The sequence below is a fragment of the Enterococcus eurekensis genome (assembly GCF_042654605.1).
Taxonomy (GTDB): Bacteria; Bacillota; Bacilli; order Lactobacillales; family Enterococcaceae; genus Enterococcus_I; species Enterococcus_I eurekensis.
In genome coordinates this window covers 1-57,671 of sequence record NZ_JBHSGT010000063.1, presented here as the reverse complement: position 1 = coordinate 57,671, position 57,671 = coordinate 1, and the positions used below count along the sequence as shown (strand labels likewise).

At 36.5% G+C, this 57,671-nt stretch carries 58 protein-coding genes (1 of these 58 running past the window's edge); 45 read left to right on the top strand and 13 right to left on the bottom strand.

Annotated elements, in window-relative coordinates:
- From ACFO3L_RS10535 to ACFO3L_RS10485, 11 genes are all read left to right on the top strand, one after another.
- Positions 1-1,066, top strand: partial view of a metallophosphoesterase family protein gene (locus ACFO3L_RS10535; RefSeq protein WP_379967165.1) — the 3' portion only. 149 nt of this gene lie to the left of the window's left edge; the window shows 1,066 of its 1,215 coding nt (coding positions 150-1,215); its start codon lies beyond the left edge, outside the window; the stop codon is at positions 1,064-1,066.
- Complete coding sequence (locus tag ACFO3L_RS10530) at positions 1,041-3,698, top strand: ATP-binding protein (RefSeq protein WP_379967162.1); 2,658 nt, start codon at positions 1,041-1,043, stop codon at positions 3,696-3,698. Before ACFO3L_RS10535 ends, ACFO3L_RS10530 begins: the two co-directional genes overlap by 26 nt.
- A 39-nt stretch (positions 3,699-3,737) precedes the next feature.
- Positions 3,738-4,682: a 3'-5' exoribonuclease YhaM family protein gene (locus tag ACFO3L_RS10525; protein ID WP_379967159.1), complete on the top strand. Its 945-nt coding sequence runs from the start codon at positions 3,738-3,740 to the stop codon at positions 4,680-4,682.
- Positions 4,683-5,466: 784 nt separating this feature from the next.
- Positions 5,467-6,246, top strand: coding sequence for a DeoR/GlpR family DNA-binding transcription regulator (locus ACFO3L_RS10520; protein WP_379967156.1), 780 nt, complete (start codon positions 5,467-5,469; stop codon positions 6,244-6,246).
- A gap of 14 nt (positions 6,247-6,260) precedes the next feature.
- Complete coding sequence (gene lacA, locus ACFO3L_RS10515) at positions 6,261-6,689, top strand: galactose-6-phosphate isomerase subunit LacA (protein ID WP_379967153.1); 429 nt, start codon at positions 6,261-6,263, stop codon at positions 6,687-6,689.
- A 23-nt stretch (positions 6,690-6,712) separates the two neighbouring features.
- On the top strand, positions 6,713-7,228 hold the full coding sequence (lacB, locus tag ACFO3L_RS10510; protein ID WP_379967150.1) for a galactose-6-phosphate isomerase subunit LacB: 516 nt from the start codon (positions 6,713-6,715) through the stop codon (positions 7,226-7,228).
- A 28-nt stretch (positions 7,229-7,256) separates the two neighbouring features.
- A complete protein-coding gene (gene lacD, locus ACFO3L_RS10505) occupies positions 7,257-8,234 on the top strand; it encodes a tagatose-bisphosphate aldolase (protein WP_379967147.1) in 978 nt (325 codons plus the stop codon).
- A 36-nt stretch (positions 8,235-8,270) separates the two neighbouring features.
- On the top strand, positions 8,271-9,104 hold the full coding sequence (locus tag ACFO3L_RS10500; protein ID WP_379967144.1) for a PRD domain-containing protein: 834 nt from the start codon (positions 8,271-8,273) through the stop codon (positions 9,102-9,104).
- A gap of 16 nt (positions 9,105-9,120) precedes the next feature.
- Positions 9,121-10,521, top strand: coding sequence for a 6-phospho-beta-galactosidase (gene lacG / locus ACFO3L_RS10495; RefSeq protein ID WP_379967141.1), 1,401 nt, complete (start codon positions 9,121-9,123; stop codon positions 10,519-10,521).
- A gap of 33 nt (positions 10,522-10,554) precedes the next feature.
- On the top strand, positions 10,555-10,875 hold the full coding sequence (locus ACFO3L_RS10490; RefSeq protein WP_379967138.1) for a PTS lactose/cellobiose transporter subunit IIA: 321 nt from the start codon (positions 10,555-10,557) through the stop codon (positions 10,873-10,875).
- A gap of 17 nt (positions 10,876-10,892) precedes the next feature.
- Entirely contained in the window at positions 10,893-12,551 is a 1,659-nt protein-coding gene (locus tag ACFO3L_RS10485; RefSeq protein ID WP_379967135.1) for a PTS lactose transporter subunit IIBC, read from the top strand.
- Between the two features lie 226 nt (positions 12,552-12,777).
- Here ACFO3L_RS10485 and ACFO3L_RS10480 read toward each other — a convergent pair whose 3' ends face one another.
- The 3 genes from ACFO3L_RS10480 to ACFO3L_RS10470 form a co-directional block, all read right to left on the bottom strand.
- Complete coding sequence (locus ACFO3L_RS10480) at positions 12,778-13,776, bottom strand: peptidylprolyl isomerase (RefSeq protein ID WP_379967132.1); 999 nt, start codon at positions 13,774-13,776, stop codon at positions 12,778-12,780.
- Positions 13,777-13,897: 121 nt separating this feature from the next.
- Positions 13,898-14,251, bottom strand: a complete 354-nt coding sequence (locus tag ACFO3L_RS10475) for a YtxH domain-containing protein (protein WP_379967129.1) — start codon at positions 14,249-14,251, stop codon at positions 13,898-13,900.
- The gene (locus tag ACFO3L_RS10470; protein ID WP_379967126.1) at positions 14,252-14,677 is read right to left on the bottom strand and encodes an HIT family protein; all 426 of its coding nucleotides are present in this window, start codon (positions 14,675-14,677) and stop codon (positions 14,252-14,254) included.
- Positions 14,678-14,844: 167 nt separating this feature from the next.
- Here ACFO3L_RS10470 and ACFO3L_RS10465 point away from each other — a divergent pair, with 167 nt between their 5' ends.
- The 3 genes from ACFO3L_RS10465 (at position 14,845) to manA (ending at position 18,008) form a co-directional block, all read left to right on the top strand.
- Positions 14,845-15,651 (top strand): CppA N-terminal domain-containing protein, encoded by an 807-nt coding sequence (locus tag ACFO3L_RS10465; protein WP_379967123.1) that lies wholly within the window; start codon positions 14,845-14,847, stop codon positions 15,649-15,651.
- A 367-nt stretch (positions 15,652-16,018) separates the two neighbouring features.
- Positions 16,019-17,020, top strand: coding sequence for a serine hydrolase domain-containing protein (locus ACFO3L_RS10460; protein WP_379967120.1), 1,002 nt, complete (start codon positions 16,019-16,021; stop codon positions 17,018-17,020).
- 37 nt (positions 17,021-17,057) lie between these two features.
- A complete protein-coding gene (manA, locus tag ACFO3L_RS10455; protein ID WP_379967117.1) occupies positions 17,058-18,008 on the top strand; it encodes a mannose-6-phosphate isomerase, class I in 951 nt (316 codons plus the stop codon).
- Between the two features lie 485 nt (positions 18,009-18,493).
- Here manA and ACFO3L_RS10450 read toward each other — a convergent pair whose 3' ends face one another.
- The gene (locus ACFO3L_RS10450; protein WP_379967114.1) at positions 18,494-19,513 is read right to left on the bottom strand and encodes a LacI family DNA-binding transcriptional regulator; all 1,020 of its coding nucleotides are present in this window, start codon (positions 19,511-19,513) and stop codon (positions 18,494-18,496) included.
- 111 nt (positions 19,514-19,624) lie between these two features.
- Entirely contained in the window at positions 19,625-21,889 is a 2,265-nt protein-coding gene (locus ACFO3L_RS10445) for a glycoside hydrolase family 65 protein (RefSeq protein WP_379967111.1), read from the bottom strand.
- Positions 21,890-22,046: 157 nt separating this feature from the next.
- On the opposite strand from ACFO3L_RS10445, the gene ACFO3L_RS10440 reads away from it, so the two are divergent.
- Genes ACFO3L_RS10440 through ACFO3L_RS10430 form a run of 3 tightly spaced genes read left to right on the top strand, consistent with a single transcriptional unit; the run spans position 22,047 to position 24,124 of the window.
- A complete protein-coding gene (locus ACFO3L_RS10440) occupies positions 22,047-22,892 on the top strand; it encodes a fructosamine kinase family protein (protein ID WP_379967108.1) in 846 nt (281 codons plus the stop codon).
- Positions 22,893-22,925: 33 nt separating this feature from the next.
- Complete coding sequence (locus ACFO3L_RS10435; protein WP_379967105.1) at positions 22,926-23,756, top strand: endonuclease/exonuclease/phosphatase family protein; 831 nt, start codon at positions 22,926-22,928, stop codon at positions 23,754-23,756.
- A gap of 38 nt (positions 23,757-23,794) precedes the next feature.
- The gene (locus ACFO3L_RS10430) at positions 23,795-24,124 is read left to right on the top strand and encodes a DUF3221 domain-containing protein (RefSeq protein ID WP_379967102.1); all 330 of its coding nucleotides are present in this window, start codon (positions 23,795-23,797) and stop codon (positions 24,122-24,124) included.
- A gap of 445 nt (positions 24,125-24,569) precedes the next feature.
- Here ACFO3L_RS10430 and ACFO3L_RS10425 read toward each other — a convergent pair whose 3' ends face one another.
- The 3 genes from ACFO3L_RS10425 to ACFO3L_RS10415 form a co-directional block, all read right to left on the bottom strand.
- Entirely contained in the window at positions 24,570-25,232 is a 663-nt protein-coding gene (locus ACFO3L_RS10425) for a type 1 glutamine amidotransferase (protein ID WP_379967099.1), read from the bottom strand.
- Position 25,233: 1 nt separating this feature from the next.
- The gene (locus tag ACFO3L_RS10420; RefSeq protein ID WP_379967096.1) at positions 25,234-26,577 is read right to left on the bottom strand and encodes a MurT ligase domain-containing protein; all 1,344 of its coding nucleotides are present in this window, start codon (positions 26,575-26,577) and stop codon (positions 25,234-25,236) included.
- A 152-nt stretch (positions 26,578-26,729) separates the two neighbouring features.
- Positions 26,730-28,139: a TrkH family potassium uptake protein gene (locus tag ACFO3L_RS10415; RefSeq protein ID WP_379967093.1), complete on the bottom strand. Its 1,410-nt coding sequence runs from the start codon at positions 28,137-28,139 to the stop codon at positions 26,730-26,732.
- 177 nt (positions 28,140-28,316) lie between these two features.
- On the opposite strand from ACFO3L_RS10415, the gene lepB reads away from it, so the two are divergent.
- The 10 genes from lepB to glyA all read left to right on the top strand — a co-directional run bounded on the left by lepB (position 28,317) and on the right by glyA (position 35,977).
- Entirely contained in the window at positions 28,317-28,889 is a 573-nt protein-coding gene (gene lepB, locus ACFO3L_RS10410; RefSeq protein WP_379967090.1) for a signal peptidase I, read from the top strand.
- Positions 28,890-28,932: 43 nt separating this feature from the next.
- Positions 28,933-29,319: an OsmC family protein gene (locus ACFO3L_RS10405; protein WP_379967087.1), complete on the top strand. Its 387-nt coding sequence runs from the start codon at positions 28,933-28,935 to the stop codon at positions 29,317-29,319.
- A 13-nt stretch (positions 29,320-29,332) separates the two neighbouring features.
- A complete protein-coding gene (locus tag ACFO3L_RS10400; RefSeq protein ID WP_379967084.1) occupies positions 29,333-29,899 on the top strand; it encodes a GNAT family N-acetyltransferase in 567 nt (188 codons plus the stop codon).
- A gap of 144 nt (positions 29,900-30,043) precedes the next feature.
- Positions 30,044-30,514 carry a DUF2975 domain-containing protein gene (locus ACFO3L_RS10395; protein WP_379967081.1) on the top strand — a complete coding sequence of 157 codons (471 nt, stop codon included), beginning with the start codon at positions 30,044-30,046 and terminating at the stop codon, positions 30,512-30,514.
- Between the two features lie 11 nt (positions 30,515-30,525).
- Positions 30,526-30,741, top strand: a complete 216-nt coding sequence (locus ACFO3L_RS10390; protein ID WP_379967078.1) for a helix-turn-helix domain-containing protein — start codon at positions 30,526-30,528, stop codon at positions 30,739-30,741.
- Positions 30,742-30,857: 116 nt separating this feature from the next.
- Positions 30,858-31,436: a thymidine kinase gene (locus tag ACFO3L_RS10385; RefSeq protein ID WP_379967075.1), complete on the top strand. Its 579-nt coding sequence runs from the start codon at positions 30,858-30,860 to the stop codon at positions 31,434-31,436.
- A 17-nt stretch (positions 31,437-31,453) separates the two neighbouring features.
- Positions 31,454-32,527, top strand: coding sequence for a peptide chain release factor 1 (prfA, locus tag ACFO3L_RS10380; protein ID WP_379967072.1), 1,074 nt, complete (start codon positions 31,454-31,456; stop codon positions 32,525-32,527).
- Positions 32,520-33,350 carry a peptide chain release factor N(5)-glutamine methyltransferase gene (gene prmC, locus ACFO3L_RS10375; protein ID WP_379967069.1) on the top strand — a complete coding sequence of 277 codons (831 nt, stop codon included), beginning with the start codon at positions 32,520-32,522 and terminating at the stop codon, positions 33,348-33,350. The genes prfA and prmC overlap by 8 nt, the downstream gene beginning before the upstream one ends.
- A 204-nt stretch (positions 33,351-33,554) precedes the next feature.
- Entirely contained in the window at positions 33,555-34,574 is a 1,020-nt protein-coding gene (locus ACFO3L_RS10370; protein WP_379967066.1) for an L-threonylcarbamoyladenylate synthase, read from the top strand.
- 161 nt (positions 34,575-34,735) lie between these two features.
- Positions 34,736-35,977, top strand: coding sequence for a serine hydroxymethyltransferase (gene glyA / locus ACFO3L_RS10365; RefSeq protein WP_379967063.1), 1,242 nt, complete (start codon positions 34,736-34,738; stop codon positions 35,975-35,977).
- Positions 35,978-36,082: 105 nt separating this feature from the next.
- Here the strand turns inward: glyA and ACFO3L_RS10360 are convergent, their stop codons facing one another.
- Both ACFO3L_RS10360 and ACFO3L_RS10355 read right to left on the bottom strand, forming a co-directional pair.
- Positions 36,083-37,066: an ABC transporter substrate-binding protein gene (locus tag ACFO3L_RS10360; protein ID WP_379967060.1), complete on the bottom strand. Its 984-nt coding sequence runs from the start codon at positions 37,064-37,066 to the stop codon at positions 36,083-36,085.
- Positions 37,067-37,069: 3 nt separating this feature from the next.
- Positions 37,070-37,813: a polysaccharide deacetylase family protein gene (locus ACFO3L_RS10355; protein WP_379967057.1), complete on the bottom strand. Its 744-nt coding sequence runs from the start codon at positions 37,811-37,813 to the stop codon at positions 37,070-37,072.
- A gap of 79 nt (positions 37,814-37,892) precedes the next feature.
- Here ACFO3L_RS10355 and ACFO3L_RS10350 point away from each other — a divergent pair, with 79 nt between their 5' ends.
- From ACFO3L_RS10350 to upp, 3 genes are all read left to right on the top strand, one after another.
- Complete coding sequence (locus tag ACFO3L_RS10350) at positions 37,893-38,606, top strand: ABC transporter ATP-binding protein (RefSeq protein ID WP_379967054.1); 714 nt, start codon at positions 37,893-37,895, stop codon at positions 38,604-38,606.
- A complete protein-coding gene (locus ACFO3L_RS10345) occupies positions 38,603-39,337 on the top strand; it encodes an ABC transporter permease (protein ID WP_379967051.1) in 735 nt (244 codons plus the stop codon). The genes ACFO3L_RS10350 and ACFO3L_RS10345 overlap by 4 nt, the downstream gene beginning before the upstream one ends.
- 115 nt (positions 39,338-39,452) lie before the next feature.
- On the top strand, positions 39,453-40,082 hold the full coding sequence (gene upp, locus ACFO3L_RS10340; protein ID WP_379967048.1) for a uracil phosphoribosyltransferase: 630 nt from the start codon (positions 39,453-39,455) through the stop codon (positions 40,080-40,082).
- Positions 40,083-40,154: 72 nt separating this feature from the next.
- On the opposite strand, the gene ACFO3L_RS10335 is transcribed toward upp, so the two are convergent.
- Complete coding sequence (locus ACFO3L_RS10335; protein WP_379967045.1) at positions 40,155-40,394, bottom strand: hypothetical protein; 240 nt, start codon at positions 40,392-40,394, stop codon at positions 40,155-40,157.
- 243 nt (positions 40,395-40,637) lie between these two features.
- Between ACFO3L_RS10335 and ACFO3L_RS10330 the strand changes: the two genes are divergently transcribed.
- From ACFO3L_RS10330 to ACFO3L_RS10320, 3 genes are read left to right on the top strand one after another with little or no spacing between them, the layout of a single operon-like run.
- Entirely contained in the window at positions 40,638-41,819 is a 1,182-nt protein-coding gene (locus tag ACFO3L_RS10330) for an FtsW/RodA/SpoVE family cell cycle protein (RefSeq protein WP_379967042.1), read from the top strand.
- Positions 41,816-42,169 (top strand): arsenate reductase family protein, encoded by a 354-nt coding sequence (locus tag ACFO3L_RS10325; protein WP_379967039.1) that lies wholly within the window; start codon positions 41,816-41,818, stop codon positions 42,167-42,169. The genes ACFO3L_RS10330 and ACFO3L_RS10325 overlap by 4 nt, the downstream gene beginning before the upstream one ends.
- 2 nt (positions 42,170-42,171) lie before the next feature.
- Positions 42,172-42,510: a glycine cleavage system H family protein gene (locus tag ACFO3L_RS10320; RefSeq protein WP_379967036.1), complete on the top strand. Its 339-nt coding sequence runs from the start codon at positions 42,172-42,174 to the stop codon at positions 42,508-42,510.
- A gap of 95 nt (positions 42,511-42,605) precedes the next feature.
- Here ACFO3L_RS10320 and ACFO3L_RS10315 read toward each other — a convergent pair whose 3' ends face one another.
- A complete protein-coding gene (locus ACFO3L_RS10315; RefSeq protein ID WP_379967033.1) occupies positions 42,606-43,199 on the bottom strand; it encodes a 50S ribosomal protein L25/general stress protein Ctc in 594 nt (197 codons plus the stop codon).
- A gap of 348 nt (positions 43,200-43,547) precedes the next feature.
- On the opposite strand from ACFO3L_RS10315, the gene ACFO3L_RS10310 reads away from it, so the two are divergent.
- The 5 genes from ACFO3L_RS10310 (at position 43,548) to ACFO3L_RS10290 (ending at position 47,397) form a co-directional block, all read left to right on the top strand.
- Positions 43,548-44,267 (top strand): pseudouridine synthase, encoded by a 720-nt coding sequence (locus ACFO3L_RS10310; RefSeq protein ID WP_379967030.1) that lies wholly within the window; start codon positions 43,548-43,550, stop codon positions 44,265-44,267.
- A gap of 25 nt (positions 44,268-44,292) precedes the next feature.
- Positions 44,293-44,976, top strand: coding sequence for a YjjG family noncanonical pyrimidine nucleotidase (locus ACFO3L_RS10305; RefSeq protein ID WP_379967027.1), 684 nt, complete (start codon positions 44,293-44,295; stop codon positions 44,974-44,976).
- An 85-nt stretch (positions 44,977-45,061) separates the two neighbouring features.
- A complete protein-coding gene (udk, locus tag ACFO3L_RS10300) occupies positions 45,062-45,694 on the top strand; it encodes a uridine kinase (protein WP_379967024.1) in 633 nt (210 codons plus the stop codon).
- 291 nt (positions 45,695-45,985) lie between these two features.
- The gene (locus ACFO3L_RS10295) at positions 45,986-46,492 is read left to right on the top strand and encodes an RNA polymerase sigma factor (RefSeq protein WP_379967021.1); all 507 of its coding nucleotides are present in this window, start codon (positions 45,986-45,988) and stop codon (positions 46,490-46,492) included.
- A 2-nt stretch (positions 46,493-46,494) separates the two neighbouring features.
- Entirely contained in the window at positions 46,495-47,397 is a 903-nt protein-coding gene (locus tag ACFO3L_RS10290) for a hypothetical protein (RefSeq protein WP_379967018.1), read from the top strand.
- Between the two features lie 217 nt (positions 47,398-47,614).
- Here ACFO3L_RS10290 and ACFO3L_RS10285 read toward each other — a convergent pair whose 3' ends face one another.
- Entirely contained in the window at positions 47,615-48,895 is a 1,281-nt protein-coding gene (locus ACFO3L_RS10285) for an MFS transporter (protein ID WP_379967015.1), read from the bottom strand.
- Between the two features lie 179 nt (positions 48,896-49,074).
- Between ACFO3L_RS10285 and ACFO3L_RS10280 the strand changes: the two genes are divergently transcribed.
- The 7 genes from ACFO3L_RS10280 (at position 49,075) to mutL (ending at position 57,213) form a co-directional block, all read left to right on the top strand.
- On the top strand, positions 49,075-50,028 hold the full coding sequence (locus tag ACFO3L_RS10280) for a Gfo/Idh/MocA family protein (RefSeq protein WP_379967012.1): 954 nt from the start codon (positions 49,075-49,077) through the stop codon (positions 50,026-50,028).
- 108 nt (positions 50,029-50,136) lie between these two features.
- Positions 50,137-50,913: an HAD family hydrolase gene (locus tag ACFO3L_RS10275; RefSeq protein ID WP_379967009.1), complete on the top strand. Its 777-nt coding sequence runs from the start codon at positions 50,137-50,139 to the stop codon at positions 50,911-50,913.
- A gap of 24 nt (positions 50,914-50,937) precedes the next feature.
- Positions 50,938-51,360 (top strand): methylglyoxal synthase, encoded by a 423-nt coding sequence (gene mgsA, locus ACFO3L_RS10270; protein WP_379967006.1) that lies wholly within the window; start codon positions 50,938-50,940, stop codon positions 51,358-51,360.
- A 156-nt stretch (positions 51,361-51,516) separates the two neighbouring features.
- Positions 51,517-52,314, top strand: coding sequence for a TIGR00282 family metallophosphoesterase (locus tag ACFO3L_RS10265; RefSeq protein WP_379967003.1), 798 nt, complete (start codon positions 51,517-51,519; stop codon positions 52,312-52,314).
- A 12-nt stretch (positions 52,315-52,326) separates the two neighbouring features.
- A complete protein-coding gene (locus tag ACFO3L_RS10260) occupies positions 52,327-52,713 on the top strand; it encodes a YlbF family regulator (protein ID WP_379967000.1) in 387 nt (128 codons plus the stop codon).
- On the top strand, positions 52,697-55,243 hold the full coding sequence (gene mutS / locus ACFO3L_RS10255) for a DNA mismatch repair protein MutS (protein WP_379966997.1): 2,547 nt from the start codon (positions 52,697-52,699) through the stop codon (positions 55,241-55,243). The genes ACFO3L_RS10260 and mutS overlap by 17 nt, the downstream gene beginning before the upstream one ends.
- A 14-nt stretch (positions 55,244-55,257) precedes the next feature.
- Complete coding sequence (mutL, locus tag ACFO3L_RS10250) at positions 55,258-57,213, top strand: DNA mismatch repair endonuclease MutL (RefSeq protein WP_379966994.1); 1,956 nt, start codon at positions 55,258-55,260, stop codon at positions 57,211-57,213.
- Positions 57,214-57,671: the final 458 nt, after the last annotated feature.

Genomic DNA, 57,671 nt, shown 5'->3' with positions numbered 1-57,671 from the left:
TTTTGTTTTGCTGGCGGGTGATACGTTTCATCAAAATCGTCCGAGTTTAAAAACACAGCATCATTTTTTTACCCAAATGCGACGGTTAGAAGTGGCAGGTGTGCCTGTTTATTTGAGTTTTGGAAATCATGATTTTTATGATGAAGCACGTTATTGGTTTGAATTTCCTGAAAACGTCCATTTGTTTAAGGAAGAGATCGTGACGACGTTTGTAGATACGAATCGTTCGAATGAATCCTATGCGATTAGTAGTTTTAGTTATCAACAAAGATGGCTGGAGAAGTCTAAAGTAGCAGAGTTTCCAACGAATCAAGCGAAGTATCACATTGGCATGTATCACGGAGAAATTGGGAGTGAACGTTATGCGCCCTTTACGATTCAAGAGATGAAACAAAAAGGCTATGATTATTGGGCGTTAGGTCATATTCATGTACCGACTGTTTTGGCAACAAAACCGCCAATTATTTATCCGGGAACACCCCAAGGTCATACACGTAAAGAGCAAGAGACGCCGGGTGTTTTACTCGTTACATTAGGAGAAGGCCCTGCTAAATGGGAAGCCCGCTCAGTCCAAGAAATTGTTTGGGAAGATTTGCAGTGTTCGATGGCAGGTGTAAAAAACCAACGGACGGCTTTAGCTAAAATTTTGGAACTTTTTACCGAATCAGAAAATAAATTACTGAAAATAATTTTGACGGATACAGAAGGTCTGCCTCAAAACTGGCTGAGTACGAAAGAAAAAAGTGAATTACTTGCGTATCTAGCTCATGAATTGGCACAACGAAACTTTGAGCAGCGGATTTATCAATTAGAAGAAATCGGGCAATCGTTCGATGAAAAAATTGAATTGCAAGCGAGCGCGGCATTACGCGAGCAATTATTTCAGCCGTATGAAGAAAGCAGTGTTTTTCAAAAAGAAATTGAAGAATTACTCCAACACACGATTGCAAGTAAGGTCATGTCGATTGAAGACTTGCAAGAAGAAGTATTAGCGGCAAGTAAAAAAGAATTAATGGAAGAATATTATTGGAGAGCAGAAAATGAAAATTATTCGCGCGGAGATTAGTGGATTTGGTCATTTTCGTCAAAAAACATTTGATTTTTCGCAAGGAAATCAATTATTTTTTGGAGAAAATGAAGCTGGAAAATCAACGTTGTATCATTTTATTCAAACGATGCTCTTTGGTTTTTCAACTAAAAGCAAAAAGAAACGAGATTATACCCCAACTGATGGGGCAGCATTTGGCGGTAAACTGTGGATTGCGATTGAAGGATATGAGGAGATTCGGATTGAGCGGTTTCGTTCCATTCAACGCGGAAAAGCGACCATTTATGTCGGTGATCAAGAAGGCGATGAAGTTTGGCTACAAAAACTATTAGCACCACTCACCTTAGAAACCTTTCAAGAGGTTTTTACCTTCCAACAAGAGCAACTGACAGAAGTCGATCGTTTACAAGAAAAGGAACTGCATGACGCACTGATTTCACTGGGAATTAGCGGCAGCGTGCAAGTGATGAACCAAATTCAATATTACGAACGAAAAATGCAAGAGCTCTACACACCGAGAGCACAAAAATTGCCTTTAAATAAGAAACTGAATCAATGGCAAAAGTTAAAAGAGAATATTCAACAAAAAGAACAACAAGAAGAACAAGTTCAACGTGGGTATCAACAAATTGCTCGCTATCAAATACAAGAAACGCAAAATCATGAACAACATGGGATTTTGCAAAAAAGGCGCCAACTGATTGAACAACAACAATTAAATTGGCCATTGTATGAAGAATGGCAACAATTAACGTTGATGGAAGAACCACAAACCTCTGTTGAAAATAAACAAGAATTACAAACTTTTTACCAAGAATATCAAAATGTAAATGATGCTATTCAGAAAAAAGAAAATGAACTCAATCAATTAGAAAGTGACCAAGGTTCGGATCGTTATTTCTTTTATTTAGACCAAGAGCCTACAGTTCAGCAAATTCTACGTGAAAAAATCACGATGATTCGGCAATTTGATGCCTATCAACGCAAGGTTTCCGAGTTTAATGGCCATCAAGAAGCCCAACGCCGAATTCAACAAAAACGCGGATGGGGCACCGAAGCACCGCAATTAAGTGATCCTAAGATTCCTTTAGCGATTGAAACGTTACAAGCACATCAAGAGGAGCAAGCCAATGCCGTTTTGCGTGAAACGTGGTTAAATGAGCAGTATGAGCAATTATTACAAGAAATTAATGAGATGGAAAAGAAGCAACCGAATCTATTCTTAAACTTTAAGAAGAAACAGCAACTGAGCTATGTCTTATTTTTATTGAGTCTAATCGCAGGTTTAGTTGGTTTCTTATTATCAGGCTTTTTACAATGGGGATTATTAGCGATAGCCGTAGTCTTACTGGTTATCGGTGGTTGTTTCCAATTCCAGCAATTAAAAAATCGTCAAAATTTACCGTTATGGCAAGAAAAGATGCTGAAAAAAGAACAGTTACGTTTGGAACTTGAGCAACAGCAAACAGCGATTGCTGACCGTAACCAAACAATTTCAAGAGAAATGCAGCAGCTACAATCAGGTTTCGGCAACGAAACGGATACGAGTAAATGGCTGAAAATGGTCGAAGAATACGATCAAGAAGTCGAAGATTATCAATACTTACTTGAAACTTTGGGTGCTTTAGAACCAAAATTACGCCAGTTAAAGGAACAAATTCGTCTTTTTGAAACACAGTTTGCCATCTTTGAAGAATGGCTTCCACTACAAGGAAAAAACTTAAATGATAAATTAGAAATTTTAGAAACGTTCCATTTAAAAATGCAAGAAGTTAAAATGAAACGCATGCAACAACCAAGCACCCTTTTAGCCCAACAATTAAGTCAGTTGAAAAAACAGCGTGAAGCGTTGTTTGAACAATACAAGCATTTACTCTGGGAGTTTGGCCTAACTCATCCAAATGAGATTCCTTTATGGAATAAACAGTGGGAAGAAAAAGCTCGTGCACAGGCGCGAAAAGCGGAATTAGCGCAATTATTAACACCGCTATTTCCTGAAAAAACAACGAAAGATGCTTTAGTTAAGCAACTAGCAGAAGTCACTCAAGCACAAAAGGCTTTGCAACAAGATTTTCAAATGGATTTAGAAGAACGGAAACGTCTAGAAGTCCAAATTGAACAGTTGCAAAAAGATGGTACGCTGGATCAATTGTATCAAGAAGAAACCCAATTGCGTGCGGAAATCGAAGAGTCGATGATTGAGTGGAGTAAGAATCGTTTACTCGGTCAATTTTTAACGGATTTAGCGACCGAGTTATCCGAGCAGCAATTGCCACAACTCTTACAACAAGCGTCGCATTATTTTGCCATTTTAACGAAACAACGTTATGAACAAGTCGTTTTAGAAAACGGGGCATTGTTTGTTGTGAGTGAAGGGCAGATGCAATCGATTTATCAACTATCAACGGGGACGAAAGATCAATTAATAATGGGGATTCGTTTTGCGTACTTAAATTTACAGCGACATCATATTTTATCGCCGGTTATTATCGATGATGGGTGGCTACACTATGATACTACTCGCAAAGAGCAACTTGCCCAGTTATTAGCCGAATTTGGCAAAGATTATCAAATCATTTGTTTGTCTTCTGACCAAGAAATGGTAAGCTATTATCAAGACTTCAACCAAGAAGTAAAAATGCTAACATAAAGGATGTGAAGCACGTTTTTGTTTAACAAGAACGTTATTATGAAAAAATTACGGGAATTAGTCGTTGATGAAGAATTTAAAATGTATACCTTGATTAAGAGTGCCGATATCCGAATGGCTAAAAATGGTAAAACCTTTATTGCGTTTACTTTTCAAGATACGTCAGGAACGATTGATGGTAAATTTTGGGACGCTTCTGCAGAAGAAGTCGAACGCTTTACCGCAGGGCGTGTCGTCGCGTTATCAGGAAAAAGGGAAGTGTATCAAGGTAATCCGCAAGTTAAAATTACCCAATTACGTTTAGCTAAACCAGAAGAACCATCCGATCCAACGCTATATATGGAACGTGCACCATTAAAAAAAGAAGAGATGGAAACAGAAATCAATCAAACCCTTTTTGAAATTACCAATCCTCACTGGAATCGCATTGTGCGCTTTTTATTGACGAAATATCAAAAAGAATTCTTTGATTATCCTGCAGCAAAACGCAATCACCATGCCTATGCGAGTGGTTTAGCCTACCATACAACAAGTATGTTACGTCTTGGTAAATCGATTGTTAAAGAATATCCAGAGCTAAATGCGGCGTTACTGTATACGGGTATTATTTTGCACGATTTAGGGAAAGTAATTGAACTAAGCGGTGCGATGTCAACAGAGTACACTTTAGCTGGCAATCTAGTTGGACATTTAGTCTTAGTTGATGAGGAAATTACAAAAGCGTGTCTGGCTCTAAAAATTGACGATCAAAATGAAGATGTGATTGTTTTACGCCACATGGTGTTAGCACACCATGGCTTACTCGAATACGGTTCGCCAGTTCGTCCGCGTATTATGGAAGCAGAAATCTTACATCAAATTGATAATTTGGATGCGTCAATGCAAATGCTATTAACATCGATTCGTCAAACCGAACCTGGAGAATATACCGATCGCATTTTTGGCATGGACAATCGAAGTTTTTATGTACCGAAGGATATTTAAATACAGGATGTTATTATTTTCTATGACTTTGAAGAATGAGTTTAAGCAAGTTCCTATTACTAATTTGTTGATGAAATTCCAATGATTTGATTATCCTGCTGTTGCTTTGCAAAAAACTTAAAAACTTCCTAAACACTCTCTGACTTTTTGGTCAGGGAGTGTTTTATACTTCAGGAGTAATAAAGGACTCTGTTTCAAATAATCTGGATGACTAATATTTTGTTAAAGTGAACTATTATCTAGGCAGCGAAAAACATTTCTAAATAGCTTTTTTTCTTCATTGTTTTAGAGGATAAGACCATAAAATCATAGAATTCTGAAATATTTGAGTAATTCGATTGAGGAAAATCATTGTCCGATTAAATGATAGAACAAGTTTTATAAAAGACCTTATATTGACTCAATCATTATAACGGGCGTAGATATCCTTAGAGGAATATTTAAAAAAGACCGAAAAAAGGGTCTTTTCGGCTTTTGAGTGCCACTTGAAAGCAATTAAATATGAGGATTTTAGATTAATAAGAATAAAATTTATAAAAAACTGTTTATTTAAGGTTGCAACAGAATCTGTTGACGTATGTTTTTTTTAGAGCGTTTTTGTTTGCTAAAGTTTATTATTTTTCGAGTAAGGGTTTACAGGGGGCGGGATTGATGTTACTATGTACCCAATAAGTTAAATATCAGTGGATTGTTACTATTCAATTAGGCAAAAACCACAAATGACTATTTTTAATGGTCGTTTGTGGTTTTTTTTGTTTTTTAGAAAGGGGGAAATTGTTTAGTCATGTTAAAAACAGAGAGGCATCAAAAAATATTGAATCTTTGTGAAACTCACGGAATCGTATCAGTAAAGCTAATTCAAGATAATTTAGCAGTTTCTGATATGACAATTCGGAGAGATTTAAAAGAACTTGCAGATAATGAGCAGTTACATCGAGTTCATGGTGGTGCACAAAGTCTAAATTATGAGTATCAAGCAGCTGAAATGTCGCAACTAAGGCAAGAACTTTCTCATACTGAAAAGAAACAAATTAGTACAAATGAAAAAAATTATATTGCTAAAAAAGCGGCTTCAATAATTCAACAAACAGATGAGAGTATTTTTCTAGGACCAGGAACAACGATTGAACTTATGACGGAGTTTATTAACATTTCAAGATTGCGAGTCATAACAAATAGTTTGCCAGTATTTAATTTATTAAAAGAAAAAGATAACTTTGAGCTTCATCTAATAGGAGGAGAATATCGAAATAAAACCGGTGCTTTTGTTGGGGCAATGGCAATTGAGATGCTTAATAAAATTAATATTAATAAAGCCTTTATCGGTGTCAATGCTCTACAAGATGACCAAGTTTTCACTTTTAATATTGAAGAGGGTAACTTACAGCAATTGGTCCTAGAAAAAGCAACTGAAAAATATTTGTTAGCAGATTCTCAAAAATTTGATGAAATAGATTTTTACAGTTTTTATAAGTTAAGTGATGTAGATGCTCTTTTTACAGATTCAAGTTTAGACCTAGAAGTAAAAAAAGATTATGAGCAATATACCAAGATAATAAATTAAGTGAGGGAAATAAAATGAAAGTAATAATCGGTTCAGATCAAGAAGGGTTTGTTCTAAAAGAGTTAATTAAGAATAAGTTATTTATAGAAGGTTATGACGTTATTGATAAAACACCAGTAGCAGCAGTAGATTTTGTTGATTCAACATTGGCTATTGGGACGGAAGTATTAGCAACAAATGATAGTTTAGGAATTGCTGTTGATGGATATGGTGCAGGAAGTTTTATGACTGCTACTAAGATAAAAGGTATGGTTGCAGCAGAAGTTTCTGACGAACGATCAGCGTACATGACTTGTGAGCATAACAATGCTCGCATGATTACATTAGGTGCAAAAATTACTGGAAGCGAATTAGCTTTTAATATTGTAAAGGAATTTTTAAATGCTAGCTATGAAGGCGGTAGACACCAAATTCGTGTTGATATGTTAAATAAAATGGCTTAGGTAAATGGAAAGGATAATAATAAATGAAAATAGCATTAGGTTGTGACCATATTGTTACGGATACAAAAATTGCAGTTTCTGATTTTTTGAAATCAAAAGGATATGAAGTTTTAGATGTTGGTACATATGATTTTACAAGAACTCACTATCCAATATTTGGAAAAAAAGTCGGAGAAGCTGTTATAAACGGCGAAGCTGATTTAGGTGTTTGTCTTTGTGGAACAGGAGTTGGTATTAACAATGCAGTGAATAAAGTACCAGGTATTCGAAGTGCTTTAGTTCGTGATATGACCACTGCAGTTTATGCAAAGGAAGAATTAAATGCTAATGTAATTGGCTTTGGAGCCAAAATTACAGGAGAATTCTTAATTTGTGATATTATTGAAGCTTTTATTAAAACTGAATATAAAGAAACAAAAGTAAATAAAAAATTAATTAGTAAAATTGATGCAGTAGAAAAGGCTGATACAAATCAATTTTCAGAGAATTTCTTTGATGAATTCATTGAAAAGTGGAGTCAAGGTTATTATAACGATTAAACAAGTTCCATTCTAGAAGGGAGAGAAAGTGGCATTGACGGGTAAAATAAATTATATAAAACAATTAGTAAATGAAGATTCAATTATTGGTGCATTGGCGATTGACCAAAGAGGTGCATTAAAGAAAATGATTACAAAATTCAAAACAAGCGATAATTTAGAGAATGATATTGTCGAATTTAAAAAAATTGTATCTTCTGAGTTAACACAATATGCGTCATCGATTCTATTAGATCCAGAGTATGGAAGTGTAGCAGCAGAAGTTCGCTCGGAGAATGCGGGATTGTTGATCGCCTACGAAAAAACAGGTTATGATGCAACGATGCCAGGGAGATTACCGGATTGTTTACCTGATTGGTCAGTTAAAAGACTGAAAGAAGCCGGTGCAGATGCTTGTAAGTTCTTACTATATTATGACGTAGATGAATCTGATGACATTAATAATCAAAAAAAAGTATATATGGAAAGAATTGGTTCAGAGTGTGTGGCAGAAGATATTCCATTTTTTTTAGAAGTCATTTCTTATGATGCTGATATTGAAGATTCTAATGGTAAAGAATATGCAGCTAAAAAACCTTATAAAGTAAATGAAATGATGAAAGAATTTTCAAAAGAACGTTATAACGTAGATGTTTTGAAAGTCGAAGTTCCTGTTAATATGAATTATGTTGAAGGATACGCCAAGGATGAAGTTGTTTACTCGCAAGAAGAAGCAAAACAATTATTTAAAGAGCAAGCTGAATCAACTAGCTTACCATTTATTTTCTTAAGTGCAGGCGTTTCTGCAGAATTATTTCAAGAAACATTAGTTTTTGCCAAAGATTCAGGTTCAACTTTTAATGGCGTACTTTGTGGAAGAGCAACTTGGGCCAACGGAGTCGAAGTTTTCGTATTAGAGGGTGAGACTGCTGCTCGCGAATGGATGAGAACTCAAGGTAGAAAAAATATTGAAGAGCTAAATGAAGTATTAAAAAGAACTGCGACACCAATTGTTATTGAAAAGTAATAATCTAGTTGTTTGATTTTTAGAGGAGGGATTCATTTGTATCGAATTGTGCAAGTACTTAATAACAATATTGCTATTGTTAAAAAAGGCGATAAACAAGAGATAGCAATGGGCAAGGGACTTGTATTCCAAAAGAAAAAAGGCGATTTGATTTCTGAAGCAGCTATTAGCAATTTATTTGTTTTAAAAAATGAAGAATCTAAAGAAAATATCTCTATTTTACTAAAAGATATTCCGTTAGATTACATAACAACTGCTTATGAAATTATTGAAAATGCTATAAATAAATACGACTATTCTGTTCAAGAATATATTTATGTAACCTTAACTGACCATCTTTATTGGAATTCAAAAAAGTTACGAAAAGGCGAATACATAGAGAGTTTTTTACCAGATATTAATGAGCAATACCCAGTAGAGTATGAGATTGCTAAAGATGCATTAGAGATAATTGAATTAAAATTAGGAATTGTTTTTCCAAAATCAGAATTGAAAAATTTAAGTATTCATTTTATTAATGCTCAAACTAAATCAGATAGTCATTCTGAAATGTCAGAAAAAAAAGTAAATGAACAAAATATTATGCAACAAATTGAAATGATTTTAAAGGGTAAAAATATTCTTCGATCGACTGATAATCAAAATTTCTATGATCGATTAATGATTCACTTACGATACATGCTGGACAGAGATGGACAACAAACAGATGATTCTTTTGCTGAAAAGATGGAAGAAAGTTTAAAAAAAGAGTATCCAAAGGCTTACGAAACAGCTGAAGAAATTTATCAAGAAATTAGTGAAAAAACTGGTTTAGATTTAAAGCCAAGTGAGAAAGTTTATTTTACCATTCATTTACAACGAATTTTATAGAGAAAGGAATTTAACAATGAAAAAATTACCAAAAGATTTTATTATGGGTGGGGCTACGGCTGCTTACCAATGTGAAGGTTCTACAACATTAGATGGCAAAGGTCCAGTTGCTTGGGATACTTTTTTAGTTGAAAAAGGTCGTTATACAGCAGATCCTGCAAGTGATTTTTATAACCAATACCCTGTAGATATAGAATTATGTAAAAAATTTAAAATAGATAGCATTCGCATGTCAATTGCCTGGAGCCGTATTTTTCCAGATGGATATGGAAAAATAAATCAAAAGGGAGTGGATTTTTATCATAACTTTTTTGCAGAATGTGAGAAGAATAATATCATCCCTTTTGTCACTCTTCACCATTTTGATACACCAAAAATATTATTTGATAATGGTGACTTTTTAAATCGAGAAAACGTAGATCATTTTGTGGATTATGCAGAATACTGTTTTAAAGAATTTAGTGAAGTACGTTATTGGAGCACGTTTAACGAAATATATCCAGTTGCGTCTAACCAATATTTACTTGGCTCATTTCCCCCAGAAGTTCAGTTTGATATAAAAAAGACTGTCACTTGTTTACACAATATGATGTATGCTCACGCAAGAGCAGTTAATATTTTTAAAGATGGTCAGTATAAAGGTGAAATCGGAGTAGTACATTCATTAGAAATGAAATATCCAGCAACAGAAAAACAAGAAGATATTCATGCAGCTGAATTAGATGATGCTTTATCTATCAAGTTTTTACTAGATGCAACTTATTTAGGATATTATAGCGAACATACTTGGAATTGTGTGTTAAAAATTTTAGCAGCAAATAATCAGGAAGTTCAAATAGATGAAAACGATTTCTTTGAAATGAAAAAAGCTGCCAACCGAAATGATTTCTTAGGTATTAACAATTATGGTTCTCACTGGGTTAAAGAGTATAAAGGAGAAAGTACTTTAAACTACAATACGACAGGTGAAAAAGGAACCCAAGTTTACCGGATTAAAGGAATTGGTGAAAGAATCGTTAGAGATGATTTACCAAAAACTGACTGGGATTGGATTATTTATCCAAAAGGTTTATACGATTTATTAGTTCGCATTAAAGAAGAATATCCAAACTACAATAAAGTTTATATTACTGAAAATGGTTTAGGTTATAAAGATGAATTTGAAGACGGCATTATTATGGACGAGCCTCGTATTGATTATTTACGTCAACATTTTAATGCTTTATCGGATGCAATCAGTGATGGTGTCAATGTAAAAGGATACTTTATCTGGTCATTAATGGACGTTTTCTCTTGGGTTAATGGTTATACCAAACGATATGGTTTATTCTATGTCGATTTTAAAACCCAAAAACGTTATCCAAAAGAATCAGCTTACTGGTACAAGCAAGTTAGTGAAACAAAAACAATTATTTAAAAAAATAAATCGATTGATTTAGGAGGAAATAAAATGAACAAAGAAGATTTACAAATGCTCGGTTTTGAAATTGTTGCCTACTCTGGGGATGCTCGTAGTACATTGATGAGTTTATTAAGTGAAATGCGCCAAGGGAATTTTAAGAATGTTGAAACAGCATTAAAATCTGCTGACGAAAATTTAAAATTAGCTCATAACGCACAGACAAAAATTTTAGCTGAGGAAGCTTCTGGAGCTAATTTAGAGATTGGTTTCATCTTTATTCACGGACAAGATCATTTAATGACAACAATATTATTAAGAGATCTTGTACAAGATTTTATCGAATTATACAAAAGTAAATATAACAAATAAAAAGGAGTTGTTTGAAGATGAACGTAATTATCAAACAAATTGAAAAGGCAAAACCGTTCTTTGAAAAAATTTCTCGTAATATCTACTTAGGAGCCATCAGAGATGGTTTCCTAACGGCAATGCCAGCTATTCTATTTTCAAGTATTTTTATCATGGTTGCCGCTGTACCTGAAGTTTTAGGTTTCACTTTATCCCCCGCATTTTCTACATGGTTATGGAAGGTTTATGGTTATTCTATGGGGATTGTTGGGTTGCTGATATCAGCTACAACAGCTAGAAGTTTAACAAGTTCACTAAATAGAAGAATGCCAGAAGGCAAGACAATTAATGAAGTATCAGTTATGTTAGCATCAATTGCAAGCTTTATGATGTTAAGTGTGGAACAAATTGATGGTGGTATTTCAACTGAATTTATGGGAACTAAAGGTTTAATTGCCTCGTTCATAGCTGCTTTTATTACTGCTAATGTTTATAAATTCTGTGTTCAGCGTGATTTAACAATTAAAATGCCTAAGGAAGTACCAGGAACAATATCACAAATGTTTAGAGATATTATCCCATTTTCATTAGCAGTATTTGTAGGCGTATTATTAGATTTAATCTTTAGAAATATTTTTGGTGGGTCATTTGCTCATACAGTCATCACAGCACTACAACCATTATTTTCAGCAGCAGATGGTTATTTAGGAATTGCAATCATCTGGGGGGCGATGGCATTATTCTGGTTTGTTGGTGTACATGGTCCGTCAATTGTAGAACCAGCGATTGCAGCTATTATTTATACTAATGTAGAAGCTAATTTACAATTGTATCAAGCAGGGGAACAAGCTTCTAATGTATTAACAGTTGGTTTAGGTAACTTTGTTGGGACAATGGGTGGAACTGGTGCTACCTTAGTTGTACCATTCCTATTCATGTTATTTGCAAAATCAAAACAATTAAAAGCAGTCGGAAAAACATCCTTTATACCCGTTATGTTTGCTGTAAACGAACCATTGTTATTTGCCACTCCAATTATTTTAAATCCATATTTCTTCATTCCATTTTTAGCGGCACCAATTGCAAATGTTTGGATTTTTAAATTCTTCGTTGATATTTTAAAAATGAACAGTTTTATCTATGTCTTACCATGGGCAACACCAGCACCAATCGGCTTAATCTTAGGAACAGGTATTAGCCTACTCGTTGTTCTTCTAACAGTGTTATTAGTTGTGGTAGATGCAATTATTTACTTACCATTTATCAAAGCTTATGATGCACAATTACTTGAAGAAGAAGCTTTAAATGCTGAATTAGAGGTAGTTATCGAAGAATTAAATATTGAAGACGCTGTTGTAAGAGAAGAAAACATTGATAAAATTGGTGAAGGCAAACGAGTTCTTGTATTATGTGCCGGAGCTGGAACAAGCGCGATGCTAGCAAATGCTCTAGTAGAAGGAGCTCAACATACGGGTATTAATATTACAGCACAAGCGGGAGCCTATGGTTCTCACTATGATATTATGAAAAACTTCGATTTAGTTGTTTTAGCACCCCAAGTTAACTCATATTTATCTGATATTCAAGAAGATGCAGATAAATTAGGCGTAAAAGTAGTCGCTACAACTGGTGCAGAATACATCAAATTAACAAGAAATCCAAAAGAAGCAGTTGAGTTTATTTTAAAATCAGTTTAAATTACCTAGCATTACTTAGGAGTTAGTTTAATTTTTCGGATTAACTAGGGTTGTGTGATTTTTGATGTGGACGAGTTTTACAGTGAAAATGATGGTTACGACACCACATTTTGAAAAGAAGATTCATATATCTCGTATTAACAAAATAATAGTTACCCATATCAATTGACATCGATCTTAGAAAAACCGATTGGAAACGAGTATTTCCAATCGGTTTATTTTAAACTTATTTTGAAGTTGAATCAGTTGTTTCATCTGTTTTTTCTTCAGAAGAATCTTTTTCAGAGTCTTTTGACGCTTCTTCAGATGAATCACTGCTTGCTTTTGGTGGGTTCGCAGCGTCAATAAATGGTGTTAGAAGAGTTGCGAACGCTTCGTCTTTGACTTTTACGTTGGCTTTAATTAATTCTTCACCAATGGCTTTGTTGATAAATGCTTGGTCCGCTAATTTAGCAGTAGTTGCCGCTTCCTTAACTTCTTTTTCAAACTTGCTCATATCGTTGCCTTTTTCTTGTGTTTTCACCATTTTAACAACGTAATAAGTTGTACCGTATTGCGAAGCAACAGGAATCGCTTCTGAGATTTCACCGTCTTTTAATTCAAAAGCAGCTGCTTTAACTTCAGCAGGTACGACACTTGTATCCGTTGAAGAACTGAATGTTACTTTACCGTTATCGTCTTTCGATGAGTGTAAAGAATTTTCTTTAGCTAATTTACCAAAGTCTGCGTCTTTTTCATTGGCTTTTTTAATCATATCCGCTGCATCTTCTTCTGATAAAACAGAGATGATTTGTGCTTCAACTTCTGGATGGAAAGCTTCCCAAGCCGCTTTTAAATCAGCGTCAGTTAATTCAACGTGTGCACGCAAACCTTTATCGTAAGCAAGACGATCGCGAATTAATTTATCCGCTTCTTTACGAGTAAGACCACTTTGTTTTAAAGCGGCGTCTAAATCATCACCAAATAATTCTTTTAATTCTTTTTCTACGTCTTTATCAGTAATTTCATCACCGTAATGTTTAACAAAAACATCAGATAAGATTAAATCAAAAACGATTTGTTGACTGCTTTGTTGTGTACGTGCGTTTTCATAAAAATCAAGTGCGGTAATTGTGCCGCCTTTCATTGTTGCGATTTCTGTATTTTTAGGCTCATTCGAACATGCCGCTAAAGCTAAAATACTCATTGATGTTGCTAGGGCTAAAATAATTTTTTTCTTAGTCATGGATATTTGCACTCCCGTTATCTTAAATTCTTTAGTTAATGAACAATTTCTACTATACCATACTCTTTTTTATAAAAGAACGCCTTCAAAAAATCTTTTGCGAAAACTTCAAAGAAAATTCTTATTCTTCATCCTTTTTTAGATTGGATTCCGGAAAATGGGCCTGAAGTCGCTCTAATTGTTCATTAATACGAGCAATTCGCGGTTCTGCTTGAAATTCAAAGGCACGGATTGATTTTTCCATTGACTTTTGAAACGTCGGTAACATTGTTTCAGCGAGTGCTTGTAATTCTTCTGTTTTTTCAGTGACCGTTTGATAGTCTGCTTTGACAACCTTAATATCATCCGCCATTAATTGTAAAGGCTCGGCTAATTCTTCGCGTGTTTTTTCTCCTTTTTGAGGGGCAAAAAGTAAACCGCTGAAACCACCAACGAAACCACCAAATAGAAGGCCTTTAAAAAATCCCTTTGCCATCTACTTCACCTGCTTTGCAATTTTTTCTGCAATTTCGGTCATTTCATTTTCTGTTTGTTGGCCCATATGATTGCCAAAATGCATCGAAAAATCATCCTCTTTTGTATAACGAGGAATTAAATGAACGTGTGAGTGAAAGACGGTTTGATAAGCTAGCTCCTTATTATTGTTAATAATATTTAAACCTTCCATTTCAGGAAAAGCCGCTTCCAACGCACGTGCAATTTTGGGTAGGCGTGAGAAAAGCTTTTCAGCTAACACATCATCATAACTAAAAATATCAGTGACATGTGTTTTAGGGATTAATAAAGTATGACCAGGTGTTGCTTGCGAGATATCAAGGAAGGCATAAACCTCTTCATCCTCATAAACTTTATAGCTTGGAATCTCATTGTTAATAATTTTACAGAAAATACAGTTTTCCATTTAAAAACCTCCTCAAGAAATTTCAATTACTTGTTCTTATTGTATAGGATAAGTGCCTGGAATTGCAAAAAAATATTCAAAATTAAAGGCTTGTTTTAGGTTTTTAGTTGCATAAAAAGGCGTTCCTAAGTACAATGATTTGAGAAGTAAGAGAGAGGAAGTTTTGAATGTCTAGTTTTATGTTAGGAAGTACGGCACTTTTAGAAACGTTGACGATTCGAGTAAAAAATCGGAACAACATGATTCAGTTTTACCAAGGCATTTTAGGATTCAAATTAAAGCAAGAAGAAAACGCATTAGCTATTATGGGAACAACGGATAATCAAGATGAACAAATTTGGTTAGAAGAGAGCCCTCGTGCACGTGAACACTTCGGCGAAACAAAAAAATTAGTTAACTATACAATAGAATTAAGTAACGTTAATGAATTAGCAAGTGTTTACCAACGCCTATTAAAGGCAGAGCACGCTGTTTCAGCAGTCGAAGTGACGCCAGAAAATATTACGATTCGCCTTGTTGATCCAGAACAAAACCAGTTAATTTTAACGACAAAACAAGGTGAGATAGCAATTGAATCGGCCGATGATTTTGGGCAACACGGTCAGATTGAAACATTATTAAGTGGCGACACACGTGTGAAAGGTTTAACTTTAAATGTTCCGAGCGAAAAAGCAGCATTGGCTTTCTTTACGAAAGTATTAGGTTTTACATCAGGTAGTTTAAAGACCACTCATGAGAAATATTTATCAGTTGCTCTTGAAGAGTCAGCGGAAGAAAACGTAATCACTCCCACACATGAAATTTTAGGAATTGATTTCTTGAAATTTACCATTTCAGAAGCCGATTTATTAGCGCTAGAAGCGCATTTAGTTGAACTGAAACAAGATTTCTTTATTGATAAAAAGAAAAGTATTATAACCATTTATGATCCAATTGGAGTCGAATGGTGGTTCATGAAAGAAAAAACAAAATAAGAACAGCATAAAAAAGGTTGTGACCAACAAAAAGTCACAACCTTTTTCTAATAAGAGGCTATAAAATGAGTGCTCAGCGACGAGAGATAAGTAGGCATTAGAAAAAATCGCCCTTTGATTTATTCCAGTGACAATTATCTCCGAAGTCGTTACTCCTTTTATGCCGTTTCAAATAAGAGGCTATGACTGAGGCGTTTAATAACGAGTAATAAGCAAAGGATTTTTCAAAAGTGTATTTTACTTTTGAAACAATTCTGGCTTATTACCGAGTTATTGCATCAGAAATGCCATTTCAAATAAGAGGCTATAAAAAAGTGCTCAGCTAAAAGCTGTAGTCACGAAGCTATACGGGAGAAAGGATTTTAATATGCATCCAGTTACACAAAAATGTATTGAGCAAAAAAGACAAGCGGGTGTTTTTTCGGGAGTGGCTTACCATTTTTTGGATGGTGATGAAGAAGAACAGCAGATTTTCGGTTACGCAGCTACCGAACCGCAGCTAGAAAAATTAACGAAAGAACATGTTTTTGATGTCGCTTCTTTAACGAAAGTTATTTGTACGACAAGTCTGATTTTACGTTTAATCGAACAAGAAAAACTGGCAGTCGATGCTCCTTTGAAAACATACTTGCCTTCATTCAAAGATGAACGAATTACGCTGCGACATTTATTAACTCATACGTCTGATATTGTGACTTGGATTCCTAATCGTGATCAATTGGATCAAAAAGCTTTGCGTGAAGCATATTTAAATTTAGAAGCGGGGCCGAAACTAGGAGAAAAAGTGCAATATACGGATGCAGGAACGATTTTATTAGGTTTTTTAATTGAACAGATTTACACTGAAGATCTAACGACGATTTTTAAAAGAGAGGTCTTGCAACCATTAGGCATGAATCAGAGTGGTTTTCCTCCTTTCCTATCGACGATCAATATTGTTCCGACTGAAAAATTGGCAGATGGTACTATTTTAAAAGGGCTGACACATGATCCAAAAGCGCGTGTTTTAGGTCCACATGCAGGGAATGCCGGATTATTTACAACAATTGACGATATTGCAACGTTTGTGCGGATGTATTTAAAGAATGATGGGCAGTATTTTAATCCATCAACGATTGAAATGCTACAAGACGATCAAACACTAAATAAAACCGGTCAACGTTCGTTCGGTTGGGATTTAAAAGGGAAATGGCTTTTTCATACAGGATATACGGGGACGTTTATTTTAATGAATATCGCTACAAAACAAGCGATGATTTTTTTGTCAAATCGTGTTCATCCAAATGATTTTCGAGAAAAATACATCATCGAACGTGACGAAGTTATTGCTACATATTTAACTGAAATAGAATCTAAAAACGTGTTATAATGACTAAGTAATTATTTTTATGAAGAGGAGATTAGTTATGCAACCATTATTTATGAAACCGGTTTTTCAAGAAAAAATATGGGGTGGAAGTCGTTTACGGACGGTTTTTGGCTTTGATATTCCTAATGATAAAATTGGTGAGGATTGGGCAATTAGTGCGCATCCAAATGGTGTAAGTGTAATTGAAAACGGTCCCTACCAAGGACGAACGTTGGACCAATTATGGAAAGAGCACCAAGAACTATTCGGTCACTCAACGGAAGATGTTTTCCCATTATTAATAAAAATTTTAGATGCAGAAGATGATTTATCGGTTCAAGTTCATCCAGATGATGTTTATGGTTTGAAAAATGAAGGCGAATTAGGTAAGACAGAATGTTGGTACATTATTGATGCCGAACCAGGAGCAGAGATTATTTATGGGCATCATGCACAAACACGTGAAGAACTAGCAGCAATGATTCATGAAGGTCGTTGGGATGATTTATTAACCCGAGTTCCTGTTAAAAAAGGTGATTTTTTCTATGTCCCAAGTGGCACGATTCATGCGATTGGTAAAGGAATTATGATTTTAGAAACGCAACAAAGTTCTGATACAACATACCGTGTCTATGACTACGATCGTAAAGATGATAGTGGTCAACCACGTGAATTACACATCCAACAATCGGTTGACGTGACGACTGTTCCGGCTAAGACACCTGACTTGAATATTCAAGAAGTACGTAAAGGTGATTCTGCGATTGTTACTTATTTAAAAACAGATTTCTTTAATGTTTATGAATGGCAAGTGAAAGGTAGCCTAAGGTTCAAAAAAGCGGCTCCTTACACGCTAGCAACGGTTATTACCGGTTTCGGTAAATTAGTCGTAAATGGTGAAACATACGAATTAAACATGGGTACAAGCTTTATTTTACCTAATCAAATTGAAAGCTGGGAAATTCAAGGCGATGTCACAATCATTGCTTCTGAACCTGGACAAAAATAAAAAAGAGAGACGAAGAAATCAATCAAGATTTTTTCGTCTCTCTTTTTTATTTATAAGAAATATTAAACGAGAACGAGGTCTATTTTTTTGAAAAGATATCTTTCACTTTGTCAATCACGCCGTCTGCATTACTAGAAACCATCTGAATTAATTTGTCATAATATTCACCTAGTTCATTTTTGTGCTCTTCAATGAATTTTTTTGCTTCAGTTAGATTTTGTTCGGAAATTAAATCTTTGGCTTTTTTTTACAATTTCATCGATATTCATCATGCCACTTCCATTTCTATTTGATTATCTAATAGCAAGGCTATTGATAGCTTGAGTATAACAGAGCGGCTTTTAAAATAATAATAAAAACCATTCTGTTTTTTTATAGAATAACGGTAATAAATAGGCCGGAGTTTGATTTTGATTATTTTAATTAGAATAAAAAAACAAAGGATGCGTAAAAATCACAACTCCTTTGTTTTTCGTAAATCGATTCTATTCGTAATTTTTATTTAAAACTGTTTCACGTTGAATCAATTCGTGAGGGACAACAACTCGTAAGCTGCTTTGCATTTCTTGGTTCGTTAATTGCGCCATTAATTGCTGAGTAGCAATCGAACCAAGTGAAGCAACGTCAATATCGATGCTGGTTAAATAAGGGTGGGTAAGTGTTGTAAAAATCGAGTTGTTAAAACTAATGACAGACAAATCATCTGGGACTTTATAACCTAAAAGGTGAACCAATTGAATAATTCGCACCGCAAATAAATCATCAATCACGACAAGTGCCGTTGCCTGAGTGTCTTTTAAGACTTCAAGAAATTCAGGATAGTCTTGTGCTTCTTCAAAAGAAACAACTGAAAATAATGGTAGATTGGCCATCATTAAGGCTTTTTGGTAACCAAAATAACGTTCGAAATACAAGTTTTCGTGTGTCGTATTTGTAATAAATAAAATCCGTTCATGTCCTTTTTCGATTAAATGGTCGGTTGCTTGTTTACCAAGAAGTTGGTTGTCATTATCAACATAGATAATTCGTTCCTCTTGCATGTAGGGCTGTCCAATTAAAGTGAATGGAATTTTTTCATTGAGCAAGTACGTAATAATCGGATCAAATTTATCCGAATAGGTCAAAATAAAACCATCAACTTGTTTTTGGCGATGCATGCGTTCAACATTGGCTAATAACGTCTCAAAATCCCGTGCCGATGCAACGGCTACTGACATATTGAATTTTCGAGCTTCTTCGTTGATTGTTTCAATCGTTTCTAAATAAAAAGGATTTCCTAAACGTTCTTTTGTATTTAAAGGTGGTAAAACAACACCGATTGCACTCGCGGTTTTCTTACCTAAATTGCGGGCGGCTAAATTTGGGATATAACCGAGTTCATCCATAACTTTGCGAACTTTTCGTTTCGTCTCTTCTGAGATACTTGGGTGATTGTTAATGACTCTCGAAACGGTAGAAGTTGCAACCCCTGCCTTTTTTGCGACATCCTTTACAGTGATGCTCATGTATCTTCACTCCTTTACCCTTAACGAAAATTATCGTATCATAAGACATTAAACAATACTAGTAAACTATTGAAAAACCTTCATTTACCATGATAAATGAAGGTTTTTTTGTTACTTTAGGTCGATAGTGGCAGTATCGCTTAAAGTGATTTTTTCTTGATAAACGTTTAGTTCCAATGTTTCACCTTTTAATAAAGTAAAGGTCACAGTTTCAGCATTCACTTTAACAAACAAGAGGCGGCCACGATAATTGATATGGAAAGCGTAGGCATTCCATGCTTTTGGTAAGAATGGAGCAAAACTTAACGTTTGGTTCGCTGTTTTCATTTGGGCAAAGCCTTGAACAATACCTAACCAACTACCGGTCATTGAGGTAATATGTAATCCGTCTTCTGTATCATTATTGTAGTTATCTAAGTCTAAGCGTGCGGTACGTTCATACATCTCTAACGCTTTATCTTCCATTCCAAGTTCAGCTGCTAAAATCGCATGGATACTTGGTGAAAGCGAAGACTCATGAACCGTCATTGGCTCATAAAACTCATAGTTCGCTCGTTTTTCTTCGAAGCTGAATTGTTCATTAAAGAAATAAATTCCTTGTAGCACGTCTGCTTGTTTGATAAAGCAAGAACGTAAGATATGATCCCATGACCAATTTTGGTTAATTGGTAAGTGAATCGGATCAAGTTCAGCAACGGGCATTAATTCTTTGTCTAAGAAAGTATCGTGTTGTACGAAAATCCCTAATTCTTCGTCAACAGGGAAGTACATGTTGTCGATAATATCTTGCCAATGAGCTTGTTCTTCAGCCGAAATTTGAATAGTTGCTTCTTTTTCAAACTTCAAGTAATTTTCAAGCGTGTAGCGTAAAACCCAAACCGCAATGATATTTGTGTACCAGTTATTATTGACGTTGTTTTCGTATTCGTTTGGACCAGTAACACCATGAATCATGTATTTTTGTTGGCGTTTTGAGAAATGAACGCGGTCAGCCCAGAAACGAGCAATTTCTGCTAAAACTTCTAAACCTTCTTTTTGTAAATAACTTTCATCACCAGTGTAATTCGTATAATTATAAATCGCATAAGCAATCGCACCATTACGGTGAATTTCTTCAAAGGTAATTTCCCACTCGTTATGACACTCAATCCCAGTAAAAGTCACCATTGGATAAAGCGCACCTTTTAATCCTTGTTGACGGGCATTATGTTGTGCTTGGGGAAGTTGGTTATGACGATATTTTAATAAGTTTTTCGTTACATCTGGTTCAGCTAAAGCTAAATAAAGTGGTACGGCATAAGCTTCGGTATCCCAATACGTTGCACCACCATATTTTTCACCAGTAAAGCCTTTTGGACCGATATTTAAGCGCTCATCGTCGCCGTAATAAGTTGCAAACAACTGGAATAAATTAAAACGAATCCCTTGTTGCGCAGCGTCGTCACCTTCGATTAAAACATCAGCAAGTTCCCAACGTTTTTTCCAAGCTAATACATGTTCTTCTTTTAAAGAAAGGTAATCTTGATCAAAGTCAGTGAATAACTGCTCGATTTGGGCAACTTGTTTTTCTTCCGGAACATCACGACTCGTTAAAACAATGACTTGTTTTTCTAATGTGATACTTTCATTGGTTGTTAAATGGAAATTAAATGTTTGTTCGACAGTTAAAGGTTCGTGACGGGCACTGTCTGACACGTGATTGTGCTTCATTCCTGTTGTTACCACAAATTGTTCGATATCAAAATTATTTGGCACAGTTTGCGTTGTTAAATGACTAAATTCGTTGGTGGCACTTTGATTTCTTGCTTGCCAGAACATTTCGTCGTAGTTACTATCTTCGTTATGAATATTGTTATCTAATTTTGAAACAAGACGAATGTTGGCTTCACCAGCTAAAACAGTCGCAGTCACTTGAATCATCGCCAATTCTTTTTTGACGATACTTAAGAAGCGTTCAAATTTAAAAGCAACAGTAGCACCAGCTAATGTAACAGTGAATTTTCTTGTTAGTAGGCCTTTTTCCATATCCAATTCTAAGTAAAAATCTTCTGGTTTAACAGTTGCCAAATCAACTTTTTCATCATTGATAAAAAGGTCCATTGCAATAAAGTTAACGGCATTGATGACTTTACCAAAATACTCTGGATAACCATTTTTCCACCAACCAACACGTGTTTTGTCAGGATACCAAACACCAGCTAAATAAGTTCCAAGATGATGATCACCTGAGTAACTTTCCTCAAAATTTCCCCGCATGCCCATATAGCCATTACCAATACTTGTTAGGGATTCTTGCAGACGACGGTTCTCGATGTCTAATTGATCGGTTTTAATTTTCCAAGGATCTATTTCGAATAAGCGTTGAATCGATTTCATAATGAGACCTCCAAATAATTGTTTTTGTTAATAACATCATATACGCAATCGGTTGCGCGGTCAAGCGTAATTATTGCAGAAAGTGAAAGCGTGGTATACTTAAAAAGAATTATTTATTCCGTGCAAAGATAAAATGGCTAAAGGTGTGAGTTTGTCGATGGATCAAATACTGCAACAAGCAATCATTAAAATCAATCAGAGTTATAAAATACCGAGTAAAATCGTAGCTGGGAAACCATTACATGGCGGCACAGTCAGTCGTGTTTGGTTATTAACAGATGAAAAACAGTATCAATATGTGTTGAAACAAAATGTGGAAGTTAATGAAGAAGTTTTTTATTTGAAGTCCTATCAATCGATTGATTTACTACCAAATGTTTTATTTTTTGATCGCAAGCAACAATTTTATGTGTATGAATATGTATCTGGCAGTATTCAAAAATCCATAAGGAATAAGCAAGCGATGTTAATGAAACTTGTTCGTAAATTGTGGGTACAGGCGGTGGTCGTTACACCAACAAAGTGGGGCTGGGCAAGTCAACCATTGAATGATTGGTCAGCGTTTTTATTAGCTGAAATTAATGAAGCAAAACCAATTAACGATCAAATTTTATCGCAAGAAGCTTACACGGTAGTGGCTCAATTGACAAAGGATCAGCGACACCAAACACAGGCTTATTTATTACATGGTGATTGTGGGATTCACAATTTATTACAAATCGACAATCAAGTCGTGGCGGTAATTGATCCACAAACATTATACGGCGATCGTTTGTTTGAATTAGTCGCAACCTTTTGCTCATCACCAGAACAATTAACCGAAGAAACATTGAGACCGGCCGTCGAATTGCTACTGGGGGAGTACCCAAAAGAAGAAGTTGTCGAGGGCGTTTTAATTGGTTTGTATTTAAGAATGTATCGTTGTTACTGGCACCATCGAGAAGACTTACCTCAATATTTACTTGCTTGGGATGACTGGCTGAAAAAGTATCAGGTAAATTAGAAAGAAAAGAAGATAAAAGGAAGGAACGTAAGAATGAAAATTTTAACGTTAAATTGCCATAGTTGGCTAGAAGAAAATAAAGAAGTAAAATTTCAACAGCTCGTTGATAAAATTATTGAAGAAGACTTTGATGTGATTGCTTTGCAAGAAGTCAATCAAACACAAGGGGAAGAAGCAGGGATTTTAGATGAATGGTATTGTTTTAATAATGACACATGGCCAATCTTACGCGATAACTTTGCCCTCGCATTATCGGAAGCTTTGCTAGTGGAGGACAAAGAATATTATTGGACTTGGGGATTTAGTCATTTATCATACGGTCGTTTTGAAGAAGGACTGGCCTTATTTTCAAAAGAACCATTATTAGCAACCGTTACTCAAGTGTCAGAATGTAGTGATACTGCTGATGCGCGTCGTCGAATTTTAGTTAGTGGTGTGACAGAAACAAACGGAGAATTAGTGACAGTTGGAAGTATCCATCATTCATGGTGGGCCAATGATGCCTTTAAGATTGAATGGCAAGGAATGGAAAAAGCCTTAATGGATAACCAAAACCCATTAATTTTAGCAGGCGATTTTAACCAAATTGCCGGTACAGTCGGACATGAACTCGTATTGAATAGTCCACTTAAATTAAAGGATAGTTTTGAAATCGCCGAAACAACTGTTGGCGAAGCAACGATTGAAGGACCAATCGATGGTTGGAACGATCACGAAGGATCCTTGAGAATTGATTACGTCTTTGTCAGCGAAGGTATTCAAGTTAAAAATCATACCGTCACTTTTGATGGCGTTCATGCACCGTTAGTCAGCGACCATTATGGCATCATGGTTGAATTAGAGTTAATAAAAGCCAGTGTTTAGGAAAGAGTAATAAGTATAAAGATTAGGAAGTGTTATGAATGAGTAAAGTTAAAAAAGGGATTCTTATAGTTACTGTTTTAGCTGTCGCTGGATATTTCTTAATTTACTTTATGTTAAGTCAACAAAGTAGTAGTATAGGGACGATTACTGAGATTAATCAAGAACACATCACCATTTTAACTGATAAATACAAAGAAGAAAATAGTGAGAAAATACAAGGTGATTTGGCTTTTAGATGGGAACAAGCTGCTGAATATCAAGTGGGAGATCGTATTAAAATTTACATGAAGGACCCTATTTTAACAAGTTTTCCTGGTCAAGCAACGGTCACAGAAATTAAAAAAATAGATGAAGAAAAAAACAAATAAAGATTGCTACCGATTGAAAATCGATGAAGAAAATCTTATTCAGTTAACACCCCCCTGAATCAAAGACCTGCCTCATACAAGTCTTTGATTCAGGGGTTATCTAATACTTAGTGTTGATGATAAACTATCATAGTTTTTTTCAGTCAAGGAATTCAATTTTTTTGAATATCACTATTGCGATAGTCTCATCTGTAAAAAGGTGTGATAACCCGTTAAGTGCTTTAGCCCCTAACTAGAGCTTGAAGCTTTCGATCTGAGAGACCATAGGATCGAAGCGGTCTCGTAGCATCCGCCTACAAGGATATTTTTCGTAGAGGAGCGGGAGGCTAGGACCCTGTTGTTTATAGGGAACAAAAAATCGGTAGAGGTTTTTCTCTACCGAATCTGAATACTATTTTTATTTTTGGTCCATCAGCACTAACGGACGAGCAAGCTTCGTTTTTTATCATTCACCGTATTTTTTATCTAAAGCTAAATTTAATAGGCGAGTGGCTAAATGGGCGTTGCGAGCTAAGATTGGTCCATGGAAATAAGAACCAAAGACGTTGCGGTAAATCACGCCTTCACCTTGATCATCGCCATTGTTGCCATGACCTTCAACGACTGTACCGAGTGGACGCTCATTTTCTCCTAGGAAAGTGCGGCCGTTATGATTTTCAAATCCAACATAGGTTTCGTTAAAATCTTCATTGAATATTTTAACATCGCCAATGAATCGATGATTGTCCTGGCGAATTGTGTAGTGATCAAGCGCACTAATTCCAGGAATTCGATCACCATCTGCCGTCTCATAATAATGTCCTAATAATTGGTAGCCACCGCAAATCGCTAACATGACACCATCATTTTCGATATATTTAACAAGTTCATCGCGTTTGCTTTTTAAATCAGCAGAAACAATCTTTTGTTCATAATCTTGTCCGCCACCAAAAAAGACAAAGTCATAATCTGAAGCTTGGAAGGGTTCATAAATACTGACGATTGAAATCTCAAAATCGATATTCATTTTTTTAGCTAAGTAATTTAAAACGAGTAAATTACCGTTATCACCATAAGTATTTAGTAGATTCCCATAGAGGTGGGCAACACGTAGTTGGCGTTTTTCCATCTTAGTTGCCTCCTTTCAAGATGCCTTGTTCGGTTAATTTTTGACGTAATTGTAAAACGGCTGTATAAGTAGCTAAGATATATACATTTTCTGTTGGTAATTCAGGAATTTTTTTAATCACATCGTTTAATGATGCCAATTCCGTAATCCTGTCTTCAGCGATTCCTGCAACTTGTAGACGGAAAGTCATGTCTTGACGACGGTCGCCACCAGTTAAAACTTGTGGAATGTCACGTTTCGTTAGATTTTCGTAAGAACCGTCCCAAATCCAGCTAATATCAATTCCATCTGCATAGTTGGCGTTGAGTAAACAAACGAGCGAAAATTCTTCGGGAGATAAGTTCATTGTATCAATCACTTGGTTTAAGCCAACAGGATTTTTAACGAGTACAAGTGTACATTTTTTATCACCAATCTGAATGACTTCTTGGCGTCCAAAGATTTTTTCATCGTAACCGAGACCGTGACGAATTTGGTCAGCTGAAAGTCCATAATGTTCACCAACAGCAGCTGCAGTTAAGGCGTTGTAGACATTGTAAAGGCCCCCAACTTCAATTTTATAATCATGCTGATCAATCGTAAATTCAGAAGAAACATTCGTCATCTGGCCAAGGTGAGTTAAACGGTAATCCAGTTCAGGTCGTTTAAAATCACAATATGGACAGTAATACTTCCCAAGATTCGCATAGGTAATCATTTGATAATGTAAAATATGTTGGCAGTGAGGACATAAGATGCCATCCGTATTTGGATGAGCCATCTGTTCTTCATCGGGTAAATGATCAAAGCCATAATAGATTCGTGGATTAGGAGTCTCTTTTGAGTTGAAAATCGGTGAATCACCATTAGCCAAAATAGTCGCTTCTGGTGCATGGGCCGCTCCGTCTAAAATCATTTGATAGGTCGTATAAATTTCACCATAGCGATCCATTTGGTCGCGGAAAATATTGGTGAAAACGAAAAGCTTCGGTTTGATATAGGTTGTGACTTTGGCTAAGCTAGCCTCATCAATTTCTAAAACAGCAAATTTCTTCTGTCCTTTTTTCGTTTTCGCACTTAAAAAAGTTGAAACAATCCCTTGGACCATATTAGCTCCTGTTGGATTGGTCAAAACATTATCGAATTTTTGCTGTAAAATTTTAACAATTAATGCAGTTGTCAATGTTTTACCATTTGTTCCGGTGACAACAATCACTTCGTAGTCTTTTGCTAAATGGTCAAGAATTTTAGGGTCAAGTTCTAAAGCGATTTTTCCCGGATAGCTCGATCCACCCTTGAAAAATGTCTTTAAGACCCACTGTGCTGTTTTGCCGACCGATGCCGCAAAATAATGTCTGATATTCATTTGAAACCTCCAGTATATTGGGAAAGGTTAAAAACCATCCAAATTCAATTAATCATACCATATTCGAGCGAAAAGATAAAAAAGCTTTTACATAATTTAAATAAAAAAACGCAAATAAAGGGGATGTGGCATTCGTCACATCCCCTAAATCATTAGCCGATAATAATTTTTTCTGTTGGGTACTCATAGCCAAGGTCACGTGTTTCTTTTGGTACGAATAATAGCAAGGTATAAAGCATACCGATTCTTCCGATAAACATAAGCATGCCGATAACTAATTTACCAAAATTTGATAAATCAGCAGTAATGCCAAGAGACATACCCGTCGTTCCAAAAGCTGAGGCGACTTCCACGATAATCGAAATTAGCGAGAAATCTTCTGTGGCAGTCAAGATAATGACACTACTAAAACACATGGCTAAGGAAAGCATGAAAACGATAACGGCTTTTTGTACATCGTTGTTATCGATTTGTCGGCCAAAAACATTGACTCTGGATTCACTTTTCAAGAAAGAGAATAAATATAGACCGATAATCATGACCGTTGTTGTCCGCACACCACCACCGACGGAACTTGGACTACAGCCAATAAACATCAACATCGAAAAAATCAGCAAGGTCGTTGTTTGAAAGTCGCTAATGTCATGAATTTGTAGCCCAGCATTTCTCGTAGTTGCAGAGTAGAACATACTTGTTATCAACGTTTCAAAAAAAGAACTATTTTGGAACATATAGTTTTTTTCGAGTAAGAAGATGACAATCGTTCCGCCAATAAATAAAATGACAAAAGATGAGACCGAGATTTTTGTAAACAGTGAAAAACGAAAAGGCAATTGATGTAAGTCCTTTTTCTTTATTTTTTGTAGAAACCAAGAGCGAAAATCCATAATAACTGGAAAACCGATACCACCGATAAAAATTAAGAACATGATGGCCAATAGGAATCCAACGTTTTCGGCGTAAGGGACAATTGAATGGCCGGTAACGTCAAATCCAGAGTTGGTTACAGCTGAAATTGCTTGGTAAAACCCGTTGAAAAAAGCATCAAACCAATTATCATAAAAACCTTTAACTTTAAAATGAATTCCAAAAATAATGCCACCAATAATTTGAAAACTAATTAGAATTAAAAAGGTTGTGCGAATCAAATTAACAATTCCACTCAGTCGAGGTTGATTCATATCGGTCATAATGAGTTGTCGTTGCTTTAATGAAATTTTACGATTGGACACGATAAAGAAAAAAGTAGAAATCATCATAATACCGAGACCGCCAATTTGGAATAAAATTGAGAGTAAGACGACGCCGTTTTGATTGAAGACTTCATTAATTGGAAAAGTTGAGAGTCCCGTCACACTAATCGTACTGACAGCCATAAAGAGTAAATCAATAAAAGACGCCTCGCTGCCTGATTGCCGAAAAATAGGTAAGTAAAAAAGGCCTAATGCCACGATTGTCATCACAATATAATAACTGACAATAATTTGAATTGAAGAGATTCGCTGATAAAAGAATAGACGATTTCGCCTGAAAAATAAGCGGATTTTTCGTTCCAAAGACATGAATGTTCCTCCTAGAAAGGTTGATATTACTGTTAGTATAACAAATTTTGCAACAGAAAAGGTCTAGAAAGAGTGATTCAATAAAAAGATTGTCAATTACAATTGATCGTTAAAGCTTAGAATCAAAAGCTATGTTATACTTATTTCAAATAAAGCAATGAAAGAGGAGGGAATAAAGTGAAAAGTTTTATAAAAAATTGGGGGCTTTTTTTACTCGTATTAGCCGCATTTATTATCCTTCGAGTATACTTTTTAACGCCGGTTTCGGTGAAAGGGCACTCCATGGATCCCACCTTGAACGATGGTCAAAAATTGTTAACGTTAAAAACGCAAGAAGCAGATCGTTTTGATATTATCACATTAAAAGAACCTGACGATTTAAGTAAATTGGCGGTAAAAAGGGTGATAGGCTTACCCGGTGAAACCGTTGAAATGCACGATGATCAATTAACAATTGATGGTAAAAATGTACCAGAACCGTATTTAGAAGAATATTTAACGCTTTTTGCAGCCGAAAATTTAGCTAAAGTCTACGAATACAATCCGGACTTCCAAGCGATTGCAGAAAATGCGACGAACTTTACCGACGATTTCACATTCACTGTTCCAGAAGATGAGTATTTTGTTTTAGGAGATAACCGTCTCGTTTCAAAAGACAGTCGCTATTTTGGCTTTGTGAAAGACTCGTATGTTCAAGGTAAGGTTATCTGGCGTTATTGGCCAATTAACGAAATGAAAATATTTAATTAATTTGAAATTAACAACATGATGAAAATAAAGGAGCGAAAAATAGATGGAAAAACTAACAATCAATGTCAAAGATACTTCACATACACTACCAATTGAAAATGGTTCATGGGTTTTAAAACGTGAACAAGGTTACTCACCTGTCCAAATGCTTGTTTCAGCAGTCGCAAGTTGTGGAGGTTATGTCTATGCCTCGGTGTTGAATAACTCAAAAATTCCACACGAAATCGAAAAAATTGAAGTTAGTTACTTACGGGATGAAAAACGTAAGACAAATCCTGTTGAATCGATTGATTTTGTTATCCATGCCAAAATTGCTGAAGAATTTCATGAGAAAGCCGAGCGTTGTGTCAAATTAATTTCACCGAATTGTCCGGTCATTCAATCGATTGACCCAGCCATTGTGGTAACTGAAGCGGTTAAATTTATTTAAAGGAGCAAAAGCGATGCGAGGAAAAGAAGTTTATTTGGCCGAGTTACGTGCAGGCGATAGTGAATTGTTTGCGCAGTGGCAGTGGGATGAAGCCTTTATGCAAGGCATCAGTGAAGATGTTTTTCATCCGTTTAACATTGATGATTGGGAAAAAATGTTTAGTGATACGATGAGTAATGAAGATTTTTATTTTACGATTCGTCGGACAATGAATGATCAACTGATTGGTTTTATTTCTTTAACCAATGTTTACTTTAAAAATCGGCATGGAGCTATCGGAATTGGGATTCCACACGCTGAAAATCGTGGGAAAGGTTATGGAACCGAGGCAATTGAGTTATTATTAGCCTTTGCTTTCGATCATTTAGGTTTACACAAGGTCCGTCTGAGTGTCCACGGATTTAATCAAAAGGCTTTGAATGTTTACAAAAAAATTGGTTTTGTTCAAGAAGGCGTGAATCGTGAGAGCGTTTATAAAAGTGGTAAATGGTACGATCAAATTGATTTTGGTCTATTGCAAACCGAATGGCGTATTAATGAAAATAATAAAATTCGACGTTTTGAACGTGATTTAGGTTAAGGTTACAATTTTAGCTTAATAATCACTTCTTCTTAGTGGAGAAGTGATTATTTTTTGTAAAATTTATCGTTTTTCGATAAAAATTAATTGAAAAACAATTTATTAAGTTTTATAATGGGCGCATCAAATAAAGAGGTGGTTCAATTGAAAACAAAAGCAATCTTTTTTAAAGGTGTGATTATCCTATTCGTAACGATTATATCGTTTCTGACATTTTTAATAGGGATAGAAGTATTCACGAGTGGAGAAACGAGTAAATCATTTACCATTCCCCTGTTCTTTACTTCAATTCTTTTAACAGATTTGTTTGCATTTAGTGCCTTGTTTTATTTATATCAAATAGTTTCCTTAATTGGAAATGAGCAAGCTTTCTCAAATCAAATTCTACCTTTAGCTAAGAAGTTAAATCAACGGATGGTGGGAATGGCTGTGACTTTTTGTGGTATTTTACCTTTTGTCTATCGGGTGGCTGAATTAGATGATGCACCAGGGTTAATCATTGTTGGTCTAATGATTGTTTCCATTCCTTTTTCACTCGTTGTTTTTGGAAAAATCGTTGAGGAATTATTTAAGCAAGCGGTCTATCTAAAGCGTGATCAAGACCTAACGATTTAAGGAGGGATAAAATGGCTATTTTAGTGAACTTAGATGTGATGTTAGCAAAAAGAAAAATGAGTGTGACGGAGCTCTCAGAAAAAATTGATATTACAATGGCAAATATTTCAATTTTAAAAAATGGCAAAGCAAAAGCGATTCGCTTTTCAACCTTAAGTAAAATCTGTGAAGTGCTTGACTGCCAACCGGGAGACTTATTGGTTTATGAGGAAAGTGAGCATGAATAAGCATAAAAAGTGTGAATCAAATGCAAAATCTTAAGCTTATGAATCATGTGAAAGAATTTACTGTAAAATTTTCACGTTTTCAAGTATAATACCAAAGGAGCAAGTGGAGGAGAAAGATGGCACAATTATTTTTTAAATACGGCGCAATGAATAGTGGGAAATCAATTGAAATTTTAAAAGTTGCCCACAATTATGAAGAACAAAACAAACCAGTCGTCCTAATGACAAGTGGGATTGATACGCGTGCGGGCGTTGGTAAAGTCGCTAGTCGTATTGGTATTGAAAAAGAAGCGTTACCGATTCATGAAGGTACCGATATCTTTCAAACGATTCAAGCGCTCGATTATACACCGTATTGTGTGTTAATTGATGAGTCACAATTTTTGTCCAAACATCATGTATTGTCGTTAATGAAAATCGTCGATGAGTTGAACATTCCGGTGATGGCGTTTGGCTTGAAGAATGATTTTATGAATGAGCTGTTTGAAGGCTCTAAGTATCTTTTGCTATACGCTGATAAAATTGAAGAAATGAAAACCATTTGTTGGTTTTGTCATAAAAAGGCCATCATGAACTTGCGCTATGTGAACGAAGTGCCTGTCTATGAAGGTGAGCAAGTCCAGATTGGTGGTAACGAAGCGTACTTCCCAGTTTGCCGTCAACATTATTTTAATCCAAAAATGAATAATCAATAAAGAAAAGGAGTATTTCCATGTACGATCAATTACAATCCATTGAAGACCGTTATGAAGAGCTAGGGGAATTATTAAGTGACCCTGAAGTCGTTTCTGATACGAAGCGTTTTATGGCTTTGTCAAAAGAAGAGGCAAATACACGCCAAACCGTTGCTGTGTATCGTCGTTATAAAGTCGTTGTTGAAGGAATCAGTGAAACAGAAGAACTATTGTCTGAGAATTTAGATGCTGATATGGCTGAAATGGCGAAAGAAGAACTAAGCGATTTAAAGAAAGAAAAAGAAGAACTAGAAGAGCAAATTAAAATTTTACTTTTACCAAAAGACCCGAATGATGATAAAAATATTATTATGGAAATTCGTGGAGCAGCTGGTGGAGATGAAGCGGCGTTATTTGCGGGCGATTTATTTGAAATGTATCAACGTTACGCGGATGCGCAAGGTTGGAAAGTTGAAGTGATGGACGCCAACGTTACAGGAATCGGTGGCTACAAAGAAGTCATCATGATGATTACTGGTGAAAATGTCTTCTCAAAATTAAAATACGAAAGTGGTGCACACCGTGTGCAACGTGTGCCATCAACTGAATCACAAGGACGAATTCATACGTCAACTGCAACGGTTGTTGTCTTACCGGAAGCAGAAGAAGTTGAGCTTGATTTAGCCGATAAAGATATTCGTATCGATATCTATCATGCATCTGGTGCCGGTGGTCAGCACGTCAATAAAACCGCTTCTGCCGTTCGTTTAACGCATATTCCAACTGGGATTGCTGTTGCGATGCAAGATGAACGTTCACAAATTAAGAACCGTGAAAAAGCGATGAAAGTCCTACGTGCCCGTGTTTATGATAAATTAGAACAAGAAGCGCGTAGCGAATATGATGCAAACCGTAAATCAGCAGTTGGAACTGGGGATCGTTCAGAACGAATCCGTACGTATAACTTCCCGCAAAACCGTGTAACCGATCATCGAATTGGTTTAACGATTCAAAAATTAGACCAAATTTTAGCAGGAAAATTAGATGAAGTTGTCGATGCATTAATTTTATACGATCAAACATCGAAATTGGATGAGTTGCAAAATGGCTAAAACCTATCGAGAAGTCCTCTTTTGGGCTTCTTCTTTTTTAGAAGATGCCGGGATTGATGGTTCTCATATTTTATATGTTTTTTTAGGTCGGAAAAAATGGAGTAAGACCGATTGGTTATTAAATTGGAACCGGGAAATGCCAGAAGCAGAAGAGGGACAATTAAAACGTGATTTAGAAAAATTAAAAGCCCATTATCCCCCGCAGTATTTATTGGGTTTTGAAGAATTTTATGGTCGGATGTTCAAAGTTACCGAAGATACATTAATTCCTAGACCAGAAACGGAAGAACTTGTGGCCTTATGTTTAGCAAAAGGGACGCCAGAAGCAGCTTATGTTGTCGATGTTGGGACTGGGACGGGTGCGATTAGTATCACGCTTAAATTAGAACGCCCTGTTTGGCAAGTCGCCACGGTTGATCTTTCGCAGGAAGCTTTAAACGTGGCACAAGAAAATGCTACGAAACTAGGAGCGAAATTGGATTTTTATTTAGGGGATACGTTAAGTCCGATTCAACAACCAATTGATATTTTAATTTCGAATCCCCCTTATATTGGAGTAGAAGAATGGGAAATGATGGACGAAAGCGTTCGAACCTTTGAACCCAAAATGGCCTTATTTGCTGAAAATCATGGCTTAGCGATTTATGAACAGTTAGCCAAAGAGGCTAGTCAGAAATTGGCGAAAGACGGCAAAATCTTTTTAGAGATTGGTTATTTACAAGGCAAAGCGGTTCGAAGCCTTTTTCAAACGTATTTCCCACATAAAAAAGTAAGTGTTCATCAAGATTTAAGCGGACAAGATCGCATGGTTGTTGTCGAATAACTTATCCACAAAACTGTGGATAATAATAAATTTCAAAGGGTTCAAATCTTAAGAAAACCTTGAGAAATAAACAAATAAAGCCTTTTAGTGAATTACCCACAGAGAAATCCACACTTGACAAAGTAGTTATCCACAAAATGTGGGTAACTTTGGTGGAAATGTTGATAACTCACCAACAGTTAAGAAAAAGGATGTGTATAACTTGTGGAAACAAAAAAATTCCATCAACAAGAAATAAAAGAAGCGGCGGCAATTTTACGTGAAGGTGGCTTAGTCGCCTTTCCAAGTGAGACCGTCTACGGCTTAGGAGCCAATGCAACATTAGCGGATGCCGTAAAAAAAGTCTTTGCTGTGAAAGGACGTCCGAGTGACAATCCCTTGATTGTTCACGTGGAAAACTTTGAACAAGTGAAGCAATACGTCGATAATTTTCATCCATTGACTTCAAAAATCGTCGAGCAATTTTGGCCGGGACCGCTAACGTTAATTTTTAAAATTAAACCAGGTGCCTTACCAAGTGTCGTTTCAGCCGGTTTATCAACGGTTTCATTTCGGATGCCTAATCATCCATTAACATTAGAATTAATTAAAGAGGTCGGTCAGCCTTTAGTTGGTCCAAGTGCAAACACATCAGGTCGCCCGAGTCCGACCCAAAGTCAGCATGTCTACCATGATTTAAAAGGTAAGATTGAAGGGATTCTGGAAGGCGGTTCAACGGAGATTGGTGTGGAATCAACTGTTTTAGATCTTAGTGATCCCATTCAACCACCAATGATTTTACGTCCTGGAGCAGTGACGAAAGAAGTTTTAGAAGAAACACTCGGTGTGACCGTTTTAGTCGATCAACATTTAGTTGAAGAAAACCAAGCACCCCGTTCCCCAGGAATGAAATACAAACACTATGCGCCAAAAACGAAAGTCTTGATGGTTCAGCCAACAGATTGGGCAGAGGCTTTTGATTGGGCTAAGAAGCAAGATTTAAAGGTTGGTGTTTTGGCTAGTCCAGAGCTACGAGCAGCCTATCAAGCGCAAATGACAGCTAGTTATCCTTTAGTCGATGAAAGTATCGCATCTGCCGCCAAAGGGTTATTTGCCGGGTTACGAGCTTTGGATGAAGAACAAGTTGATTTAATCTTTGCTCCTGTTTTTCCAGAAGTCGGTTTAGGCGTGGCTTACATGAATCGTCTGAAAAAATCCGCTAATCAACAATTTTTTAAAGTGTAAAATGAATATTGTTGCATGTTAAACTGATTATCGTTCGCCTTTAATCAGTTTTTTTGTAATTATCAGCAAAAATATTATAAAAATAGTCTTAAAAATTTCAATACTCGAATGATATGTGCTACAATCAAATTAACTTATTTTTGAAGGGATGTTTGTGTTAGATGGATTACAAGGAATTTGATAAAGAATTATGGCAAGCAATTAAAGACGAAGGAATTCGCCAACAAAATAATATCGAGCTAATTGCCTCTGAAAACATTGTCTCAGAAGGTGTAATGGCTGCTCAAGGCAGTATTTTAACAAATAAATATGCAGAAGGTTATCCAGGTCGTCGTTATTACGGTGGATGTGAATTCGTTGATATTGTTGAAGATTTAGCAATTGATCGTGCAAAAGAAATTTTTGGTGCTAAATTTGCCAACGTTCAAGCACACTCAGGTTCTCAAGCAAATACTGCAGCATACCTTTCTTTAGTTGAACCAGGTGATACAATTTTAGGTATGGATTTATCTGCAGGTGGTCACTTAACTCATGGTTCACCAGTTAACTTTAGTGGTAAAACTTATAACTTTGTTCCTTATGGTGTCGACCCATCAACAGAAGTGATTGATTATGAAGTTGTTCGTATTTTAGCACGTAAACATCAGCCAAAATTAATCGTAGCTGGCGCAAGTGCGTATTCTCGTACGATTGATTTTTCTAAATTTAAAGAAATTGCCGATGAAATTGGTGCCAAATTAATGGTCGATATGGCACATATCGCAGGTCTAGTAGCAACAGGTGATCATCCAAATCCAGTACCATATGCAGATGTCGTTACTTCAACAACACATAAAACATTGAGAGGTCCGCGTGGCGGTTTAATTTTAACTAACGATGAAGATTTAGCAAAAAAAATCAATAGCGCGATTTTCCCAGGCATTCAAGGTGGTCCATTAGAGCACGTGATTGCGGGTAAAGCAGTTGCCTTTAAAGAAGCTTTACAAGATGACTTCAAAGAATACACAGCACAAATCATCAAAAATGCACAAGCAATGGCGAAAGTTTTCAACCAATCAACAAAAGCACGCTTAGTTTCAGGTGCGACAGATAACCATTTATTATTAATTGAAGTAACTGGTTTTGAAATGACTGGTAAACAAGCGGAACAATTATTAGACACAGTTAGCATTACCGTTAATAAAAACTCTATTCCGTTTGAAACATTAAGCCCATTCCAAACAAGTGGTATTCGTGTTGGAACACCAGCGATTACAAGCCGTGGTTTTAAAGAAGAGGCCGCTGCAGAAGTCGCAAAACTAATCATCAAAGTATTAGAAAACAAAGACAATGCTGAAGTTTTAGCTGAAGTAAAACAAGAAGTATTAGCTTTAACAGACGCTCACCCATTAAAAATTAAATAATTCGATTTTATTTTTCGAACAATGAGAACACCACCTATCATCATAAAAAGATGATAGGTGGTATTTTGAGTATTAAGAAATCAAAGAATTAAACGTGAGTTGCTGTTATTTTAGATAACCGAAATCGGTTAATTCTTCATAAGTATAGGCTTCGTCAATCATGCCTTTACCTTTTGACCAAGCAATGATTTTATCGAATTGCTCTTGAGTGACAGCATCCGCGTAAGGGTAATCTGCTTCTTGGCTATCAAGATAGTTACTCATCGCATCAGGGAATTGGTATTTGCTTAAAGTATCCGTATATTCGCTCGCTTTGTGAGCGTTCATATAATCAATCGCTTTGTTATAGGCACGGTAGAAAGCTGCGACGTCTTGGGGTCGTTCAGTTAATAGTTGATCGGTAAATTGAATCGTTCCACCTTTAATTCCAGCTTCTTTTGAACCACCTAAAATCACGGCTCCTTGGGCAGCAAGCATTGAAGCTTGTGGTTCTGTATAAACAGCTGCATCGACTTCGCCCGTCATCAAGGCTTCACTGCGTGCTGAAAAACTTGGAATTTCAACGATTTGATACGTAAAATCATCTTCAGTCGCAAAGACATCCATAATGTATTCTAAAATAAAATTCGGAACGAGTGTCACTTTTTTATCCGCCAATTGTTTCATTTCGGTAATGTTTGATTGTGGCGAAGCGAGAATCTTGAAATCTTCTAAAATGCCAGAAGTAATCGTCATGTCGATACCATTTTTTTTAAAAGTCGCTTCGGTCATGACATCGCTAATCGTGCCATCAATTGTTTTAGCTTGGATGGCTACGTTCCGATCATTCGGCGACGAAAAAGATTTAATTGAAACATTAGTACCTTCTTCAGTGAAAAAGCCTTGTTCGTGAGCGATAATAATCGGTAGAGCAGATTCCGCAGGTAAAATCCCAAAATTAATTGTTTCACGAGTTCCAGTAGCTACTTTTTCGCTACTTGCCTCAGGTGTCGTTGAAGAGTATGATTCGGGTGTTTTTTCTGAACTGCTACAAGCAGCTAAAGTAAGCAGTGTCAGTGTCGTTAAAGTGGCTAAAAGTGTTTTTTTCATGGATTAAAGTTCTCCTAACATTTTTTTGAAATCCGTCATTGTAAAGGTGTATGGTACAACTTCGCGGCATAATTCTAAAGGATTGGTTGATTTAGAATTGAAGCTAGGCTTAGTTGTAAAGGCTAGTTTAAAACCTAGCTCCTCTAATATGGTGATACTTTTCACATTATAAAGTCCAAAAGGATATGCAAAAACTTCTGTATCGGTGACGAAATCATTGTTACGTAAAATATCTGCAGCAACGTTTGCAGGTGATTCCCACATGCATCGACTTTCTTCGATCCCGTGTCGTTGATGGAAATGGTGGGTATGATTCGCTGTTGTAAAAACATCACTCATTTCGGCAATTTCATCAAAGCTTAGGACTTGAGAGAAGGCTTCCGCGTAGGGACTTGCTTCCTCGAAAACCCAACCAGATGGCTCAAACAAAACAGCAGGAATATTTAGAGCCTTTAAAATCGGGTAAGCATATTTTTTTTGGGATTGATAAGCATCATCAAATGTAATTAAAATGGCTTTATCAGGAAGTGGTGTCGCATTTTCATAAAAAGCTTTAATTTGTTCAAGTGTTAAAAAGTTGTAGCCATTGTCTTTTAAGTAAGACATTTGTTCTGAAAAATTTTCGGTGCTATTATATAACGGTAATGGTAAGCGATCTTCGTAACCGTCAGCCACGTGGATCGGCCGTTGACCAGCATCGATTTCTTTTTGTGGACGTATTTCATGAAATACTAAAGTTAAAAACATTGTGTAACCTCCTACTTTTTATCTTTAATAGTATAGCACAAACGTGTAAAATGGAACGTATAATTTAGGAGGATTTTTTGTGGAAATTCAAATAAAAAACTTAAACTTTCAATTTAAAAATAACATCATTTTTCAAAATCTGAATTATACATTTCAGGAAAATAAAATTTATGTTCTAGTCGGTCCTTCAGGTGTGGGCAAAAGCACATTCTTGGATTTACTGACGAAATCACTGACTCCGAGCCAAGGAGAAGTGATCTATCACGATTTTTCAGCGCAAGAGGTGATGACGGTTTTTCAAAACAATCAACTCTTTCCTTGGCTAAAAGTCATTGATGCGTTGCGATTACCGTTGAAAATTCAAAAAGTTGCCAAAGAACAGCAAATTACTAAAGTTAAGACCCTTTTAGAAGACTTGAATTTAACGCCATTGGCTGAACAAAAAGTCGCAACTTTAAGTGGTGGGCAAGCACAACGGGTTGCGATTGGACAAGGATTGGTCGTTAAGCCGTCTTTTCTGTGCTTGGATGAGCCAACGTCTTCTTTAGATATGGAAAGCAAAGAAGAGATTCAGCGGTTGATTTTACAAGAACAAAAAAAGCACGGCAACACGTTATTCATCGTTACCCATGATATTGAAGAGGCGGCTTTTTTAGGCGATGAGATTTTACTAATTCGTAATCAACAACTGCATCCTTTAACGAATCCAACAAAAACACTCCGAGAACGACGAGATAGCTTGGATTTTTATGAATTTTGTATTCAGTTGAGAAAGGAAGTGCGCCGTCGATGAAACAAAAATCATATTGGCTGAGCTCTTTTCTTTTGGGCGTTTTATCGTTTGTTTTATTATGGTGGTTGTTGGCAATGTTGCTGAAAAATCGGGCGATTCCTGCACCATGGGAGACTTTTCAAACCATTTGGTCGCTAAAAGACCAAGTCCTTCTACACACTTTGGCGAGTCTAGGTAGAATGACGCTCGCTTTATTTTTTGCCTTTATGGTCGGTGTACCTTGTGGGATTGTGCTGAGTCTTTCGCCCCGTTTAAATCGCTTGTTATCTCCCTTACTTTATTTTTTATATCCCTTACCCAAGGTCGCTTTCTTGCCGGTCTTTATGATTTTTTGGGGCTTAGGTAATTTGTCTAAAATCATTTTGTTATTTACAATCATTGTTTTACAAATGATTGTCTTAGTTCGAGATGGGGTTAATCAAATCCCGAGAAATTATCAAAGAACGATGACGAATTTTCATGCCAGTCTAGGACAGAGAATTTATTATTTAATTTTGCCGGCAATTTATCCGCATTTATTAGCGAGTTTACGCGTCAGTATTGGAATTGCGTTAGCTTCCCTATTTTTTGCAGAGAACTATGCAACAACATATGGTTTAGGATATTTAATCTTAAGTGCTTGGACGAAGATGGCTTATGATGAAATGTTTGCGGGGATTTTTTGTATCGCCTTGCTAGGTTTTGCATTGTTTACTTTACTCGATGCTTTAGAGAAGCGACGAGCGGAATAAGAATCTTGTTCAGACGGATAAAATCGTTGAGAACTTGCGAAAGATTGCGAAGTTTCCTTGTCTGAAAAGCCAATATGCTTTACAATAATAACAACAAAGAAAAGGAGCGATTCAAATGGGAAAATTTCAAGTAATTGATCATCCATTAATTCAACATAAGTTAACAATTATCCGTGATAAAAACAGTGGCACGAAAGTCTTTCGTGAGGTTGTTGATGAAATTGCGATGTTAATGGCTTATGAAATTTCACGTGATTTACCAGTGGAAGAAGTTGAGATCGAAACACCAATGGTTCGTTCAGTCCAAAAACAATTATCAGGTAAAAAAGTAGCGATTATTCCAATTTTACGTGCAGGTTTAGGGATGGTTGATGGGATTTTACAATTAATTCCAGCGGCAAAAGTTGGTCACGTTGGATTATACCGTGATGAAGAAACATTAGAACCACACGAATATTTCGTAAAATTACCAGAGGATATCTCAAGTCGTCAATTACTTGTAGTGGATCCAATGTTAGCAACAGGTGGTTCAGCGGTGATGGCGATTGATGCATTAAAAAATCGCGGTGCTTCAAACATTAAATTTGTTTGTCTTGTTGCGGCTCCGGAAGGCGTGAAAGTTTTACAAGAAGCGCATCCAGATGTAGATATTTACACGGCAGCGTTAGATGAGAAATTGAATGAAAATGGCTATATCGTTCCTGGTTTGGGCGATGCTGGCGATCGTTTATTCGGTACGAAATAAGAAATTAAAGAAAAGACGTGTCAAAGTCGCAACGAATACTCGTTGGGAACTTGACACGTCTTGCTTTATTTATTAACTAATCTTTTTTAATTCTTTGTAGTTGATGATAATCACACCATTACTTCTAACCATCAAATCACGATTTTTTTTCGTTTCGTCGATTCCGACGACCGCAGAGTTTTTCAACTGCTTAATAATGGTACCAGTTTCAGCTTGATCTTTCACGGTAAAGCTGACAGGTGTTTCAACCTTAAATTCTAAACCAAATTCCGACGGGACAATAGTTGTTTCAAACTTGCCAAATGTTGCCATGTTCCAAAAAACCTCCCTTTTCTATAATTCTATTATAGCACAGATTGACGAAAATGAGAAATTTTCAAGAAAATGTTCGAAAATTCTAATTAAAAAAATACTTGTCATTTTTTATTTTTTATTTTTTTCATTAAAAACACGAAAGGGATTCTTTAAAAAAGATTGAAAGTTGGAAGCTTTGCTTTCTTTTGTCAGCAAACCACTTTATAATAGAGAAGTATTTCTTAAGAAAAGAGAGAAGCGATGAATAAAAATATATTTAGAAACGATAATCGAATTGATTATGGCGTGATTTTACCAGTCTTTTTATTATGTTTAATTGGAATTGCTTCGTTATACGTTGCGTACGATCAAGCACCGATGTTTACCGGAAGCCCCTTGCGTGAAGCGTTTAAGCAAGCAATCTGGTGTGGTGTCGGTATGATTGCAGTTGCCATTATTATGCAAGTTAATGTCAAGTGGCTTTGGAAATTGACGCCGTTCCTTTACTTGAGTGGTTTAGTCGTCATGGGGTTGTTGACGCAATTTTATGACCGTGCAACTTTTGCTTTGACGGGTTCTAGAAACTGGTTTCGTTTTGGAAGTTTTAGTTTTCAACCAGCCGAATTAATGAAAATTGCTGTGATACTGATGTTGGCTTATGTGGTTACGAAACACAATAGTCGCCATCGAAAGAATAAAAGCTTAAAAACCGATGGTATCTTAATTGCCAAAATGTTAGCCGTGATTTTACCAGTTATTATTTTAATTATGATTCAAGATGACTTTGGCACGATGCTCGTATTTATTGCGATCTTAGGCGGCGTATTTTTAATGTCGGGAATTTCATGGAAAATTATTATTCCGACCATTTCAGTGGTCTTATTGATTGGTGCGGGAACGATTTTCCTTGTACTAAGTGACACTGGCCGTGAGTTTTTGTATTCAATTGGCTTTTCAAATTATCAATTTGCTCGAATCGATTCTTGGATTGATCCATTCCATGATGTTCAAGGGAATTCGGCGCAAGTCGCCAATGCCTTAATGGCCATCGGTTCAGGCGGGATGACTGGAAAAGGTTTTAACGTCAGTGATATTTATATCCCGGTACGAGAGTCTGACATGATTTTTACCGTTCCTGCTGAAAATTTCGGTTTTGTTGGCGGTAGTTTTATTATTTTACTTTACTTTGTTTTGATTTATCGAATGTTGCGCGTTTGTTTTGATACAAATAATGAGTTTTATGCGTACATTGCAACGGGAATTATCATGATGATTTTATTCCACGTTTTTGAAAATATTGGCGCAAATATTGGATTACTACCACTGACAGGGATTCCGTTACCATTTATTAGTCAAGGGGGATCGGCTTTGTTGAGTAATATGATGGGTGTCGGTTTAATTTTATCAATGCGTTATCAAATGGAAAAAGGGGCAGAAGTATGATTACGTTATATGGGTATACAAAATGTAGTACATGTCGTGATGCGAAAAAATGGTTAGAGGCAAAAGGTTATGAAGTTGATTTTATTGACCTAGTCCAAGAACCACCGAAAGTAGAACTTTTACAACAATGGATTGAAAATAGTGAATTACCTATCCGCCGTTTCTTCAATACTAGCGGTCAGCTGTATCGAGCAGAGGGCTTGAAAGATTTTATTGATGGCTATACAATAGAGGAAGCTAGTAAAAAGTTAAACAGCAATGGCATGTTGATTAAACGTCCGATTTTAGTAAAAGATAATCAATTTCTAGCAAACGGCTTTAAAGAAGAAGTTTATGAAGGGGTTTTGTGAAAATGAAACAAACATGTTTGAAACGAAAAGATAATTTATGGATCTTATTCAATGGGAGCGAATATGTCATTGGCTTAACCAATGAAGCGCAAGAAGAGTTGGGCGATATTACCTTTGCTGATTTACCAATTGTCAATCAAGAAGTCAAACAAGGCGAAACACTTCTAGAGGTCGAAGCTGAAAAAGCTGTTAATGAATTTTCAAGTCCATTGACAGGCGTTATTTCATCTGTGAATGAAAAAATCGACGCCGATATTACCGTTTTAAATGACAGCGATGAGATGAACGCATGGCTGATTAGTTTAAAAAACGTATCGGAAGAAGAATTTCAAGAATTATAATTAATATCGAAAGAGTAGCGGCTAATAATAGTGCTACTCTTTTTTTAAAGCAAAAAAACCGGAAAACCATCGTGGATTTTCCGGTTAATAGTCTATTATTCAGCAGGAGCAGCTTCTTCTTCGTCTGCTTCTTCTTCAGTTGTGCGAGGTTCGCTAATAGCAACGATTTGTTCGATTGCTTCAGTAATGATTTCGTAGTCATCTGACTTCGGTAAATCAGCAATCGTCAACGCATCACCAATGTTCAATGAAGTAATGTCGACTTCGATGCGTTCTGGTAATTTATCTGGAGTTGCTGAAACGATCACGTTGTATAAGTTTTGTGTTAATAAACCACCGGCTTTAACACCTGGTGCCACCCCAACTAAAACAACTTCGGCTTCAACTTCTGTTACTTCAGACATATCAACGGATAAGAACTCAACGTGAGTAATTTCTTTCGTGAATGTGTCTGTTGTAAATTGATGAATTAATGTATTAATCTTTTCACCATCAATTGTCAATTTGACAACGCTGTTTAGACCTTCTGTTCTTAAAATGCGTTTGAATTCAATTGCGTCGACTGCGATAGGTGTACTTTCGATTTTGTACCCATTAACGATTGCAGGGATCTTTCCTTCGTGACGTAATTTGTTACGGGTTGCGCGTGGGCGCGTACTTCTTTTACTTACTTCCAATGATACTGACATAACTCAATTCCTCCTAATTTTTCTGCCAAAAGACAGTCATTTCGAAGTAAATTTTTGTTACTCTTGCACATTAAAGGTTAGGAGTGCGCACAAAAAGTTGCGCGTAAAAAGGTAGCAAAATGCTACCCAGAAAGGTAAAGTTCACTTTCTCCACCAGCTCATAACACTGTGTGTAGTTAGAAACATATATTTACTTTACCTCTTAACCATAGGACGAATATCAATTTATGTCAAGCCATTGCCTTTTTCTCTCATAATCAAAGTTAAAATTGAGGAGTTTTCTTAACCTTTTTTCTTTTTCCAATACGTCATCTAAGGTATAATCGTTTCAGAAAGAAAGGGAAGGTTATGCGTTTAGATAAATTGATTGAAGAGCAATTACAGACTTCTCGTAAAGAAATGAAGCGCCTTTTCCTACGTAAAAAGGTTAGCGTTGATGGAAAAATCACGCTCAATGATAGTCAAAATGTTGATAGTGAGCTTCATCAAATTGAGGTCGACGGTCAACGTCTTTTAACAAATGAGGTCTATTATTTACTAGCCAAACCAAAAGGCGTGGTTACGGCGAAGCGTGATAGGGAACATCAAACGGTTTTTGATTTATTAAAATCAGAAGCAAAAGTAGACCAATTGGTTCCAGTTGGACGTTTGGATCGGGATACGGAAGGTTTGCTTTTAATGACGAGTAATGGACAGTTAGTTTATGATTTGCTACATCCGACGAAAAAAGTGGTGAAAGTCTATCAAGCAGTCATTAATGAGCATGTAACCCAAGAGGATGTCGAAGCGTTTGCTGAAGGTATTGTATTTTTGGATGGGCCAAAGTGTCAGCCGGCCCAATTAACGATTTTGGCTTACGACGAAAAGACCAACGAAAGCTTCGTCGAATTAGCGATTTCAGAAGGCAAGTTCCATCAAGTTAAAAAAATGTTCTTAGCTTGTGGGAAAAAAGTCATCGCTTTAAAAAGGGTTGCGATGGGGCCTTTACGTTTAGAAAATCTCGAAATGGGAAGTTATCGAAAATTGACAGCGGAAGAGTTGCAACAATTAAAAGCTTATTTCCGCTAAAAATGAATCAAGAAGGGGAATATCAATGCGTTATACCACACTATTATTTGATGTCGACGATACGCTATTAGATTTTCAAGCAGCTGAAAATCAAGCGTTACGAATGTTATTCGAACAAGAAGGATTGGAATTAACAACGGAGTTAGAAAAGATTTATAAAGAATTGAATGAACAGCGTTGGCGTGCTTTTGAGGTAGGGGAAATGTCACGTGAAACGGTTGTTAATGGTCGCTTTGGCGAGTTCTTTGCTCAAATGAATCGCACGGTAGATAGTATAGCGATGGAACAAAAATACCGCTATTTTCTAAACCAAGGCCATCAGTTGTTAGGTAATAGTTTAGCGATTGTTGCTGATTTAGCGCAAAAAGCAGATTTATACGTGGTCTCAAATGGGGTTTCAAAAACACAATACCAACGTTTAGGAGATGCTCAATTATTGCCTTATTTTAAAGAAGTAATTATCTCAGAAGATACCGGTTATCAAAAACCGATGCTGGAATTTTTTGAATACACGTTTAATAAAATTCCTCAATTAAATAAAGAAAAGACAGTTATTATTGGTGATTCTTTGACTTCAGATATTCAAGGAGGAAACAATGCAGGGATTGATACTATTTGGCTGCATCCTTTAGTTGATGCTGACGAGCTAGTCGTTCAACCGACGCATCACATTCAGCGCTTAGAAGAAATTTATGAAATTCTTATGTAAAAAAGGTAGTTTCAACTAGAAATTTTCAGGAACTTGGCTATAATAAATAAGGGATAGAAATCAGGGGAACGAGGGAACGATTGCAATGACCAAGAAAAAACCGATTATTATCGGAGTGAGTGGTGGATCGGGTAGCGGGAAAACAAGTGTGAGCCGCGCGATTTTAAACCATTTCCCAACACACTCGATAATGATGTTAGAACACGACTCTTATTATAAAAACCAAGATCATCTTGATTTTGAAGAACGCCTAAAAACAAATTATGATCATCCGTTTGCTTTTGATACGTATTTATTAATCCAACATCTACAACAATTACAACGATATGAAGCAATTGAAAAGCCAGTTTATGACTATGTCAATCATACGCGTAGTAAAGAAGTAATTGTTCAAGAGCCGAAAGAAGTTATTATTTTAGAGGGAATTTTAATTTTAGAAGACGAAGCGTTGCGTAATATGATGGATATTAAAATCTATGTTGATACGGATGACGATACACGTATTATTCGTCGAATTAAACGCGACATGGAAGAACGTGGTCGGACGTTAGACTCTGTTATTGAACAATATTTGACCGTTGTGAAGCCAATGTACCATCAATTTATTGAGCCAACGAAACGTTACGCAGACATTATTGTGCCTGAAGGTGGCGAAAATTACGTAGCGATTGACTTGATTAATACGAAAATTGAATCGATTTTTGAAAGTAAAGACTAGCTATCCATTTAAAAGTATGCTAGAATTCGCTTTATGCGATGAGCCGAGGAAGACTAGTTTTTACTAGTCCAATCAAACAGAGACACATGAAGAAATTCAACTACCGGATTGTAGGTGTCGGAGGCTTTTATTGTGGAAAATAAAGTCTCTACTAGCAATAGTACTGTCAAAAACACCCCTGAGTATTTATACTCGGGGGTGTTTTTATTTAGTATCGACCAAATAAATGAAACTTTTTAACGACTTACTCACTCTAATAGTATATAGCTTAAAAAATAAGGAGGTTGTCGTGTGTCAAATGATTTATTTTTAGTTAAACGTTCAAAGGCCGGTAACAATGAAGCCTTTGTTCAATTAATGATGAAAAAAGAAAAATTATTATATAATATGGCTCGGAAATTCCTAAAAAATGAAGAAGATATTGCTGATTGTTTACAGGAAACAATGATGGATGCCTTCAAAAATATTAAAAGTCTTAAAAAAGATAAATATTTTGATACTTGGTTATGCCGAATTCTGATTAATAACAGCAATAAAATAATCAATAAAAATAATAGAATTCTTGATTATAAGGCAATTTTGCATGAAGAAAAAAATACGAGCATTGATTCACTTGAACTCAGAAACCTGTTGCTATCGTTAGATTCAAAATATAGTGTCCCATTAGTCCTTTATTACTACAACGGTTATTCGATTAAGGAAATCAGTGAGATCCTTGATTTGCCTATCAATACGATAAAAACAAGGTTGGCCAGAGCCAAGTCACGATTAAAAATACAACAATTTAAGGAGGAATAATCATGAGTCTATCTGAAAAAAATCTTAAAGAAACAATCTTAAAAGAAGAAGAATTATCCATGATTGTACGAAATAGATTGGATGCAACTTATAAGGATATCCTAAAAGAAGAATCTTCTAAAATGATAAAACCTAAATTTAGGTATATCTACCCATTGATTGCCGTATTTAGTTGTATCGTTATCATTAGCATAACTCCCCTTGGATTGGCTGCGGTTAATTTACTTAGGTTTGGAGATTTCACCTCGAATAATTTGAAACAAAGTCAATTTATTAATAGGGCCTTTTCTTCTGATATCGATCAAAATATTCACATTCAGCTACAAGAACATTATTTTGATAACAATGCGCTAGGTCTGCATTTCTCTATCAAATTACCGAGAGATTCTAAATTATTAGCGAGTGATATAGAAGATTATGATTTAACGTTTGCGATATCCAACAAAGAAAATCAAACGATTATTAATTTTAATATGGATGACCGAGATGTTTTAGATAACATTCAATCGGTCAATGTCGATCACGCTATCGATCGAGAAACGAATACATTAGAAATGACGTATCGATTACGCGCGAAAGAAACTGGGGAATTGTTTGATATAAAGGATGCAACTCTCACAATTGGAAGTATTTCAGGAGTTAAAAATCGAGTGAGGACTCCAGGCGAAAACCATCTATCCATTGAAGAAATCAAAGGTGATTGGACATTTCCTATTGATTTAACAACAAAGGAATTTGATCCAATAGAATTCTTCTCATCCGAGGAGCAATCGTACGGAGTCCATAGCGCCATTGCCTATCCAACATCATTTATCGTCCATCTTTCAAAAGATGGTTTTGAACAGTTCTCTAGTCAACAAGAAAACGGAACGTTTCAATTAAAAGTCATAAATGGCGAAAAATAACAAACTTATGAACCTAAAACAACAAAAATCAATCATCAAAATAATCAAGAATTTTTTGAAATGACGTTTGAGTACTCTGGCTACGATCAACTTTCGGAAGTTACTTTGGTTATTAATAATAAAGAGGAAGTCTTGTTATCAAAAAAATAGATTGAATCTCACAAGTTAATTATAAATAAAAAAAGTTCCCAGTATTTCACTTGGGAACTTTTTAAGACTACTCTTCGTTTTGTTTAGTAATTTTCTTTTGTAAGTACAAGTCGTAATCACGTGCTGCGGGAATAAGCAAGTTGGCGATACCACAAATAATTGTTCCGACACCGGCGATTACAAATAATTTTTCAACGCCGATTGCGTCGGCTAAAGGACCCGCAAATATTAAACCTACTGGACCAGTAATACTCATTAAAGAGTTTAAAACGCCAAGAACGCGACCGAGATATTCTGGTTCGTAACTTTGTTGAATCATCGCCATCAGTAAAGTGTTGAAAAATGGTGTTGCTAATCCAGCAATTGTGTTTAAGGCAACGAACCAAAGAAAACCTGTTTGATTCCCGGGTAAGAAGCCACTCATCGTAAAAGTCAGACCGATAATCGCATATGAAATTAACACCGGAATCATACGGTTTTTCCATTTACCAAAAATTCCGATGAAAGCTCCACCCATTAACATACCGACAGAAAAGACAACTTCGATGATACCGGCTTGACCGACTGTTCCTTGAAAATAGTCCATCGTCATTAAGGGATACATACTAACTGCCGGCATAAAAATTAATGTGAAAGCCGAACCGAGTAGAGTAATGTACCAAAGTCCTTTATTTTTGATTAACAGTGAAAAGCCAAGTTTGGTATCCGTTAAAAGATGAACTCGCTCACCTAATGCTTGTGTTTGTGGGATACGTACGAATAGCAATAAGCCGATTCCAAAGATTGCGCCCAAGACGTCTAGTAGAATTAATCGATTCATTGGCACGACCGCAAATAAAAAAGCACCAAGCGCCGGAGCGATAATCATATTGGCTGATTGTACCATGCCTAATTGACCATTTACTCGGGTGATTTCTTTTTGTGGAACCATTTGCGGTAAAATCGATTGGATGGTTGGCATTTGAAAAGTCTGAGCAATTGAACGCATAAAAAGTGAAATAAATACGAGCCATAGTGGGAAAGTATCAGAAATTGTTCCGGCTAGTGATAAAGTGAGTGCGAAGATTGCGACGATGATATCGGTCACAATTAATAGCCGCTTTTTGTTGAGACGATCGACAAAGGGGCCCACGAAAGGGCTGAGTAAAACCATCGGGATCATCCCGAGCAAGGTAGCTAAACTTAAGACCGTCGCAGAGCCTGTTTCTTTCGTCAAATACCAGATGATGGCGTATTGGACAACCATACTTGTAATCCCTGAGAGAAATTGGCCTGTTAAAAACAAGCGAATATTTTTTTGCCACCCAGTTAAGTCAAAGTTTGACGGTACTGATTGTTGATTTTCCATAAGTCCTCCAAATGTTAAATTGTCCAGGGCCAGATTCTGATTGATAGTAGGTTTAGTTTACACTAATTTATCGTTGAAAAATATCGATTAGCTCCTTTTTTTTACTTTTCTTTTTGGATGTGCCTTGGTCGACTTTGACGTGTTATAATCGTACTAATAAGGATTCGAGGAGAGATGAAATGATTAATTATGGAATTGTTAGTACGGCGAGTATTGTTCCTCGTTTTGTGACAGGTATTAAAGAAAGCGCTGAGGGTCAAGTTGTGGCTATTGCTGCACGTGAATTAGACAAAGCGCAAAAAATGGCGGAAGAATTAGCGATTCCTCAAGCGTATGGCAGTTATGCTGAATTGTTTGCAGATGAGACGATTGATGTGGTTTACATCGCTACTTACAATCGTGGACATTATCCGGTAGCTAAAGAAGCTTTGCTAGCGGGTAAACATGTTTTACTAGAAAAACCTTTCACATTGACGCTCGATGAGGGTGAGGAACTATTTGCTTTAGCACAGGCCAATCAATGCTTTATTATGGAAGCACAAAAAGCAGTTTTTTTACCGATTACCCAAAAAGTCAAAGAAACAATCGCTTCTGGTAAAATTGGCGCGGTTAAATATATGAAAGCTTTTATGGCCTTTCAAAGCGGTCGCACAATTCCATGGTTTCACTCATTAGAAGCAGGAGGCGGTGCGTTGTATGGCTCAGGAAGCTACCCAATTGAATACATGCAATACGTCACGGGTGCAAAAATTAGTGAAGTTTCAGGAACAGCCGTGATGGCACCGGGAGAATCGGACAGTCAATGCGACGTCAGTATTTTATTTGAAGGTGGGATACAAGGGAATCTTTTTATCACAATTGAATTTGCTGAAGACAGCCAGTTTGTTATTTATGGCGAAAAAGGCAAAATCGAAATTCCGCATTTTTGGCGGGCACAAGAGATGACGATTACGACTGATAATGACAAAGAGGACATACAGTTACCTCATCAAAATGAGTTTGTTTTTGAAGTTGATCACGTGAATAATTGTTTAGCCAAAGGTTTGTCGGAAAGTCCAGTGATGACGGCGGATCTAACGTTGCAGACGGTAGAACTAGTTGAAAAAATGTACCAACAATGGGAACAAGATTAAAGAACGAGTGAATTTTTTGGTATATTGCTCAAAAAAATTGAAATCGAATGGTTTCTATGTTTAAGTAGAGGGGAACAAAATAGGAGAAAAGAAAGTGAGTTTTATATCTTGGAAAGTAGAAAATTATTAGCTTTTGATATTGATGGAACGATTCTAGATTCAAACAAGCGTCCACTAGCCAGTACGATAGAGGCCTTACAAACCTTACGTGATGCCGGACACTTTGTGACGTTGGCAACGGGGCGTAGCCGTTATTTAGCGGAGACGGTTATTCGTGAGCTTGACTTTGAAAATTATATTTTATGCAATGGTTCAGCGGCATTTTTAAATCATCAACAAGTGTTTAAAGAGACGCTGGCGACAGATAGTTTGCAACAATTGATTGAATTTTGCCAAGAATTGAAAATCGATACTTCTTTAATTCACCTCGATTCATCGAAACGTTTAAGTAGTTTTGATATGGAAAAAATGGAAGAAGCGATGACTTCTTTTGGTTCGCATGCTTCAGAATTAGGATACTTAAATGAGAAAGATGATGTCTACCAAGCATTAGCATATTATGATCAAAGTTTTGATGCAATGTTCGATGGGCAATACCCTGGTTTAAATTTTGTTCGTTGGCATGAAAAGTGTGTCGATGTCGTACCGGAAAATGGCTCAAAAGCAAGAACGATTTTAGCGATGGCGGATCGCCTTGAAATTTCTAGAGAAGATATTATTGGCTTTGGCGATGGTTTAAACGATCGCGAAATGCTACGTGAAGTTGGAATGGGTGTCGCGATGGGCAATGCCTTAGAAATTGTTAAACAAGATGCTGACCTCGTTACGAAAGATAATAATTCAGATGGCATTTGGCATGCATTACAAGAATTGAAATTAATTTAATGATAGATACTTGAGGAGGACTTTATGAAAATTGCATTGATTGCTCATGACCGAAAAAAAGATTTAATGGTTAAACTGGTGACGGCTTACCGTCCAATTTTAGCTAAGCATCAACTATTTGCAACTGGAACAACTGGTGGCAGAATTGCCGATGCAACAGGTTTACCGATTCATCGCTTTAAATCGGGTCCGTTAGGCGGCGACCAACAAATTGGCGCGATGATTTCTGAAGACGAGATGGACATGGTGATTTTTTTACGTGATCCATTAGCGGCACAACCACACGAACCAGACGTGACGGCTTTAATTCGTCTATCGGATGTCTATGAAATTCCTTTAGCAACCAATATTGGTACAGCTGAAATTTTATTGCGTGGCTTAGATGCTGGTTTTGCTGATTTTCGTGAAGTTGTCCATGAAGGCGATCGTCGTCCGATTTCAATTTAAAAACCGTTAGATGTTTCGACTTGAGCCAATCGAGTGGGAGCATCTTTTTTATCGATAAGAGGTCAAATCTTAAAAGGATTTCAGGAAGCTTTTTTTTCTAAGATAAAACCGATATAATAGGTAAAGATGTAAAATGAGAAGAGAAGAGGAAGTTTTTTGAGAATTTTATTTATTGGTGATGTCGTCGGCTCAATTGGAAGACAAGCCATTTCAGAATATGTACCACAATTAAAAAAGAAATACCGTCCACAAGTGACGATCGTTAATGGTGAGAATGCGGCATCGGGTCGCGGTATCACTGAAAAAATTTATAAAGGCCTCTTACAAGACGGCGCCGATGTCATTACACTAGGCAACCATGCTTGGGATAATCGTGATTTATTTGAGTTTATTGCTGATGCAAAAAAACTTGTGCGTCCGGCCAATTTTCCAGATGGCGTACCTGGTGTTGGGGTTGTTTATACGAAAGTGAATCAATTAGAACTAGCGGTTATTAATTTACAAGCGCGCACGTTCATGGTGGCTTTGGATGATCCTTTTACTAAAATGGATGAAATTTTAGCTCAAGTCGGCGAACGGACACCGTTTATTTTTGTCGATTTCCATGGCGAAGCAACGAGCGAAAAACAAGCGATGGGTTGGTATTTAGATGGTCGTGTTTCGGCAGTTGTTGGTACACATACGCACGTTCAAACCAACGATGCGCGGATTTTACCGAAAGGGACGGCTTATTTAACCGATGTGGGAATGACTGGTCCGTATGATGGTGTTTTAGGTATGAAAAAAGAAGCAGTTATCGAAAAATTTATTACAGCTTTACCACGTCGCTTTGAAGTGGTTGAAAGTGGTCGTTCGCTATTATCCGCGTGTGTGATTGATATCGATGATCAAACCGGAAAAGCCAAAAAAATTCAGGCGTTTCAAATTAGTGAAGACCGTCCGTTTATGATGTAAGGAGGAACCGTCGTGGGGTATCTAGAAGAAGAACAAGCCTTACAGGCAGAAGTTGAAAAAATGTTGGCCTTATTAAATACGCATGAAAGTGTTCAAACATTTAAAGAAGTTCAAAGTAAAGCACAAAATCATGCGGGCTTAAAAGAACTTGAAGAAAAAATTAAACGCGCACAAAAAGATGCAGTTGCATACGCGCATTACGATAAACCAGAAGCTGAAAAGCAATCAGTTGCAGAAATCAATGCGTTAAACAAAGCTTATAAAAATCATCCGCTCGTTGAAAATTATCGCGAACGCTTAGTGGAAGCCGATGAATTATTGCAACATGTTTCAACGATGATTCAAAAAGAAGTCAATCAGCGTATTGAAGGGGAGGAATATGATGCCTCAAAAGACTAAACATACACCGATGATGGAACAATACTTTGGCATTAAAGCTTCTTATCCTGATGCGTTTTTATTTTATCGTCTTGGCGATTTTTATGAATTATTTTATGAAGATGCGATTGAAGTGTCGCAGCTACTAGAGCTAACATTAACAAGCCGGAACAAAAATGCCGATGACCCGATTCCAATGTGTGGGGTTCCTCATCATGCAGCGAGTGGTTATATTGACACGCTTGTCCAACAAGGTTATAAAGTAGCGATTTGTGAGCAAGTTGAAGACCCAAAAACAGCCAAAGGGATGGTTAAGCGTGAAGTGGTTCAACTCGTTACACCAGGTACTGTTATGGAAGGGCGAGGATTATCGGCCAAAGAAAACAACTATTTGGTGGCTTTGGCTTTTAGCGATCGAACTTTCCAATTAGCTTATGTCGATTTAACAACGGGAGAATTAAAAGTAGCGAGCCTAGCAAATGAGGAAGATGTCCTAAACGAGGTGGCTGTGTTAAAAGCTCGGGAAGTTCTTTTAACGAGTGCTGTTCCAGAAACAACGACCGAATTACTCGAAAAACGCTTAGGATTAATCTTCTCGGTACAAGAAGAGTCAGAAGAATCCACGGAATTTACTTTCCTAACGCAAGATTTAAGTGAAACGTTGACCCCTGTAACATTAAAACTACTGGCTTATTTAAGCCGGACACAAAAACGCAGCTTGGATCATTTGCAAAAAGCGGTGGAATACCAAGTCGATCATTTCTTAAAATTGGACTACTATTCGAAATTTAACTTAGAACTAACCCAATCGATTCGCACGGGTAAAAAGCAAGGAACATTATTATGGTTACTAGATGAAACGAAAACGGCGATGGGCGGTCGTTTGTTAAAACAATGGATCGATCGTCCATTAATTCATCAGAGTCAAATTGAAATGCGGCAAAATCAAGTGGCTTCTTTATTGGATGCTTTCTTTGAACGAGGCGATTTACAAGAAACCTTGAAGAAAGTTTATGACTTGGAGCGTTTAGCGGGACGGGTGGCTTTTGGCAATGTCAACGGTCGTGATTTATTGCAATTAAAAACCTCGTTGCAACAAGTTCCTTTTATTCGTCAAATTTTATCAGGTTTGGATGAAGGACAATGGCGTGACTTACTTGTCCACATTTCACCTTTAGAAGAATTGGTTTCGTTAATTGAGCGGGGAATTCATGAGGATGCGCCTTTAGCGATTACTGAAGGAAATATCATTAAAACAGGCTTTAATCAGCAACTCGATCAATACCGTGAGGCGATGCACTCCGGTAAGAAATGGTTAGCTGAACTAGAAGCTAAAGAACGCCAAGCAACTGGCATTAAAAATTTAAAAATTGGTTTTAACCGAGTGTTTGGTTATTATATCGAAATTACCAAATCGAATTTGGGAGCTTTAGAGGAAGGTCGTTATGAACGCAAGCAGACACTAGCAAATTCGGAGCGTTTCATCAGTCCCGAGTTGAAGGAAATCGAGACATTGATTTTAGAAGCAGAAGAAAAATCAGTGGATTTAGAATATCAACTCTTTTTAGCGATTCGTGAAGAAGTGAAACAAAGTATCGAAAAGCTACAAACATTAGCGCAGGCATTGAGTGCTGTGGATGTCTTGCAAAGTTTTGCAACCATCAGTGAAAAATATCAATACATTCGTCCACAGTTTAATCAACAGCAAACATTGAGGATTACTGAGGGTCGACATCCTGTAGTTGAAAAAGTATTAGGTCATCAAGAATATATTCCAAACTCGATTGAAATGGATGCTGAAACATTGATTCTATTAATTACCGGTCCTAATATGTCAGGTAAAAGTACCTACATGCGTCAGTTGGCTTTAACAGTCATCATGGCACAAATGGGCTGCTTTATTCCAGCAGAGTCGGCTGAAATGCCAATTTTTGATCAGATCTTTACCCGAATCGGAGCGAGCGATGATTTAATTGCTGGTCAAAGTACCTTTATGGTTGAAATGATGGAAGCTAATCATGCGTTGCAACATGCGACACCAAACAGTTTAATTTTATTTGATGAATTAGGCCGTGGGACGGCAACCTATGATGGGATGGCTCTGGCACAAGGGATTATTGAATACATTCATCAAGAGGTGAAGGCTAAGACCTTATTTTCAACCCATTATCATGAGTTGACGGTTTTAGACGAAGAGTTATCACGTTTAAAAAACATTCATGTAGGGGCCGTTGAACAAGAGGGTGAAGTTGTCTTCTTACATAAAATGATGGCGGGTCCGGCAGATAAGAGTTACGGGATTCATGTAGCGAAAATTGCAGGACTTCCTAAAAAGCTTTTAGAACGAGCGGATTACATCTTGATGAATTTAGAAAATGGGCACCAGCACTTAAGTACACCGACACCGCCTGTTGAACAATTGTCCTTATTTAGTGAAAGCAATGAAATCGAAACACAAGTGATTGATGAGTTGAAGGCTTTGAATGTTTTAGAAATGACGCCTTTGGACGCGATCAATGCTTTGCATCAGTTACAAAAGAAAATTAAGTAGAAAGAAGGTTGCTTATGGGAAGGATCCAAGAACTATCAGAAAGTTTAGCGAATCAGATTGCTGCCGGAGAAGTTGTGGAACGTCCCGCTTCCGTCGTTAAAGAGCTAGTCGAAAATGCGATTGATGCCGGAAGTACGCAAATTGATATCCTTTTAGAAGAAGCGGGTTTAAAAAAGATTCAAATTATTGATAACGGTGAAGGAATCGCCAAAGACGATGTAGGCAGTGCTTTTAAGCGCCATGCAACGAGTAAAATCCATACGCGCAATGATTTGTTTCGGATTCGGACACTGGGGTTTCGAGGTGAGGCCCTACCAAGTATTGCTTCCGTTTCTGAAATTACCTTAGAGACGGCGGTCCAAAACGAGGACCAAGGTAGTTATTTATCATTAAAAGGTGGTAAAGTAGTCGAAGAACGTCCAAGTTCATTGCGTAAAGGCACAAAAATTACCGTCGAGAATTTGTTTTTTAATACACCTGCACGCTTAAAATATGTCAAATCACTCCAAACAGAACTAGCCAACGCTGGAGATATTGTTAACCGCTTGGCCTTGAGTCATCCAGAAGTGGCTTTTCGACTGGTCCATGATGGAAATCGGATGTTGACGACACCTGGTAATGGTGATTTAAAACAATGCATTGCCGGAATTTATGGTGTAGATACAGCTAAAAAAATGCGTGAGATTAAAAATCAAGATTTGGATTTCAAGATACATGGTTACTTCTCTTTACCTGAAGTAACACGTGCTAGTCGGAATTACTTATCAATTATTATTAATGGGCGCTACATTAAAAATTTCTTATTGAATCGAGCGATTATTGAAGGCTATCGTTCCAAATTAATGGTCGGACGTTTCCCAATTGCGATTATTGAAATTCAAATGGATCCATTACTAGTCGATGTGAATGTCCATCCCACAAAACAGGAAGTTCGTTTATCAAAAGAAAAAGAACTTTCGCAACTTATTTCATCGACTATCCAAGAAGCGTTAAAAGATGAAGTCTTAATTCCGAAAGTGAACTATCAAGAAATTGTTAAAAAGGCACCCGCTAAAAAAATTCCAGCTGAGCAATTAGCAATGGATTTTCGAGAAGCGGGTACACCTAAAACCGATTTACAATTTAATCCAATGACGGGTGAGTTTTTTATAAAAGAAGTACCTGTCATAAATGTGGATAACTCTGTGGATAGTTTAAGTGGAAAAAGTGTAAAACTTCCAATTGGTGAAATGAATAATCAAGAAGTACCCCCACCAACAGTGTTTGAAGAACCCAATGAAAAATCAAATGATTCTGCTCAAGTTGATAACTTTGTGGATAACTCTTCCTATATAATAGAAGAAACTGAAAATAACCCATCTGAAGAAGTCATAAAATCAAGCTTTCCTGCATTAGAATATTTTGGTCAAATGCATGGAACCTATCTCTTTGCTCAAAGTAATGAAGGACTTTATATTATCGATCAACACGCGGCACAAGAGCGGATAAAATATGAATACTATCGTAAAGAAATTGGAAAAATGGGCGATGCACTTCAAAGTTTGTTAGTGCCGATAGTTCTAGAGTACCCGCACGATGAATGGGTAAAGATTACCGAGCGACAAGCGATCCTAGAGGAAGTTGATATTCATTTAGAAACGTTTGGAACAAATAGTTTTATCGTTCGTGAACATCCAACATGGTACGAAACAGGTAAAGAAGAAGAGATTACTCGTGAGATTATTGAAATTGTTTTAGAGACAGGTCAAATTGATTTAGCTAAGTTTCGAGAAGAAACAGCCATTATGATGAGTTGTAAACGATCGATTAAAGCCAATCATTATTTAAATGATCAACAAGCCCGAGTGTTACTTGCTGACTTGGCTAAAACCGAAAACCCATTTAATTGTCCTCATGGTCGACCAGTGCTCATTCAATTTACAAATCGAGAAATGGAAAGAATGTTTAAACGTATCCAAGACTCGCATTAATATGGGACTAGAGTAGAAGATTGAAAAGTTCAATTTTCTACTCTAGTTTTTTCCTACTATATAAAGGCTAAAATAAAAATAGAACGAAAAAAATAGAAAGCGAATTCTTTAAGAAAGTTTTAAAAGTAGTGTTGACAGAGGTTGTTCTAAGTGGTAAATTAGACAACGTTGGTTTGAACGTAACAAATTAAAACCAAACATAAAATAACAAACATCTATTTTTAGATAACTTTGAAAGTGTTGAAAAATAAATAAAAAATATTTAAAAAGTTGTTGACAAATAACGGTGGTATTTGTTATTATAAGTGAGTTGCAGTAAACGAGTAATCGTAGCGCTCGATAAACCACTATTAATTTAGTAGGATTGTAAAAGTCGCTTCATGCAACAATGTAGACCTTTGAAAACTGAACAAAGCAAGCAAAACAAACAACAAACGTGTAGAATGTTTCTTTATAGA

Excerpts from the sequence above, each read along its gene's own strand:
- ACFO3L_RS10475 (WP_379967129.1), bottom strand. The coding sequence starts at position 14,251 with ATGGCAAAGGGATTTTTTAAAGGCCTTCTATTTGGTGGTTTCGTTGGT.
- ACFO3L_RS10325 (WP_379967039.1), top strand. The coding sequence starts at position 41,816 with ATGATTACGTTATATGGGTATACAAAATGTAGTACATGTCGTGATGCG.
- ACFO3L_RS10290 (WP_379967018.1), top strand. The coding sequence starts at position 46,495 with ATGAGTCTATCTGAAAAAAATCTTAAAGAAACAATCTTAAAAGAAGAA.
- glyA (WP_379967063.1), top strand. The coding sequence starts at position 34,736 with ATGGATTACAAGGAATTTGATAAAGAATTATGGCAAGCAATTAAAGAC.
- ACFO3L_RS10355 (WP_379967057.1), bottom strand. The coding sequence starts at position 37,813 with ATGTTTTTAACTTTAGTATTTCATGAAATACGTCCACAAAAAGAAATC.
- lacA (WP_379967153.1), top strand. The coding sequence starts at position 6,261 with ATGAAAGTAATAATCGGTTCAGATCAAGAAGGGTTTGTTCTAAAAGAG.
- ACFO3L_RS10315 (WP_379967033.1), bottom strand. The coding sequence starts at position 43,199 with ATGTCAGTATCATTGGAAGTAAGTAAAAGAAGTACGCGCCCACGCGCA.
- ACFO3L_RS10320 (WP_379967036.1), top strand. The coding sequence starts at position 42,172 with ATGAAACAAACATGTTTGAAACGAAAAGATAATTTATGGATCTTATTC.
- ACFO3L_RS10520 (WP_379967156.1), top strand. The coding sequence starts at position 5,467 with ATGTTAAAAACAGAGAGGCATCAAAAAATATTGAATCTTTGTGAAACT.
- lacG (WP_379967141.1), top strand. The coding sequence starts at position 9,121 with ATGAAAAAATTACCAAAAGATTTTATTATGGGTGGGGCTACGGCTGCT.
- ACFO3L_RS10465 (WP_379967123.1), top strand. The coding sequence starts at position 14,845 with ATGTCTAGTTTTATGTTAGGAAGTACGGCACTTTTAGAAACGTTGACG.
- ACFO3L_RS10390 (WP_379967078.1), top strand. The coding sequence starts at position 30,526 with ATGGCTATTTTAGTGAACTTAGATGTGATGTTAGCAAAAAGAAAAATG.
- ACFO3L_RS10405 (WP_379967087.1), top strand. The coding sequence starts at position 28,933 with ATGGAAAAACTAACAATCAATGTCAAAGATACTTCACATACACTACCA.
- ACFO3L_RS10450 (WP_379967114.1), bottom strand. The coding sequence starts at position 19,513 with ATGAGCATCACTGTAAAGGATGTCGCAAAAAAGGCAGGGGTTGCAACT.
- ACFO3L_RS10335 (WP_379967045.1), bottom strand. The coding sequence starts at position 40,394 with ATGGCAACATTTGGCAAGTTTGAAACAACTATTGTCCCGTCGGAATTT.
- mutL (WP_379966994.1), top strand. The coding sequence starts at position 55,258 with ATGGGAAGGATCCAAGAACTATCAGAAAGTTTAGCGAATCAGATTGCT.
- ACFO3L_RS10360 (WP_379967060.1), bottom strand. The coding sequence starts at position 37,066 with ATGAAAAAAACACTTTTAGCCACTTTAACGACACTGACACTGCTTACT.
- udk (WP_379967024.1), top strand. The coding sequence starts at position 45,062 with ATGACCAAGAAAAAACCGATTATTATCGGAGTGAGTGGTGGATCGGGT.
- lacB (WP_379967150.1), top strand. The coding sequence starts at position 6,713 with ATGAAAATAGCATTAGGTTGTGACCATATTGTTACGGATACAAAAATT.
- manA (WP_379967117.1), top strand. The coding sequence starts at position 17,058 with ATGCAACCATTATTTATGAAACCGGTTTTTCAAGAAAAAATATGGGGT.
- upp (WP_379967048.1), top strand. The coding sequence starts at position 39,453 with ATGGGAAAATTTCAAGTAATTGATCATCCATTAATTCAACATAAGTTA.
- ACFO3L_RS10485 (WP_379967135.1), top strand. The coding sequence starts at position 10,893 with ATGAACGTAATTATCAAACAAATTGAAAAGGCAAAACCGTTCTTTGAA.
- ACFO3L_RS10310 (WP_379967030.1), top strand. The coding sequence starts at position 43,548 with ATGCGTTTAGATAAATTGATTGAAGAGCAATTACAGACTTCTCGTAAA.
- prmC (WP_379967069.1), top strand. The coding sequence starts at position 32,520 with ATGGCTAAAACCTATCGAGAAGTCCTCTTTTGGGCTTCTTCTTTTTTA.
- prfA (WP_379967072.1), top strand. The coding sequence starts at position 31,454 with ATGTACGATCAATTACAATCCATTGAAGACCGTTATGAAGAGCTAGGG.
- ACFO3L_RS10470 (WP_379967126.1), bottom strand. The coding sequence starts at position 14,677 with ATGGAAAACTGTATTTTCTGTAAAATTATTAACAATGAGATTCCAAGC.
- ACFO3L_RS10305 (WP_379967027.1), top strand. The coding sequence starts at position 44,293 with ATGCGTTATACCACACTATTATTTGATGTCGACGATACGCTATTAGAT.
- ACFO3L_RS10400 (WP_379967084.1), top strand. The coding sequence starts at position 29,333 with ATGCGAGGAAAAGAAGTTTATTTGGCCGAGTTACGTGCAGGCGATAGT.
- ACFO3L_RS10415 (WP_379967093.1), bottom strand. The coding sequence starts at position 28,139 with ATGTCTTTGGAACGAAAAATCCGCTTATTTTTCAGGCGAAATCGTCTA.
- ACFO3L_RS10530 (WP_379967162.1), top strand. The coding sequence starts at position 1,041 with ATGAAAATTATTCGCGCGGAGATTAGTGGATTTGGTCATTTTCGTCAA.
- ACFO3L_RS10330 (WP_379967042.1), top strand. The coding sequence starts at position 40,638 with ATGAATAAAAATATATTTAGAAACGATAATCGAATTGATTATGGCGTG.
- ACFO3L_RS10420 (WP_379967096.1), bottom strand. The coding sequence starts at position 26,577 with ATGAATATCAGACATTATTTTGCGGCATCGGTCGGCAAAACAGCACAG.
- ACFO3L_RS10385 (WP_379967075.1), top strand. The coding sequence starts at position 30,858 with ATGGCACAATTATTTTTTAAATACGGCGCAATGAATAGTGGGAAATCA.
- ACFO3L_RS10345 (WP_379967051.1), top strand. The coding sequence starts at position 38,603 with ATGAAACAAAAATCATATTGGCTGAGCTCTTTTCTTTTGGGCGTTTTA.
- ACFO3L_RS10435 (WP_379967105.1), top strand. The coding sequence starts at position 22,926 with ATGAAAATTTTAACGTTAAATTGCCATAGTTGGCTAGAAGAAAATAAA.
- ACFO3L_RS10525 (WP_379967159.1), top strand. The coding sequence starts at position 3,738 with ATGAAAAAATTACGGGAATTAGTCGTTGATGAAGAATTTAAAATGTAT.
- ACFO3L_RS10460 (WP_379967120.1), top strand. The coding sequence starts at position 16,019 with ATGCATCCAGTTACACAAAAATGTATTGAGCAAAAAAGACAAGCGGGT.
- ACFO3L_RS10285 (WP_379967015.1), bottom strand. The coding sequence starts at position 48,895 with ATGGAAAATCAACAATCAGTACCGTCAAACTTTGACTTAACTGGGTGG.
- ACFO3L_RS10480 (WP_379967132.1), bottom strand. The coding sequence starts at position 13,776 with ATGACTAAGAAAAAAATTATTTTAGCCCTAGCAACATCAATGAGTATT.
- ACFO3L_RS10490 (WP_379967138.1), top strand. The coding sequence starts at position 10,555 with ATGAACAAAGAAGATTTACAAATGCTCGGTTTTGAAATTGTTGCCTAC.
- mutS (WP_379966997.1), top strand. The coding sequence starts at position 52,697 with ATGCCTCAAAAGACTAAACATACACCGATGATGGAACAATACTTTGGC.
- ACFO3L_RS10445 (WP_379967111.1), bottom strand. The coding sequence starts at position 21,889 with ATGAAATCGATTCAACGCTTATTCGAAATAGATCCTTGGAAAATTAAA.
- ACFO3L_RS10280 (WP_379967012.1), top strand. The coding sequence starts at position 49,075 with ATGATTAATTATGGAATTGTTAGTACGGCGAGTATTGTTCCTCGTTTT.
- ACFO3L_RS10440 (WP_379967108.1), top strand. The coding sequence starts at position 22,047 with ATGGATCAAATACTGCAACAAGCAATCATTAAAATCAATCAGAGTTAT.
- mgsA (WP_379967006.1), top strand. The coding sequence starts at position 50,938 with ATGAAAATTGCATTGATTGCTCATGACCGAAAAAAAGATTTAATGGTT.
- ACFO3L_RS10430 (WP_379967102.1), top strand. The coding sequence starts at position 23,795 with ATGAGTAAAGTTAAAAAAGGGATTCTTATAGTTACTGTTTTAGCTGTC.
- ACFO3L_RS10425 (WP_379967099.1), bottom strand. The coding sequence starts at position 25,232 with ATGGAAAAACGCCAACTACGTGTTGCCCACCTCTATGGGAATCTACTA.